The organism is Ensifer sp. EB106-05-01-XG146, assembly GCF_058791875.1.
Window position 1 is genome coordinate 3455780 of record NZ_JBYTDX010000001.1, and the last position, 55144, is coordinate 3510923.

General features: G+C 63.6%; 57 protein-coding genes and 1 tRNA gene (1 of these 58 only partly in view). 31 read left to right on the plus strand and 27 right to left on the minus strand.

Translation table 11 applies throughout. From position 1 onward, the window contains the following. From sucC to sdhC, 8 genes are all read right to left on the minus strand, one after another. Positions 1–72 carry the 5' end (the start) of an ADP-forming succinate--CoA ligase subunit beta gene (sucC, locus tag AC3WVQ_RS17095; protein WP_090295314.1) on the minus strand. Its footprint begins 1122 nt before the window's first position, so 72 of the gene's 1194 nt are visible here — the first part of the coding sequence; its start codon is at positions 70–72; the stop codon falls past the left edge of the window. A gap of 108 nt (positions 73–180) precedes the next feature. Then, a complete protein-coding gene (gene mdh, locus AC3WVQ_RS17100) occupies positions 181–1146 on the minus strand; it encodes a malate dehydrogenase (RefSeq protein WP_034802565.1) in 966 nt (321 codons plus the stop codon). A gap of 183 nt (positions 1147–1329) precedes the next feature. After that, positions 1330–2484: a cell division protein ZapE gene (gene zapE / locus AC3WVQ_RS17105; protein ID WP_090295312.1), complete on the minus strand. Its 1155-nt coding sequence runs from the start codon at positions 2482–2484 to the stop codon at positions 1330–1332. A 59-nt stretch (positions 2485–2543) separates the two neighbouring features. Further along, positions 2544–3092: a protease inhibitor Inh/omp19 family protein gene (locus tag AC3WVQ_RS17110; protein WP_034802570.1), complete on the minus strand. Its 549-nt coding sequence runs from the start codon at positions 3090–3092 to the stop codon at positions 2544–2546. Between the two features lie 299 nt (positions 3093–3391). Then, positions 3392–4171 (minus strand): succinate dehydrogenase iron-sulfur subunit, encoded by a 780-nt coding sequence (locus AC3WVQ_RS17115; protein ID WP_034802573.1) that lies wholly within the window; start codon positions 4169–4171, stop codon positions 3392–3394. 18 nt (positions 4172–4189) lie between these two features. Continuing rightward, entirely contained in the window at positions 4190–6031 is a 1842-nt protein-coding gene (gene sdhA, locus AC3WVQ_RS17120) for a succinate dehydrogenase flavoprotein subunit (RefSeq protein WP_060521403.1), read from the minus strand. Between the two features lie 7 nt (positions 6032–6038). Then, positions 6039–6419 (minus strand): succinate dehydrogenase, hydrophobic membrane anchor protein, encoded by a 381-nt coding sequence (sdhD, locus tag AC3WVQ_RS17125; RefSeq protein WP_034802578.1) that lies wholly within the window; start codon positions 6417–6419, stop codon positions 6039–6041. Positions 6420–6435: 16 nt separating this feature from the next. Continuing rightward, positions 6436–6828 carry a succinate dehydrogenase, cytochrome b556 subunit gene (gene sdhC, locus AC3WVQ_RS17130; protein ID WP_060586452.1) on the minus strand — a complete coding sequence of 131 codons (393 nt, stop codon included), beginning with the start codon at positions 6826–6828 and terminating at the stop codon, positions 6436–6438. Positions 6829–7133: 305 nt separating this feature from the next. On the opposite strand from sdhC, the gene AC3WVQ_RS17135 reads away from it, so the two are divergent. Continuing rightward, positions 7134–7955, plus strand: a complete 822-nt coding sequence (locus tag AC3WVQ_RS17135; RefSeq protein ID WP_090295311.1) for a hypothetical protein — start codon at positions 7134–7136, stop codon at positions 7953–7955. Positions 7956–8031: 76 nt separating this feature from the next. On the opposite strand, the gene AC3WVQ_RS17140 is transcribed toward AC3WVQ_RS17135, so the two are convergent. Genes AC3WVQ_RS17140 through tsaD form a run of 5 tightly spaced genes read right to left on the minus strand, consistent with a single transcriptional unit; the run spans position 8032 to position 11651 of the window. Then, a complete protein-coding gene (locus AC3WVQ_RS17140; protein WP_110818903.1) occupies positions 8032–8691 on the minus strand; it encodes a class I SAM-dependent methyltransferase in 660 nt (219 codons plus the stop codon). A gap of 48 nt (positions 8692–8739) precedes the next feature. Next, positions 8740–9171: an EVE domain-containing protein gene (locus tag AC3WVQ_RS17145; protein ID WP_090295307.1), complete on the minus strand. Its 432-nt coding sequence runs from the start codon at positions 9169–9171 to the stop codon at positions 8740–8742. A 7-nt stretch (positions 9172–9178) separates the two neighbouring features. Next, positions 9179–9472, minus strand: coding sequence for a YciI-like protein (locus AC3WVQ_RS17150; protein ID WP_034802587.1), 294 nt, complete (start codon positions 9470–9472; stop codon positions 9179–9181). A 56-nt stretch (positions 9473–9528) separates the two neighbouring features. Continuing rightward, positions 9529–10530: an NAD(P)H-dependent glycerol-3-phosphate dehydrogenase gene (locus AC3WVQ_RS17155; protein ID WP_090295306.1), complete on the minus strand. Its 1002-nt coding sequence runs from the start codon at positions 10528–10530 to the stop codon at positions 9529–9531. A 26-nt stretch (positions 10531–10556) separates the two neighbouring features. Further along, a complete protein-coding gene (gene tsaD / locus AC3WVQ_RS17160) occupies positions 10557–11651 on the minus strand; it encodes a tRNA (adenosine(37)-N6)-threonylcarbamoyltransferase complex transferase subunit TsaD (RefSeq protein WP_077968123.1) in 1095 nt (364 codons plus the stop codon). Positions 11652–11725: 74 nt separating this feature from the next. On the opposite strand from tsaD, the gene hemC reads away from it, so the two are divergent. From hemC to AC3WVQ_RS17190, 6 genes are all read left to right on the plus strand, one after another. Next, positions 11726–12655 (plus strand): hydroxymethylbilane synthase, encoded by a 930-nt coding sequence (hemC, locus tag AC3WVQ_RS17165; protein ID WP_089044334.1) that lies wholly within the window; start codon positions 11726–11728, stop codon positions 12653–12655. 4 nt (positions 12656–12659) lie between these two features. After that, positions 12660–13373 (plus strand): uroporphyrinogen-III synthase, encoded by a 714-nt coding sequence (locus AC3WVQ_RS17170; protein ID WP_090295304.1) that lies wholly within the window; start codon positions 12660–12662, stop codon positions 13371–13373. A 102-nt stretch (positions 13374–13475) separates the two neighbouring features. Further along, complete coding sequence (locus tag AC3WVQ_RS17175) at positions 13476–14756, plus strand: COG4223 family protein (protein WP_090295302.1); 1281 nt, start codon at positions 13476–13478, stop codon at positions 14754–14756. Between the two features lie 11 nt (positions 14757–14767). Further along, positions 14768–16414, plus strand: a complete 1647-nt coding sequence (locus AC3WVQ_RS17180) for a heme biosynthesis protein HemY (RefSeq protein ID WP_090295301.1) — start codon at positions 14768–14770, stop codon at positions 16412–16414. Between the two features lie 26 nt (positions 16415–16440). Further along, complete coding sequence (locus AC3WVQ_RS17185; RefSeq protein ID WP_090295299.1) at positions 16441–16923, plus strand: tellurite resistance TerB family protein; 483 nt, start codon at positions 16441–16443, stop codon at positions 16921–16923. A 1-nt stretch (position 16924) separates the two neighbouring features. Beyond that, positions 16925–17665 (plus strand): glutamine amidotransferase, encoded by a 741-nt coding sequence (locus AC3WVQ_RS17190; RefSeq protein ID WP_371589731.1) that lies wholly within the window; start codon positions 16925–16927, stop codon positions 17663–17665. Between the two features lie 21 nt (positions 17666–17686). Here AC3WVQ_RS17190 and AC3WVQ_RS17195 read toward each other — a convergent pair whose 3' ends face one another. Next, positions 17687–18928, minus strand: coding sequence for an MFS transporter (locus tag AC3WVQ_RS17195; RefSeq protein WP_060521413.1), 1242 nt, complete (start codon positions 18926–18928; stop codon positions 17687–17689). Positions 18929–19165: 237 nt separating this feature from the next. Between AC3WVQ_RS17195 and AC3WVQ_RS17200 the strand changes: the two genes are divergently transcribed. Next, positions 19166–19459, plus strand: coding sequence for a YggT family protein (locus tag AC3WVQ_RS17200; RefSeq protein ID WP_089044330.1), 294 nt, complete (start codon positions 19166–19168; stop codon positions 19457–19459). Between the two features lie 21 nt (positions 19460–19480). Beyond that, on the plus strand, positions 19481–19798 hold the full coding sequence (locus tag AC3WVQ_RS17205; protein ID WP_090295297.1) for a DUF167 domain-containing protein: 318 nt from the start codon (positions 19481–19483) through the stop codon (positions 19796–19798). Between the two features lie 3 nt (positions 19799–19801). Here AC3WVQ_RS17205 and ppa read toward each other — a convergent pair whose 3' ends face one another. Beyond that, complete coding sequence (ppa, locus tag AC3WVQ_RS17210; protein WP_034802613.1) at positions 19802–20335, minus strand: inorganic diphosphatase; 534 nt, start codon at positions 20333–20335, stop codon at positions 19802–19804. A 160-nt stretch (positions 20336–20495) separates the two neighbouring features. Between ppa and AC3WVQ_RS17215 the strand changes: the two genes are divergently transcribed. Beyond that, positions 20496–21095: a hypothetical protein gene (locus tag AC3WVQ_RS17215; protein WP_090295293.1), complete on the plus strand. Its 600-nt coding sequence runs from the start codon at positions 20496–20498 to the stop codon at positions 21093–21095. A 33-nt stretch (positions 21096–21128) separates the two neighbouring features. Here AC3WVQ_RS17215 and AC3WVQ_RS17220 read toward each other — a convergent pair whose 3' ends face one another. The 3 genes from AC3WVQ_RS17220 to AC3WVQ_RS17230 form a co-directional block, all read right to left on the minus strand. After that, a complete protein-coding gene (locus AC3WVQ_RS17220; RefSeq protein ID WP_034802619.1) occupies positions 21129–21635 on the minus strand; it encodes a GNAT family N-acetyltransferase in 507 nt (168 codons plus the stop codon). Between the two features lie 218 nt (positions 21636–21853). Continuing rightward, positions 21854–23680 (minus strand): translational GTPase TypA, encoded by a 1827-nt coding sequence (typA, locus tag AC3WVQ_RS17225; protein ID WP_034802622.1) that lies wholly within the window; start codon positions 23678–23680, stop codon positions 21854–21856. A 201-nt stretch (positions 23681–23881) separates the two neighbouring features. Then, positions 23882–25447 (minus strand): alkaline phosphatase D family protein, encoded by a 1566-nt coding sequence (locus AC3WVQ_RS17230; protein WP_110818902.1) that lies wholly within the window; start codon positions 25445–25447, stop codon positions 23882–23884. A gap of 263 nt (positions 25448–25710) precedes the next feature. On the opposite strand from AC3WVQ_RS17230, the gene AC3WVQ_RS17235 reads away from it, so the two are divergent. Further along, positions 25711–27021 carry an amidase gene (locus AC3WVQ_RS17235; RefSeq protein ID WP_244546728.1) on the plus strand — a complete coding sequence of 437 codons (1311 nt, stop codon included), beginning with the start codon at positions 25711–25713 and terminating at the stop codon, positions 27019–27021. Here AC3WVQ_RS17235 and AC3WVQ_RS17240 read toward each other — a convergent pair. Further along, positions 26992–27162 (minus strand): hypothetical protein, encoded by a 171-nt coding sequence (locus tag AC3WVQ_RS17240; protein WP_162731863.1) that lies wholly within the window; start codon positions 27160–27162, stop codon positions 26992–26994. The two genes, AC3WVQ_RS17235 and AC3WVQ_RS17240, sit on opposite strands and share 30 nt — an antisense overlap. A 163-nt stretch (positions 27163–27325) precedes the next feature. Beyond that, positions 27326–27487, minus strand: coding sequence for a hypothetical protein (locus AC3WVQ_RS17245; RefSeq protein ID WP_090295460.1), 162 nt, complete (start codon positions 27485–27487; stop codon positions 27326–27328). A 241-nt stretch (positions 27488–27728) separates the two neighbouring features. Here AC3WVQ_RS17245 and AC3WVQ_RS17250 point away from each other — a divergent pair, with 241 nt between their 5' ends. The 6 genes from AC3WVQ_RS17250 to AC3WVQ_RS17275 all read left to right on the plus strand — a co-directional run bounded on the left by AC3WVQ_RS17250 (position 27729) and on the right by AC3WVQ_RS17275 (position 33996). Then, entirely contained in the window at positions 27729–28232 is a 504-nt protein-coding gene (locus tag AC3WVQ_RS17250) for a hypothetical protein (RefSeq protein WP_034803102.1), read from the plus strand. 147 nt (positions 28233–28379) lie between these two features. After that, entirely contained in the window at positions 28380–29525 is a 1146-nt protein-coding gene (locus AC3WVQ_RS17255; RefSeq protein WP_244546727.1) for a PspA/IM30 family protein, read from the plus strand. A 5-nt stretch (positions 29526–29530) separates the two neighbouring features. Next, positions 29531–30160: an OB-fold-containig protein gene (locus AC3WVQ_RS17260; RefSeq protein WP_090295287.1), complete on the plus strand. Its 630-nt coding sequence runs from the start codon at positions 29531–29533 to the stop codon at positions 30158–30160. A gap of 32 nt (positions 30161–30192) precedes the next feature. Further along, entirely contained in the window at positions 30193–31869 is a 1677-nt protein-coding gene (locus AC3WVQ_RS17265) for a flotillin family protein (RefSeq protein WP_060611126.1), read from the plus strand. 430 nt (positions 31870–32299) lie between these two features. Then, on the plus strand, positions 32300–33406 hold the full coding sequence (locus AC3WVQ_RS17270) for a DUF937 domain-containing protein (protein WP_492382876.1): 1107 nt from the start codon (positions 32300–32302) through the stop codon (positions 33404–33406). Between the two features lie 92 nt (positions 33407–33498). Further along, positions 33499–33996, plus strand: coding sequence for a hypothetical protein (locus tag AC3WVQ_RS17275; protein ID WP_090295283.1), 498 nt, complete (start codon positions 33499–33501; stop codon positions 33994–33996). A gap of 332 nt (positions 33997–34328) precedes the next feature. Here the strand turns inward: AC3WVQ_RS17275 and AC3WVQ_RS17280 are convergent. After that, a tRNA-Ser gene (locus tag AC3WVQ_RS17280) sits at positions 34329–34418 on the minus strand. 295 nt (positions 34419–34713) lie between these two features. On the opposite strand from AC3WVQ_RS17280, the gene rplU reads away from it, so the two are divergent. From rplU to AC3WVQ_RS17300, 4 genes are all read left to right on the plus strand, one after another. Beyond that, positions 34714–35088, plus strand: a complete 375-nt coding sequence (gene rplU, locus AC3WVQ_RS17285) for a 50S ribosomal protein L21 (protein WP_034802644.1) — start codon at positions 34714–34716, stop codon at positions 35086–35088. Positions 35089–35121: 33 nt separating this feature from the next. After that, entirely contained in the window at positions 35122–35391 is a 270-nt protein-coding gene (gene rpmA, locus AC3WVQ_RS17290) for a 50S ribosomal protein L27 (protein ID WP_034802646.1), read from the plus strand. 126 nt (positions 35392–35517) lie between these two features. Next, positions 35518–36150 carry a GNAT family N-acetyltransferase gene (locus tag AC3WVQ_RS17295; RefSeq protein ID WP_034802649.1) on the plus strand — a complete coding sequence of 211 codons (633 nt, stop codon included), beginning with the start codon at positions 35518–35520 and terminating at the stop codon, positions 36148–36150. Next, positions 36147–36731, plus strand: a complete 585-nt coding sequence (locus AC3WVQ_RS17300; RefSeq protein WP_060586506.1) for a GNAT family N-acetyltransferase — start codon at positions 36147–36149, stop codon at positions 36729–36731. The genes AC3WVQ_RS17295 and AC3WVQ_RS17300 overlap by 4 nt, the downstream gene beginning before the upstream one ends. Before the next feature lie 42 nt (positions 36732–36773). Here the strand turns inward: AC3WVQ_RS17300 and AC3WVQ_RS17305 are convergent, their stop codons facing one another. Continuing rightward, a complete protein-coding gene (locus AC3WVQ_RS17305) occupies positions 36774–37634 on the minus strand; it encodes an endonuclease/exonuclease/phosphatase family protein (protein WP_110818901.1) in 861 nt (286 codons plus the stop codon). A 135-nt stretch (positions 37635–37769) separates the two neighbouring features. Here AC3WVQ_RS17305 and obgE point away from each other — a divergent pair, with 135 nt between their 5' ends. From obgE to AC3WVQ_RS17355, 10 genes are all read left to right on the plus strand, one after another. Then, a complete protein-coding gene (gene obgE, locus AC3WVQ_RS17310; RefSeq protein ID WP_090295280.1) occupies positions 37770–38792 on the plus strand; it encodes a GTPase ObgE in 1023 nt (340 codons plus the stop codon). 1 nt (position 38793) lies between these two features. Beyond that, positions 38794–39963, plus strand: coding sequence for a glutamate 5-kinase (gene proB / locus AC3WVQ_RS17315; RefSeq protein ID WP_492382877.1), 1170 nt, complete (start codon positions 38794–38796; stop codon positions 39961–39963). After that, positions 39956–41239: a glutamate-5-semialdehyde dehydrogenase gene (locus AC3WVQ_RS17320; protein ID WP_492382878.1), complete on the plus strand. Its 1284-nt coding sequence runs from the start codon at positions 39956–39958 to the stop codon at positions 41237–41239. Before proB ends, AC3WVQ_RS17320 begins: the two co-directional genes overlap by 8 nt. 16 nt (positions 41240–41255) lie before the next feature. Continuing rightward, the gene (locus AC3WVQ_RS17325) at positions 41256–41864 is read left to right on the plus strand and encodes a nicotinate-nucleotide adenylyltransferase (protein ID WP_089044395.1); all 609 of its coding nucleotides are present in this window, start codon (positions 41256–41258) and stop codon (positions 41862–41864) included. 102 nt (positions 41865–41966) lie between these two features. Beyond that, complete coding sequence (gene rsfS, locus AC3WVQ_RS17330; protein WP_034802667.1) at positions 41967–42398, plus strand: ribosome silencing factor; 432 nt, start codon at positions 41967–41969, stop codon at positions 42396–42398. A gap of 263 nt (positions 42399–42661) precedes the next feature. Continuing rightward, a complete protein-coding gene (rlmH, locus tag AC3WVQ_RS17335; RefSeq protein WP_060521428.1) occupies positions 42662–43144 on the plus strand; it encodes a 23S rRNA (pseudouridine(1915)-N(3))-methyltransferase RlmH in 483 nt (160 codons plus the stop codon). A 159-nt stretch (positions 43145–43303) separates the two neighbouring features. Beyond that, positions 43304–44698 (plus strand): murein hydrolase activator EnvC family protein, encoded by a 1395-nt coding sequence (locus AC3WVQ_RS17340; protein ID WP_090295278.1) that lies wholly within the window; start codon positions 43304–43306, stop codon positions 44696–44698. Continuing rightward, positions 44688–46010 carry a S41 family peptidase gene (locus AC3WVQ_RS17345; RefSeq protein ID WP_034802677.1) on the plus strand — a complete coding sequence of 441 codons (1323 nt, stop codon included), beginning with the start codon at positions 44688–44690 and terminating at the stop codon, positions 46008–46010. Before AC3WVQ_RS17340 ends, AC3WVQ_RS17345 begins: the two co-directional genes overlap by 11 nt. Before the next feature lie 244 nt (positions 46011–46254). After that, entirely contained in the window at positions 46255–47469 is a 1215-nt protein-coding gene (locus AC3WVQ_RS17350) for a divergent polysaccharide deacetylase family protein (protein WP_034802692.1), read from the plus strand. A 52-nt stretch (positions 47470–47521) separates the two neighbouring features. Continuing rightward, the gene (locus AC3WVQ_RS17355) at positions 47522–48043 is read left to right on the plus strand and encodes an RNA pyrophosphohydrolase (RefSeq protein WP_090295277.1); all 522 of its coding nucleotides are present in this window, start codon (positions 47522–47524) and stop codon (positions 48041–48043) included. Between the two features lie 76 nt (positions 48044–48119). Here AC3WVQ_RS17355 and bfr read toward each other — a convergent pair whose 3' ends face one another. The 5 genes from bfr to AC3WVQ_RS17380 form a co-directional block, all read right to left on the minus strand. Further along, positions 48120–48611, minus strand: coding sequence for a bacterioferritin (gene bfr, locus AC3WVQ_RS17360; protein ID WP_034802698.1), 492 nt, complete (start codon positions 48609–48611; stop codon positions 48120–48122). Continuing rightward, the gene (locus AC3WVQ_RS17365; RefSeq protein ID WP_034803108.1) at positions 48577–48888 is read right to left on the minus strand and encodes a (2Fe-2S)-binding protein; all 312 of its coding nucleotides are present in this window, start codon (positions 48886–48888) and stop codon (positions 48577–48579) included. The genes bfr and AC3WVQ_RS17365 overlap by 35 nt, the downstream gene beginning before the upstream one ends. A 360-nt stretch (positions 48889–49248) precedes the next feature. Next, positions 49249–52617 (minus strand): error-prone DNA polymerase, encoded by a 3369-nt coding sequence (locus AC3WVQ_RS17370; protein ID WP_110818900.1) that lies wholly within the window; start codon positions 52615–52617, stop codon positions 49249–49251. After that, complete coding sequence (locus tag AC3WVQ_RS17375; RefSeq protein ID WP_250806588.1) at positions 52614–54197, minus strand: Y-family DNA polymerase; 1584 nt, start codon at positions 54195–54197, stop codon at positions 52614–52616. The genes AC3WVQ_RS17370 and AC3WVQ_RS17375 overlap by 4 nt, the downstream gene beginning before the upstream one ends. Beyond that, complete coding sequence (locus AC3WVQ_RS17380) at positions 54082–55035, minus strand: ImuA family protein (protein ID WP_090295274.1); 954 nt, start codon at positions 55033–55035, stop codon at positions 54082–54084. The genes AC3WVQ_RS17375 and AC3WVQ_RS17380 overlap by 116 nt, the downstream gene beginning before the upstream one ends. Positions 55036–55144 lie beyond the last annotated feature (109 nt).

The window sequence follows — 55144 nt, forward strand, 5'->3', positions numbered from 1 at the left end:
CGCGACACCTTCCGCGACCGGTGCGCCATAGCTCTTCAGGAGAGCCTTGGCCTGATATTCATGAATGTTCATGGTGTTTTTCCTGTCTGAGCATTGTGCGGGCAGGTGGGGCACCTACCCGCACCAATGCGGCAAAAACAATGAGGTCGAGCGGATCAGCGTCCGCCCGACGGGAGGCGATTACTGCTTGAGGCTCGGCGCAATGCCGATGCAGGCTTCGCAAAGACCGGCGACCGAAGCGACGGACTTGTCGAACGCTTCCTTCTCGGCCTTGTTGAGATCGATCTCGATGATGCGCTCGACGCCGCCGGCGCCGATAACGGTCGGAACGCCGACATACATGTCCTTGACGCCGTACTGGCCGGTCAGGTGTGCCGCGCAGGGCAGAACGCGCTTCTTGTCCTTGAGGTAGGCTTCAGCCATTTCGATCGCCGAGGCGGCCGGTGCGTAGTAGGCCGAACCGGTCTTGAGCAGGCCGACGATTTCGGCGCCGCCGTCACGGGTGCGCTGGATGATTTCTTCGAGGCGTTCCTTGGTGACCCAGCCCATCTGCACGAGGTCGGTCAGCGGGATGCCGGCAACGGTCGAGTAGCGGGCGAGCGGCACCATGGTGTCGCCGTGGCCGCCGAGAACGAAGGCGGTGACGTCCTGGACCGAGACGTTGAATTCCTGCGAGAGGAACAGGCGGAAGCGCGAACTATCGAGAACGCCGGCCATGCCGACGACCTTGTTCTTCGGCAGGCCCGAGAACTTCTGCAGCGCCCACACCATGGCGTCGAGCGGGTTGGTGATGCAGATGACGAAGGCGTTCGGGGCATACTTCTTGATGCCGGCGCCGACCTGTTCCATGACCTTGAGGTTGATGCCGAGCAGGTCGTCGCGGCTCATGCCCGGCTTGCGAGCGACGCCGGCGGTGACGATGCAGACATCAGCGCCTTCGATGGCGGAATAGTCGCTCGCACCCGTCAGGTTCACGTCGAAGCCTTCGACCGGGGAGGACTGGCCGATGTCGAGACCCTTGCCCTGCGGAATGCCGTCGGCGATGTCGAAGAGGACGATGTCGCCCAGTTCCTTCAGGCCGGCGAGATGCGCCAGCGTGCCACCAATCATCCCTGAACCGATAAGTGCGATCTTGTTGCGAGCCATGAAAGTGCTTCCTTTGTGATCCCAATATGATCAAGGCCTGAAACGCGGCAAACGCCAAACCTTCGCCGGAAGCCATTAAACGGCAATCGGTAAAATATCAATCGATACTTTTTGGTGGAACAATTTCAATCGGTTAGATCATAAAATTCTTACGTAAACGTAAGAGTTTTCGCCACATCTGCGTCACGAAACAGCAACATTTGCGGGATGCGCAGCGGCATATTCCTCGCTTTGCATCTCGATCAGACGTGAAACCGTGCGGTCGAACTCGAAGCCTTCCGTGCCCTTTTTCTGGGTCAAGAGATCCTGCGGCTCTGCCGCCGCCGAGGCAAAGAGCCGGGCGCCGTTGTCGTAGAGCGTATCGACCAGCAGGATGAAGCGCTTGGTCTCGTTGCGCATATGCGGACCGAGATGCGGTACGTGGTCGACGAAGATCGTCGAATAGCGCTCGAGGATGGCGAGATAGTCGGCAGCCCCAAGCGGTTGCTGGCAGAGGTCGGCGAAATTGAAGCGTGCACTCTTTCCGGACGCGGCCGGTACGGGGATCTTGCGCCCCTTGCGCGGCACGTCCGCCGGAGCGGCCGGCACATTGCCGGTCTCATGAGCCCAGGCGCGCGCCATCGCCGCATCCGCCTCAGGCCCGAGCGGCGAGAGCCACACCGGGCTGCCGTCGGTCTTTGTCAGCCGGTAGTCGGTGTCCGTGTCCAGCGAGATAACCTCGGCATTTGCCTTAAGGAGTTCGATGAACGGCAAAAACAGGCTGCGGTTGAGGCCATCGCGATAGAGATCGTCGGGCGCCACGTTCGAGGTCGCAACCAGCACGCAGCCCTTGGCGAAGAGTTCGCCGAACAGGCGGCCGAGGATCATCGCATCGGCGATGTCGGTCACGGAGAATTCGTCGAAGCAGAGCAGCCGCGCTTCACCGAAGAGCTCGGAGGCGACGGGCGGGATCGGATCGGCCTGCTTGGTCTCGCCGTTCTTCAGCTTCTGCCGGTGCTTGTAGATGCGCTCGTGCACATCGGCCATGAACTCGTGGAAATGCGCCCGGCGCTTGCGCTGGATCGGCACCGCCTCGAAGAACATGTCCATCAGCATGGTCTTGCCGCGCCCCACGCCGCCGTGGATGTAGAGGCCCTTGACCGGCGGGTGGTCCTTCTTGCGCGAGGCAAACAGCCAGCCGAGCGCATTGGTCTTGCGCGACGGGCGGCTGGCGAGCAGCTCGGCCGAGAGATGATCGAACCGCCGCGCGATCGTAAACTGCGCCGGGTCACGCTTGCGCTCGCCGTTCGCGACGAGCGCTTCGAGCTTGCGGTAAATGCTGTCGTCAGGATTGAGCACGTCTCACCCGAGATGGGACGGAAAACAAAAGCCCGGCATGAGACCGGGCTGGAGAAGCGTCAGCGGCTGAGGCTGACCGGCTGGCCGCCATTGGTCGAGCCGTCGAAACGCGCGTCGGCCGTCTTGTAGAGGCGGGCGATGGCATTGCCGCTACGGTCCTTGAGGACCACCTGCTTGCCGGCCACTTCCCAGGAGCCCATGGTCGTCAGCTCGCCGGCGCAACCGCGGGTGCCGCCGCGCGAACCGGAGCCAAGATTGGTGAGCGTCAGGAACATGTCGCAGGAGCTGCCGGCGCTGGAGACGCGCCAGTTGCCGACCATCGCTTCCTTGGTGACGTCGAGCCCGCCACCTGCAGCCGCGGCGACCTGCGTGCCGGGCTGCTGGACAGCGCCGCCGGCAACCGCCGTGCCGCTCGCCGGTGCAGCCGGGAATTGCGACGTGTTTCCGGTTGGTGCCGGAAGCTGGTTCGACGAAACCGAAGGGACCGGTGCGGCCTGGATGGGAGCGGGCGAGGCGTCCTGGGAGCTGAAACCGCCCATCGACGTCCGTTGGCATCCGGCCAGCGCAAGCACAACCGCCAGCCCCGCCGCCGCATGAATTACCCGCATATCCCTACTCCTGTTCGTGTCCGCGAACCATGATGCAACGCGATAATATAGGCCGAAATACAGCAAATCCACCTGACAAATCAAGGGACGACGATTCCTGGCGACCTGTTGCAGGATTGAAACGTCCGCAGGGCCGGATCGCGCGCCACGTCCTCGCTGCGTATCATCGCCTCCTGCCGTCGGCCCGCCTCTCCCGCATCGGCACAATCACGAATTGTCCGCCGCCCTGGAGAGGCGCAAAACAGAAAACGGCGAGCCAGGGCCCGCCGTTTCCAAAACTTCATGTCCGGTCCGGCCGATTACACACGGCGCTCGACCAGCATCTTCTTGATCTCGCCGATCGCCTTGGCCGGGTTCAGGCCCTTCGGACAGGCCTGGGCGCAGTTCATGATCGTGTGGCAACGATAGAGGCGGAAGGGATCCTCGAGGTTGTCGAGGCGCTCGCCGGTCGCTTCGTCGCGGCTATCGATCAGCCAGCGGTAGGCCTGCAGCAGAACCGCCGGACCGAGGTAACGGTCGCCGTTCCACCAATAGCTCGGACAGGAGGTCGAGCAGCAGGCGCACAGGATGCACTCGTAGAGGCCGTCGAGCTTGAGGCGGTCCTCGTGGCTCTGCTTCCATTCCTTGGCCGGCGTCGGCGACACCGTCTTCAGCCAGGGCTCGATCGAGCGGTGCTGGGCGTAGAAGTTGGTGAGGTCGGGAACCAGGTCCTTCACGACCGGCATGTGCGGCAGCGGATAGACCTTTACCGCACCCTTCACCTCGTCCATTCCCTTGGTGCAAGCAAGCGTGTTGGTGCCGTCGATGTTCATGGCGCACGACCCGCAGATACCTTCGCGGCAGGAGCGGCGCAGCGTCAGCGTCGGGTCGATCTTGTTCTTGATGTAGAGCAGACCGTCGAGCACCATCGGGCCGCAATCGTCGACATCGATGTAGAAGGTATCGATGCGCGGATTGGCACCGTCATCCGGGTTCCAGCGATAGATGCGGTATTCGCGAACGTTGGTCGCGCCGGCAGGCTTCGGCCAGACCTTGCCTTCCGTCATCTGCGAGTTCTTGGGGAGAGCGAGTTCAACCATGTGGCTTGTTCCTCAAGATCAATAGACGCGGGCCTTCGGCTCGATCTTCTTGGGATCGATGCCGTCGGCGATCAGGTCGGTATGGACGGGGCGGTAGTCGAGCTTGACGTCGCCGGCCTCGTTGACCCAGGCGAGCGTGTGCTTGCGCCAGTTGACGTCGTCGCGGCCGCCGAGCGGACCCTCGGTGTAGTCCTCGCGGGCGTGCGAACCACGGCTCTCCTTGCGCGCTTCGGCGCCGTAGATCGTCGTGATCGCGTTGGCCATGAGGTTTTCGAGTTCCAGCGTCTCCACGAGGTCCGAGTTCCAGATCATCGAGCGGTCGGTGACCTTGATGTCGGGCATCTCTTTCCAGATCGCCGAGATGCGCTTGCAGCCCGATTCCAGCGATTCCTGGGTACGGAACACGGCCGCGTCTTCCTGCATGGCGCGCTGCATCTTTTCGCGCAGCACGGCGGTCGGCGTGGAGCCATTGGCGTTACGCAGGCGGTCGAAGCGGTCCATGATCCGGTCGCAGGCGGCCTTGTTGAGTTCCGGCACCGGCTCGTTGCGGTCGATGACCTGGCCGGCGCGGATGGCGGCGGCACGGCCGAAGACCACGAGATCGATCAGCGAGTTGGAGCCGAGGCGATTGGCGCCGTGTACCGAGGCGCAGCCGGCTTCGCCGACGGCCATCAGGCCGGGCGCAATGCGCTCCGGGTTCTGGCTGTCAGCATTCAGGACTTCGCCCCAGTAGTTGGTCGGCACGCCGCCCATGTTGTAGTGCACCGTCGGCAGAACCGGGATCGGCTCGCGGGTCACGTCGACACCGGCAAAGATCTTCGCCGATTCCGAGATGCCCGGCAGGCGCTCGTGCAGGACGGCCGGATCGAGGTGATCCAGGTGCAGGAAGATGTGATCCTTGTTCTTGCCGACGCCGCGGCCTTCGCGGATTTCCATCGTCATGCAGCGCGAGACGACGTCACGCGAGGCAAGGTCCTTGGCGGACGGCGCATAGCGCTCCATGAAGCGCTCGCCTTCGGAGTTGACGAGGTAGCCGCCTTCGCCGCGTGCGCCTTCGGTGATCAGGCAGCCCGCACCGTAGATGCCGGTCGGATGGAACTGGACGAATTCCATGTCCTGCAGCGGCAGGCCGGCGCGTGCAATCATGCCGCCGCCGTCGCCCGTGCAGGTGTGCGCCGAGGTCGCCGAGAAGTAGGCGCGGCCGTAACCGCCGGTCGCCAGCACCACCATCTTGGCGGAGAAGCGATGGATCGTGCCGTCGTCGAGGTTCCAGGCGACGACGCCGGTGCAGCGGCCGTCATCCGACATGATCAGGTCGAGCGCGAAATACTCGATGAAGAACTCGGCGTTGTTGCGCAGAGACTGACCATAGAGCGTGTGCAGGATCGCGTGGCCGGTACGGTCGGCAGCAGCACAGGTGCGCTGGACCGGCGGGCCTTCGCCGTAGTTCTGCATGTGGCCGCCGAAGGGCCGCTGGTAGATCTTGCCTTCGGCATTGCGCGAGAACGGCACGCCATAGTGTTCGAGCTCATAGACCGCCTTCGGCGCTTCCATGGCGAGATATTGCATGGCGTCGACGTCGCCGAGCCAGTCGGAACCCTTGACGGTGTCGTAGAGGTGCCACTGCCAGCTATCCGGAGTCATGTTCTGCAGCGAGGCGGCAATGCCGCCCTGGGCGGCAACCGTGTGCGAGCGGGTCGGGAAGACCTTGGTGATGCAGGCGGTCTTCAGACCCTGCTCGGCCATGCCGAGCGTCGCGCGCAAGCCCGCACCGCCGGCGCCGACGACGACGACGTCGAAGGCGTGATCGACATATTGATAGGCCTTGCCGTTTGCAGCGGGTGAACTGTTCGATGCCATGGCGAAATTACCCTGCAAAAGCGATCTTCAGGATGGCGAAGAGACAGAGCCCGCCAACCGCGATCGTGAAAAATGTATTGAGCATGAGAAGCACGATCTTCATGCCTTCACCATGCACGTAGTCTTCGATGATCACCTGCATGCCGAGCCGCATGTGAACGAGGCCCGAGAGCACGACGAGCGCCATGACGACGGCGACGAAGGGGTTCGCGAGCGCGGCGACGACATCCGCATAGGGCGCACCTGCGTAGCGAACGAGAAAGATGACGAAGAAGATCAACAGCGGAACGTTGGCGACGGCCGTCAGGCGCTGGCGCCAGAAATGGTCCGTGCCTTCCTTGGCCGAGCCAAGACCGCGAACCTTGCCGAGAGGAGTGCGCATATCCATGAGTATTCTCCCTCAGTCAGCGAACGAGATAGCCGACCACCCAGATCAGCAGCGTCAGCGCCACCGAACCGATGATCGTTGCCTTGGCCATCCTGGTGGCGAAGTGCTTCTCGTAGCCGTAGCCGAGATCCCAGGCAAAGTGGCGCAAGCCGCCGAGCATGTGGTGCACCAGGGCCCAGGTATAGCCGAACAGCACCAGCTTGCCGATCAGCGTACCGAACAGCCAGCTGACCCAGTCGTAATAGGCAGCACCCGACGCAGCGGCGATCAGCCACCAGGCGACGAGGATGGTCCCGAAGTAGAGCGCACCACCGGTGATGCGGTGCACAATGGACATGACCATCGTCGGGATAGGTTTATAGATTTGAAGATGCGGCGAGAGTGGCCGGCTTCTTGTGACATTCGTCATCGGAACCTCACGGAATGCCCGGATTTCCGCCCAAAAAACTGGACGATTTTAGTCCGGTATCGCACCTGATTGTGCGCAATTCAGTCATTCGGACCTTTAATCACCATAAAGCTTAACGACAAGTGTGTTTGCGGTGCAAAATCAATTTAATCGATTAGACGAATTGCGCCATTTTCCTGCCAGCCGAAGACATGGGCCGGCGTTAACGATAGCGACAAAAAGCCAAGCAATTCCGTGACTTTCCCGACGATGTGGCCCAGAGTGCCCTTAACGATTTGTTAAGCGTCACCCGGAGGGCGAGCAGAATGATTCTGTTCAGGGCAATCCATGCGACCAAAGTGCTAGCGCTTGCCGGCCTGGTCATCGCCACCAGCTACATCCCGATGGAAGCTCGAGACCGGGGCGGACTGTCGGGGGTACAGACACGAACACGCCATGTCAGGATGAACGCCGATCACGGCTATCCACGTCACGATTTCGACCGGAGGGGTTATCGCAACGACTGGGACCGCCATCGCGGACCGCGCCGCGACTGGGCGTCCAACGGTGGCCCGCCGGAAGTGAACACGCGCACCCGGCACGTTCGCCTGCCGCGCTACCGCCCCTACCCCGGCGCTTACGCCGGACGGCCGGAGCATCGTGGCGGATGGGTGCGCGACGGAGCCGGTCGCGACTACTGGACATCCGACGCCCGCAGGCACGACGGTCGCCCAGGCATCTCTGACGTGCCGCCGCAGGTCTCGACCCGCACCCGCCATGTCCGCCTGCCGCAATATCGGGCCTATCCCGAGCGGTGGGGCAATGGCGGCGGATGGGGGCGCGATCAGGCCGGGCGCGAGATCTGGACATCGAGCAACCAAGGCCGAGACTATCGCCCGAGCTATTATGGCGGTGATGAATATCCGGACATCATTCCTGGTATCGGCACCTATGTCGGCGGCATTTCGGCCTATGTCGACGTCGGCAACGGCATCTATTTCAGCCAGGAAGGCGACTACGGCTACGCGGATGAGGCAGACATTGCACCGCCGCCCGAGGCGAAACGCGGCAAGATCATCAACGTCACGCCACAGACCATGAACGGTTCCTGCACCTACGAACACGGCGTCTGCGTCATCCGCCGGTAATCGCAGCTACAGCGATATCAGCCCGTCAGGCCAACGGTTTCGATGATCGGGGGCATCGTCGGAAGTGCGGGTATAATTAATCGCGTACGGCCGTGCCAAAGCGCCAGACGGTGGTACGCTTGACCTCGCTGTCCTCCAGCGCCCGGGTGACGGGGACCTCGTAGCTGGCAAGCGCCGTCATCATCTCGCGCGGGCAATAGGAACGTCCTGGATCGCCGACGATCACCGAGGCGCCGTTCGCGGCAAGTCCCGAAAACCACGGTTTCAACCGGTCGGCAAAAGCCTTGTCGTAGAAGACGTCGCCGGCGAGATAGACCTCGGCTTCAAGATCGCGGCCAGTGATGTCCTCGCCGGTATAGGAAAGCGTGACCCCGTTGAGTGCGGCATTGAGCCGGACGGCCGTTTCCGCCCAGGGGTCGATATCGGCGGCCAGCACCGATACTGCACCCGCCTTCATCGCCGCGATCGCCACCAGACCCGAACCGGAGGCAAAGTCGACGACACGGCGGCCGCGCACCGCTTCGGGGTGATCGAGGATGTAGCGGGCGAGCCCCTGCCCGCCGGCCCAGGCGAAGGCCCAGAACGGCGGCGGCAGGCCGATCTCCTGCAACTCTTCCTCGGTCTTCAGCCAGAGCTCATGCGCTTCGGTCGCCAGATGCAGACGGATCTCCGGCACATGCGGCGGCGTGAGCACATCGGTGTTTTCGAGGATGAAGCTTTCCGGATCGGTCTTCACAAAACTCTCCGCGCCTGCCCGAGCGTCCCGGACAGGCGGAAAACAAGACTAACGCGGCGGATTGTCGAGCCCGCCCATGCGGCAGACCTCGAGCCATTCGTCCTCGGTCACCGGCTGCACCGACAGGCGCATGGAGGTGACGAGCGACATCTTGGCGAGCTTCGGATTGTCCTTGATCTCCTTCAGCGTCACCGGCCGCGGCATGTCGACAACCGCGCGGATATCGACGCAGTCCCAGCGGGCGTCACCCTCGGCGGTCGAATCCGGATGCGACAGCGCGCAGACCTCGGCGATGCCGACGATCTCAAGCCCTTCGTTCGAGTGGTAGAAGAAGCCCTTGTCGCCGATCTGCATCGCCCGCATGTTGTTGCGCGCCTGATAGTTGCGCACGCCGGTCCATTCGGTGCCCTTGGCGCCGGCATCCTTCTGCATCTGCCAGGACCATTTGAACGGTTCGGATTTGTAGAGCCAATGCGCCATCTTGGTCTCAAGCCTCCGGATTGTTGAAGACCCAGTTGAAGGCCTTGATCTCGACATTGGAAAAGAGCCCGGCCTTGGCATAGGGATCGGCTTCGGCGATCGCACGCGCCTCGTCGATCGTCTCTGCCTTGACGAGCACCAGGCTACCGGTCGGCTTGCCGTCGTCGCCGAGGAACGGACCGGCCATCTTCAAAATGCCCTTGGCGTTAAGATCGTTGAGATAGGCGACGTGATCAGGGCGGGTATCGAGCCGAAGCTGCAGCGCGCCTGGCTTGTCGGTACAATGAAGTGCGAAGAGCATGCTTCCTCCTAGAGTTTTCGTTGGCGCGGGATGCGGGCGGAAGATCGCCGCTCCCTTCATTCCTGAGTGATCGGGCGGGTCATCAACTGTTCGAGCGCGGTGCGGACATCGAGCTTGCCGTCGATGATCGCCGCCACCGCTTCGGTGATCGGCATTTCGACGCCGAGATCATGGGCAACGCGGGCAGCAACCGATGCGGCGAACGCGCCTTCGACCAGTTCGCCCTTGCGTCCGCTGGCGCGACCATCCTTGCCGAGCGCGATGCCGAAACGCAGGTTGCGCGACTGGTGGCTGGTCGCCGTCAACACCAGATCGCCAAGGCCGGAGAGACCGCGCACAGTATCGGCCTCGCCGCCCTCGGCAGCAATGAAGCGCGACATCTCCGCAAGGCCACGCGAGATCAGCGCGGCACGGGCGCTGTCGCCAAGGCCTGCGCCCTCGACGATGCCACAGGCGATCGCCAGCACATTCTTCAGCGCGCCGCCGAGCTGCACGCCGATGCGATCCTGCGAGGGATAGAGCCGGAAGGTCGGACCCGAGAGCACCTCGGCCAGCATCGTCGCCGTCTGACCATCGGCCGCGGCGACCACCATAGCCGTCGGTAGGCCCTTGGCGATATCGGCGGCGAAACCCGGACCGGAGAGCACGCCGACTGCATGGCCGGGCAGCTCCTCCGCCAGCACGTCGGTCAGCAACCGTCCCGTCGCCTGCTCCATACCCTTGGCGCAGGTGACGATCGTGGCAGCCGCATTGATATGAGGACCATACTGTCTCGCCGCATCCCTATGCGCCTGCGACGGCATCACGAAGAGCACGACCTCGGCATCGGCAAGAACCGAGACATCGGCCGTATGCTTCAGCGCCGGCGGCAGGTCGATGCCCGGCAGGGCGTCCTCATTGCGGCCGGTGTCGCGGCAGGATTCGGCAATCTCCGGACGACGGGCAAGCAGCGTCACGTCGCTGCCTTCGGTCGAGGCGGCAACCGCGGCGAGCGCGGTGCCAAAGGCGCCTGCGCCGACCACGACGATCTTCGGCCCGTTCTTGGAAATGTCGTTCATGCTCTATCCGTATGCTTTAGATCTTGTCACGCCTTGGCGCCGCGTTTACCCGAACCGAGCAGCGCCTGCGCCTGGGCGTCGAGCGGCCAGCGCGAGCGCGGCGCGACATCAAGGCCGTCGGCCGCCATGCCTGCCGCCAGCCGCTCGGCACCGGCCCAGGCGATCATTGCCGCGTTGTCCGTGCAGAGCGAAAGCGGCGGCGCGATGAAGTCGAAACCGGACTGCGCGCACAAGGTCTGCAGCGTCGAGCGCAGCACCTGATTGGCGGCGACACCGCCGGCAACCACCAGCGCCGGGCGCGCCACACTGCCATGCTCCGCCTTGAAGCGCTTCAGGCCGCGCCCGACCCGATCCTTGAGCGTGCGGGAAATCGCCCGCTGGAACGAGGCGCAGATATCGGCGATGTCCTGCTCCGTTACCGGCTCCAGCGATTGCGCCGCCTGGCGCACCGCCGTCTTCAATCCCGAAAAGGAAAAATCGAGCCTGGCGTCACCGACGAGCGGTCGCGGAAAATCGAAACGCTGCGGATCGCCGGCAAGTGCTGCCCGCTCGACCGCCGGACCACCCGGATAGGGGAGGCCGAGCAGCTTGGCCGTTTTGTCGAAGGCTTCGCCGAGCGCATCGTCGATCGTCGTGCCCCAGCGTTCGTATTCGCCGACGCCCTTGACGAGGATCAGTTGCGTGTGACCGCCGGAAACGAGCAGCATCAGATAGGGGAAGGAGAGCCCATCGGTCAGCCGCGCGGTCAGCGCGTGGCCTTCGAGGTGATTGACGGCATAGAGTGGCTTGCCGGTTGCGCGCGCGATCGCCTTGCCGGTCATCAGCCCGACGATCAGGCCGCCGATCAGACCGGGACCACTTGTCGCAGCAATGGCGTCGATGTCGGAAAGCGTGACGCCGGCCCTGAGCAGCGCTTCCTCGATCAGCGTGTCGAGCGCCTCCACATGGGCGCGCGCCGCGATCTCCGGAACCACGCCGCCATAGGCGCTGTGCTCTTCCAGCTGGCTTAAGACCACGTCGCCGAGGATGTGGCCCTTACCGTCGGAATCGCGCAAAATGACGGAAGCGGCGGTTTCGTCGCAGCTTGTTTCTATGCCGAGGATGCGCAGGGGCGGAGACATCGGGAACTACTCAAAGATTGCGGTCGCACCGAAAGGTGGGTACACGGAACTCCGGTAACAATGGATAGCCTTTGATGCAAACAAAACCTTTCCGGATCGGCACGCGCGGCAGCCCGCTGGCGCTCGCTCAAGCCCATGAAACGCGCGATCGCCTCGCAGCGGCGCATGGTCTGGCGCCGGAAATGTTCGAGGTCGTCATCCTTTCGACCAAGGGCGACCGGATCACCGACCGCTCGCTCGCCGAGATCGGCGGCAAGGGCCTGTTCACCGAAGAGATCGAGCAACAATTGCTGTCGGGCGAACTCGATTTCGCTGTGCATTCGTCCAAGGACATGCCGACGAAACTGCCTGACGGCCTCTGTCTTTCCGCCTTCCTGCCGCGTGAGGACATTCGAGATGCCTTCATCGGTCGGACGGCAAAAAAACTGATGGAACTGCCGCAAGGCGTGACCGTCGGCTCGTCGTCGCTGCGCCGCCAGGCGCTGATCCGCCGGCTGCGTCCGGATATCAATGTCATCACCTATCGCGGCCAGGTGGAAACGCGGCTGAGAAAGCTCGCCGAGGGCCAGGTCGATGCGACACTGCTTGCCTATGCGGGCCTCAAGCGTCTCGGCATGACCGACGTTCCGACCGAACTGCTCGACCCCCAGGAATTCCCGCCGGCGCCGGCCCAAGGCGCGATCTGCATCGAGAGCCGCATCGGCGACAGCCGCATCAACGACCTGCTCGCAGCCATCGACGATCCCCGCACCCATGAGGCAGTCGCCTGCGAGCGTGGCTTCCTCGCGACGCTCGACGGCTCGTGCCGCACGCCGATCGCCGGTCTCGCCACCTCGGACGGCACCCATCTCAGCTTTTCCGGCATGATCCTCACGCCCGACGGCCAGACCCATCACCGGGTTACGATCGAGGGCAAGGCCACCGACGCCGAAGCGCTTGGGCAAAAGGCCGGAGAAGAGATCCGCGCCAAGGCCGGCCCCGGCTTCTTTGCAAGCTGGACTTAAAGCCATGCGCGTGCTCGTCACCCGGCCGCTCCCCGCCGCCGAGGCGACGGTACGCCGGCTGGAAGCCGCCGGCCACCGGCCGATCCTGCTGCCGCTGATGCAGGCGACCCATCTTGCTGCCGTCTCCGTTGCCGCGCTTGAAGTGCCGCATGCGGCGATCGTGCTCACCAGCGCCGAAGCCATTCGGATGCTCGTATCGTCAGATGCAGACCTGTCACAGCATCTGGCGACCCCGTGCTTCTGCGTGGGCGCCGCCACGGCGCAAGCAGCAGCCGGGCTCGGTTTCTCCGATCTGCGCATAGCGGAGGGTACCGGCCAGTCCCTGGCGGACCTAATCGGCGCGACCATCGACACGCTGCCGCCACTTCCCCTGCTCTATCTGGCAGGAACGCCGCGCTCCGAAGGGCTGGAAAAGGGGCTGAGACAACGCGGCATAGAGCACCGGACGGTCGAGTGCTACCGCATGGAGCCGATCGCCCATTCGCGCGCCGCGATCGAAGATCTGCGGCGGAGCAGCCGTCCCGACGCCGTGCTTTTATACTCGCGAGAGACCGCGCGACAGTTCGTTCGCCTGCTTTCCGAAGCCGGTGTCAATGCTGCTTCCTTTGCGCCGCGCTACCTCTGCCTCAGCCCCGTGGTGGCCGAGGCGCTGCCGGGTAACGTCGTGGCGGAGACCGCCGCAAGGCCCGATGAAGACAGCCTTTTCAGTCTTCTCTAACATCGAATTCATCCAAAAACGGAACGGAGGGGCTTTCCCTCACCGTTCCGGCTGACTAGGTTTGAAGGAAGAGCCGACAGGCACTAACGGTAAGAGGTCACCATGGTATCGGAAAACCCGCCGCGCCGCTCGAAGTCCGAGAAGGAACCGCTGACGATCGACCTCGAAGCGGAGAAAACCGTTGCGGAACCGGCCGGCCCGGAAGCAACCGGCGAGACGCTGGCAGACGCTGCGGCCGAAAACACAGCGCACAAAGCCGAGACGGATGAGCCGATAAGGGACACCAGCGACGACAGCGCCGCCGGATCCCGCCTGGACGAAGAAATCGAGGAGCAGCGCGCCGATGCCGCTGCCGACGCGGCCGCGGCCGTCTTCGCCGAAGAGCCGCCGCATGTGGCCCGCGAGCCCGAACCGGCACCGCCGCAGAAGCCGGTATCGAACTCCGGTGCGCTCGCAGCCGGCATCGTCGGCGGTCTCGTGACGCTGCTCGGCTTCGGCGGCCTGCAATATGCCGGCATCGTGCCTGGACTTGGGCCGACCCGCGGCGTCGAGCAGAACATTTCCGGCGAACTGCAGGCCCTGCGCGACCAGATCGCGGCGCTGCCCACCCCCGCAGCCGTCGTCGACAACACCGCACTCGAAGGTCGTATCGCCGCGCTCGAACAGTCGGCCTCCCAACCGGCTGCGAGCGGCGCGCCGAGCGCCGAGGTCGAGACGCTGAAGGCGGAAGTCGACAATCTCACCAAGGAGCTTGCAGGTCTGAAGACGGCGCTCGCCGATGCGCAGCAGTCGGCGACCGCCGAGAAGGCGGAACTGACGAGCCGCATCGAGACCGCCGAGCAGAAGCTCAACGAGCCGGTCAACGATATCCAGATGGCGAAAGCCGTTGCGGTCACTGCACTGAAGTCGGCGATCGATCGCGGCGGGCCTTTCCTCGCCGAACTCGACGCGCTGCGCAGCATCGCGCCGGACGAACAGGCCGTCGCCGCGCTCGCCCAGGATGCCCAGGTCGGCGTGCCGACCCGCACGGATCTGCGCCGCGAGTTCCCGAAAACCGCCGACGCCATGCTCGACGCTCTCAACCAGCCCGACCCGAACGAGGGTATCTTCGACCGGCTGGTGTCCAGCGCCATGTCTGGCATCCGCGTGCGTCCCGTCGGCAGCGTCGAGGGTGAAACGCCCGAAGCCGTCATCGCCCGGATCGAGGACAAGCTGAACAATGGCGACCTCAAGGGCGCCGCTCTGGAGTGGAATGGCGTGCCCGACACCGCCAAGCCGGCGGGCGAGGCTTTCAAGGCCAAGCTCGACCAGCGTTTGCGGGTCGAAGCCGCGATCGATGCCGCCGTCGCTGCGACTATGGCAAAACCAGGCACGGAAGGCTGAGGGAACCAGATATGATCCGCATTCTGATTTTCATCCTGATCGTGCTTGGTCTCGGCCTCGGCTTCGCCTGGCTCGCCGACCGGCCGGGCGAACTTTCGGTCGTCTGGCAGGGCCAGTTGATCGAGATGAGCCTGATGCGCGCGGCATCGCTGCTGATCTCGCTGATTGCCGCGGTGCTGATCGTCGTCTGGCTGGTGCGCACCATCTGGCTTTCGCCGCACACGGTCACCCGCTATTTCCGCGCCCGCAAGCGCGACCGCGGCTACCAGGCGCTGTCGACCGGCCTGATCGCCGCCGGCGCCGGTGACGCCAATCTTGCCCGCAAGATGACCGCCCGCACCCGCGGCCTGATCAGCGCCGACCAGGAACCGCTGATCCACCTGCTCGAAGCCCAGACCGCACTGATCGAAGGCAAGTACGACGACGCCCGCCGCAAGTTCGAGCTGATGGCCGACGATCCGGAGACGCGCGAACTCGGGCTTCGCGGCCTTTATCTCGAGGCCAAGCGGCTCGGCGCCCACGAGGCCGCGCGGCAATATGCCGAGCGCGCCGCCGAAAAGTCGCCGCACCTGCCCTGGGCAGCGCTTGCAACCCTCGACAGCCAAAGCCAAGCGGGACAGTGGGACGATGCTTTGCGTCTGCTCGACCAGAGCCGTGTCGCCCACGTGGTCGATCGCAAGGAAGCCGATCGCAAGAAGGCAGTGCTGCTGACGGCGCGCGCAATGACGAAGCTCGAGGGCGACGTGAAAGGTGCGCGGGACGATGCGCTTGCCGCGCTGAAGCTCGACGAACATCTCGTGCCGGCGGCGCTGACGGCCGCCAAGGCGCTGTTTCGCGAGGACAACCTGCGCAAGGGCACCTCGATCCTGGAGAAGAACTGGAAGCACGAGCCGCATCCGGACGTGGCCCGGCTCTACGTGCGCGCCCGCGGCGGCGACACTGCGGTCGACCGGTTGAAACGGGCGCGCAAGCTCGAAGCCTTGAAGCCCAACAATGCCGTGGCGATGGCTGCCGTCGCCGAAGCCGCGCTCGAAGCGCGCGAACTGCTTCTGGCGCGCACCAAGGCGGAAGCCGCCGCCCGGCTCGACCCGACCGAGAGCATCTTCCTGCTGCTTGCCGACATCGAAGAGGCCGACACCGGCGACGAGGGCCGCATCCGTCACTGGATGGCGCAGGCGCTGAAGAGCCCGCGCGATCCGGCCTGGACCGCCGACGGCGTGACCTCGCCGACCTGGCTGCCGGTCTCGCCGGTGAGCGGCCGGCTCGATGCCTTTGAATGGAAAGCGCCACCGCATACGCTTTCGGCCACCGTCGACCACGACCAGTCGAACGCCGACGAGGCGATCCGCAGCCTGCCCGCCGTGGTGGAGGCGCATGTGCACCAGCCCGCACCCGCAGCCCGGCGCAGTGAGACGCCGGTGATCCTGGAGGCCGAGCGCGAGGAGCCGCGTCCGGCACCGCAGCCGATCAAGGTCGCCGAACGCAAGGCGCCGGAACCGGTTGCCGACAAGCCTCCGGTCAAGGCGGAGAAGGAAGAGGGTGCGAATGGCGAGCACAGGCCCGATCCCTTCTTCGGCCGCCCGCCGGATGACCCCGGCGTGCGCGATCCGGCCGCTGGCGAGAAGGCGCCGGAAAAGACGACTTTCCGATTGTTCTGAGTTCTCAAGGGGCTGTGGCAAAATACATGTTTGAACGCTTACGGACGTTTCTCGATGGTCTGACCGGCCCGGCGAAGCGCATAGAGCATGGCGATCCGCGCGTGGCGGTCATCGCTCTCTGTTTCCAGGTGATGGAGGCCGACGGCCGGATCCTCGCGTCCGAGCGGCGCAAGATGCGCAAGGTCATCAAGGAGCATTACAAGCTCGACGATGCCTCGCTCTCCGCTTTGATCGCAGCCGGCGAGACTGCCGAGAGCGAGGCGATCGACTTCTACCAATTCACCGCCGAGCTCAAGCGTCACCTCTCCGAGGAGCAACGCGTCGAACTCGTCGGCATGCTCTGGGACGTCGTCTATGCCGATGGCGAGCGCAGTGAGATGGAAGATCACGTGATCTGGCGTATTGCCGATCTGCTCGGCGTTTCCGGTCGCGACCGGGTGTTGCAGCGCCAGGAGGCGGCGGCCAGAAGCGACACGGTCGAGAAAGCCGAGTCACAACAGGATAACTGAAATGCCGATGCCCGACGACAGCGCCCGAAAACCCGTCCTGATCATCCTGCATCAGGAGCGATCGAGCGCCGGCCGCGTCGGCCAGATACTCGAGCAGAAGGGTTTTGGGCTCGACATCCGTCGTCCGGCGCTCGGCGACGATCTGCCGGAAACGCTGGAACGGCACAGCGGCACGATCGTGTTCGGCGGTCCGATGAGCGCCAATGACGAGGAAGAGTTCGTCCGCCGCGAGATCGACTGGCTTTCCGTGCCGCTCAAGGAAAACAAGCCCTATCTCGGCATCTGCCTCGGCGCGCAGATGCTGGCGCGCAACCTCGGCGGCTCGGTGGCACCCCATCACGAGGGCATGACCGAGATCGGCTGGTATCCGCTGGTTGCGACCGAGGCCGGCAAGGCGCTGATGGACTGGCCGGCCATGGTCTACCATTTCCACCGCGAAGGCTTCGACCTGCCTTCCGGTGCCGAGTTGCTCGCAACCGGCGACACATATCCCAACCAGGCCTTCCGCTATGGCGACAATGCCTGGGGCATCCAGTTCCACGGCGAACTCACTCGCGCGATGATGCATCGCTGGGTGGTGCACGGCGCCCATCGCTTCGAGATGCCCGGTGCCCAGGTGGGCAAGGCCCATCTCGACGGACGCATGCAGCACGACGGGCCGCTGCGCACCTGGATGGAAAACTTCCTTGAGTTGATCTTCCTGCGCGATGAACGGCCGGGAGAAAAGGCGGAAAGCGTGTAACGTGCTGTCCGCTCGCACCGCTTACTTGTGGTGATCGGGCACGTCGAGCGTATCGATCTTGCGCAATTGCGGAAAGCCAAGCGCCCAAAGCCCTGAGACGAGCAGCGTGCCCATGCCACCGAAGACGACGGCAAAGACCCCGCCGAAGCCGGACGCCATCATGCCGGCGCGGAATTCGCCAAGTTCGTTCGACGCGCCGATGAAGACCATGTTGACGGCGTTGACCCGGCCGCGCAGTTCGTCCGGCGTCCAGAGCGTGATCAGCGTCTCGCGCACATAGACCGATACCATGTCGGCAGCACCCATGACGACGAGGGCCGCGATCGAGACCCAGGGGGTCGCTGAAAGGCCGAAGATAACGGTGCCGAGACCGAAGAGCGCCACGCCGATGAACATGTAGAAACCGGCGCGATGGCGGATCGGGTGCGCCGCCAGCCAGACCGCCATGGCAACGGCGCCGACACCCGGGGCCGCGCGCAACAGGCCGAGCCCCCAGGGGCCGAGGTCGAGGATATCGCGGGCAAAGACCGGCATCAGCGCCACGGCGCCGCCGAGCAGCACTGCAAAAAGGTCGAGCGATATGGCGCCGAGCACCACCTTCTCCGCCTTGATGTAGCGGAAGCCGGCGGTGATCGTCTGCCAGCTTTGCGCCGAGGCCTGGGTGCGCGTCGCCGGCTTCGGAATGGCAAAGACCATGAATGCGGAGGCGAGGAAGAAGCAGAAGCCGATGGCATAAGGAAAGACCGCGCCGAGCGCGTAGATGAGACCACCCGCGACCGGGCCGACGATCATCGCGGTCTGCCAGGAGGTGGAGTTCCAGGCAATCGCGTTGGGCAGATCTTCCGGGGGCACGAGGTTTGGTGCCAGCGATTGCGACGCGGGCGCAAGGAACGCACGTTCGATGCCGAAGACCACGAGAACCGCATAGACCGGCCACGGCGAAAACAGCCCGGTCACTGTCAGCGCGAGCAGCGCCGCTGCGCAAAGCGTGCTGACCACCATGCAGACGCCCATGATCATGCGCCGGTTGTAGCGGTCGGCCACGGATCCTGTGACGAGGATCAGCACCAGCGATGGCAGGAACTGGAAAAGGCCGATCAAGCCGAGATCGAAGGGATCGCGCGTCAGATCGTAGATCTGCCAGCCGACGGCGACAGAGATGATCTGGATCGCGAAATAGGCGAGGAAGCGCGAGAAGAAGTAGCGACGATAGCCGACATGCCGAAACGCGGCAAAACGATGCGAGGCATGGACGGCGGACATGAGGAAGTCGCTCCTGAAGCGGGTCGCGCAAAACTGGGTCGCGGTTTTGCGATAACGACAAGTGAAACGTCAATATTCAAAAGGCAGGCAGCGCATCTGAAGGATCGCGACATGCTTTCGTCGGCACCGACTGTCGAGCGGCCACACGTTAAACATGATCGCGCCCGATAAACCGGCGTACTTGCTCGTTTAGGTCTCAATGTCTACATGTCTGTCAATAACGATTTGGAGACCGGCATGCTTGCTGTTATCGGCACCTTGAACTTCATCATCAACATCGCGTGGTTTCTGGTCATCGCGTCGGCCATCTTTTCCTGGCTTTACGCGTTCAATGTCATCAACGTGAACAACCAGGCGATCAACATGATCGGCCGCTCGCTTTACCAGTTGACCGAGCCGCTCTACCGCCCGATCCGCCGCATCCTGCCCGACATGGGCGGCGTCGACCTTTCGCCGCTGGTCGTTCTGGTAATCCTCTATTTCATCCAGCTTTTCCTGAACACGACGATCGCGCCGGCCTTGCTGGGCTGACGACGGCCGGCCAGGTGCAGGGTGAGTAGCACGGCCTTCACCGCGCATGGCGACCATGTTCGCCTGACGGTGCGCCTGACGCCGAACGGCGGCCGTGATGCCATCGACGGGCTGGAAGCGGCTGCTGATGGCGAAGAATATCTGAAAGTGCGCGTCCGCGCGGTCCCGGAGAAAGGCAAGGCCAATCAGGCACTGCTTGCCTTTCTTGCCAAGACGCTCGGGCTTGCCAAGAGCAAGCTCTCCCTCATCTCAGGCGAAACGCAGCGCAAAAAAATCCTCCGGATCGAGAGCGACCCGGAGGATCTGATGAAACGCCTTGCCGAACTGGCCGGCAGATAGAGCTTACTTGGCGCCCTTGGCGCGCTCGACGGCTTCCTTGATCAACTGGCGGGCGGTGGAAGCATCTTTCCAGCCGTAGATCTTCACCCACTTGCCGGGCTCCAGATCCTTGTAGTGCTCGAAGAAGTGCTCGATCTGCTTCAGCGTGATTTCCGGCAGGTCGGTATATTCGTGAACCTTGTCGTAGCGTTGCGTTAGGTGACCCGACGGAACGGCGATGATCTTCTCGTCCTGACCGGAATTGTCTTCCATCATCATCACGCCGATCGGGCGCACATTGATGACGCAGCCCGGAACCAGCGGACGGGTGTTGCAGATCAAAACGTCGATCGGATCGCCATCGTCCGAGAGCGTATGCGGCACGAAGCCGTAGTTGCCCGGATAGGTCATCGGCGTATAGAGGAAGCGGTCGACGACCAGCGTGCCGGCTTCCTTGTCCATCTCGTACTTGATCGGATGGCCGCCGACGGGAACCTCAACGATCACGTTGACATCTTCTGGTGGATTCTTTCCGATGGAAATCGCGTCGATGCGCATGGATCTACTCCAGGGTCGGTTTGAGAAGTTTGCCCGTCGGATAAAGGGAAACATGCCGCAATGCAACATAACTTTCGTCCGTAGCGCAGATTCAACCGGTCGTTTTGCGCCTGCCCATCGACCTCTACAGGTCTGCCAATCGCGTTTGAGGGAGTTTCGTATGAACGGAAGGGTTGCATGCCTGGCGCTGGTGCTTTTGTCCGCCGGCCCCGTCTTGGCCAATGAGAGCGTCTATACCGACATCGGCCGCGACAAGTGCAAGACGATCGCCGAAGAAGAGGGCATGTACGCGTTGATGACCTGCCCCGGACATGCGGACTATCCCGTTCGCTTCAAGGAAGCCGACATCCGCCAGAGTGTCTCGTTCGGTCACCTGAACCAGCGCTATGCCGACGACGCTTTCGAGAGTTTCATTCCATTCAACCACGCCGGCACGACCGTGGAGTGGCGGGTTGCCAAGGATGGCAAGGCCGTAGCGACGATCCTGCGCTGGTTCATCGAGAACACGGACGCGTCCGGCGCTTCGGTTCCTGCACTTCAGGGGCAGGTGCTCGTCATTTCCAAGGTGGCCGAGAAGGATGACGGCAAGGGCTGCGTCGCCGGCTATGTCGATGCGCTTGCCAATCCCGATACGAATGCATTCGCCCGCAAGATCGCCGACGAGGTGGCACCGACCTTCCGCTGCGGCGTCGACAAGCCCGCCTATCACGGCACGCGGGGCGACAAGGCGGCCGATCCCAACAACGAACTGCCTGAGTAAGTCTTTGATTTCAGTGTCGCGGAGGCGTCGGGCCTAGTTCCAGGCGAAGCCGACCTTCTTCAGGTGCTTGTCGCCGAAATCTTCCATGCCTTCGGCGATATCGGTGCCGCCGGCACCCTGGAAGAACTGGTAGGCATGCTCGCTGTCTTCGAGGCACCAGACGACGAGGCCACGACAGCCGAGCGAACGCAGCAGGCTCTTGGCCTCGCCGAAGAGAATGCGCCCGAGGCCGATGCCCTGGTATTCCGGCCTCAGGTAGATCTCGTAGATCTCGCCTTCCTGCGGCAGGGCCTTGGCGCGGCTGAGGCCGAGCGTTGCATAGCCGGCGATGGTTCCGGCGACGTCGACGACGAGCAGCGTGGCAGGACCGCGGGTCGCCTTGCGCCACCAGGTCTCGTCACGGCGATTGACCATCTGAACGAGCGGACGATGGGGAATGAGACCGCCATAGGTCTGCAGCCACGAAACGCGGTGCACATCGGCAATTGCCGACGCTTCCTGCGGCTCTCCGGGCCGAATCTCTATCGAAACAGTCTTCATGACTCGCGACTCTAAACACACACAAGGCGAACAGGAATCCCGCCCGGTTGCCAGCCTGCGTTAACCCACAGGCAACTTTAACGGCACCCAATGGAAGGTTAACGCCTTTTTAACTTTATCCGCAAGTCGCCCATCGGTGGCACACACAGCAAAAAACCCCGGATCGCTCCGGGGTTTTTCTGAAAGTCGTAGGATCGATCAGGATCGATCAGGATCGATCAGGCAGCGCCAGCCGTGCGGGCCTTTTCGAAGCGCTTGCGATCGTTCGGGTCGAGGTGCAGCTTGCGCAGACGGATCGACTTCGGCGTCACTTCGACCAGCTCGTCGTCCTGGATCCAGGAGAGCGCGCGCTCGAGCGTCATGCGGATCGGCGGCGTCAGGCGAACAGCTTCGTCCTTGCCGGCAGCGCGCATGTTGGTGAGTTTCTTGCCCTTGAGCACGTTCACTTCGAGATCGTTGTCGCGGGTGTGGATGCCGATGATCATGCCGGCATAGACCTTCTCGCCGGCGTCGATGATCATCGGGCCGCGGTCTTCCAGGTTGAACATCGCGTAGGCAACCGATTCACCGGCGTCGTTCGAAAGCAGAACGCCGTTGACGCGACCACCGATCTCGCCCTTGTAGGGCTGGTAGGCGTGGAACAGGCGGTTCATGATCGCCGTGCCGCGGGTGTCGGTCAAAAGTTCCGACTGGTAGCCGATGAGGCCGCGGGTCGGAGCGAAGAACACCAGACGGACGCGATTGCCGCCAGACGGACGCAGTTCGACCATCTCGGCCTTGCGCTCGGACATCTTCTGCACGACGACGCCCGAATGCTCTTCGTCGACGTCGATCACGACTTCTTCGATCGGCTCGAGCATCTGGCCGTTGTCATCCTTGTGCATGACGACGCGCGGACGCGAAACGGCAAGCTCGAAGCCTTCACGACGCATGGTTTCGATGAGAACCGCAAGCTGCAGTTCGCCGCGGCCCGATACGAAGAAGGAGTCCTTTTCCGAGGATTCTTCGATCTTCAGCGCAACGTTGCCTTCGGCTTCCTTGAACAGGCGGTCGCGGATGACGCGGCTCGTGACCTTGTCGCCTTCGGTGCCGGCAAGCGGGCTGTCGTTGACGATGAAGGACATGGTGACGGTCGGCGGGTCGATCGGCTGCGCGGTCAGCGCTTCGGCGACCGACGGATCGCAGAAGGTGTCGGCGACGGTGCCCTTGGTAAGGCCGGCGATCGCAACGATGTCGCCTGCCTGCGCTTCTTCGATCGGCTGACGCTCGATGCCGCGGAAGGCGAGGATCTTCGAGATACGGCCGGTTTCAAGCAGCTTGCCATCCTGGCCGAGAACCTTAACGGCCTGGTTCGGCTTGACGGTGCCCGAGTGAACGCGACCGGTGATGATGCGGCCGAGGAAGGGGTTGGCTTCGAGGATCGTGCCGATCATACGGAACGGGCCTTCGGCAACCGTCGGCTCCGGCACGTGCTGCAGCACCAGGTCGAGCAGCGGCGCCATGCCCTGGTCCTTCGGACCTTCCGGGTTGACGTTCATCCAGCCATCGCGGCCCGAACCGTAGAGGATCGGGAAGTCGAGCTGCTCGTCAGAGGCGTCGAGGTTGGCGAAGAGGTCGAAGACTTCGTTGATGACTTCTTCGTGGCGGCCGTCCGGACGGTCGATCTTGTTGATCGCGACGATCGGCTTCAAGCCGACCTTCAGCGCCTTGCCGACGACGAACTTCGTCTGCGGCATCGGGCCTTCGGAAGCGTCGACGAGAACGATGGCACCGTCCACCATCGACAGGATGCGCTCGACTTCACCGCCGAAGTCGGCGTGGCCAGGGGTGTCGACGATGTTGATGCGCACGCCCTTCCACTCGACCGAAGTCGCCTTGGCGAGGATGGTGATGCCGCGTTCTTTTTCGATGTCGTTGGAGTCCATGACGCGTTCGGCAACGCGCTGGTTTTCGCGGAACGAGCCCGACTGCTTCAGGAGCTCGTCAACAAGGGTCGTTTTCCCATGGTCGACGTGCGCGATAATCGCGATGTTACGAATGCTCATTTTTCGTCTCGGAAGGTTCAGGGCAAGCCCCGATGGGCCACGCCGCTTTTTCAATGGTCGCGCTCATACAGGTTTTTTTGCGATTGCGAAAGGGGGGCGCGCGCATGAGCGTCGTGTTCAAATGCCGGTAGGCCATGGGTTTGCACTCGTCAGGGGTCTCACGAACGCCGTTTGCAAAGCTGTTGGCCGCGACCGAATTCCTCATGCAATTGCGGCCGGATCGAGCGTCACGCGCCAGAGTTCCTGGTCCTGCCGGTCCATCAGCCGCACCGTCATCTGCTGCGTCTGGCCGTTGATATCGACGATGCCGAAAAACTGCAGACCAGCCGATGGCGGCAGGTTCTGGTCGATGCCGCCGCCGGATGCCTTGATGAAACGAACCTCCGGCCCGAAGGTCATGTCGAGCTCCTTCGGCCCATAGGTGCCGGAATGCAGTGGACCGGACACGAACTCCCAGAACGGCGTGAAATCCCTGAATGCGCCGCGCCCCGGATCGTAGTGATGCGCGGCGGTGTAGTGCACGTCCGCCGTCAGCCAGACGAGGTTGTCGATGCCGTTGTCGCGGACGAAGCGCAGGAGATCGGCAAATTCGCGTTCGCGCCCCGCGGGCGGGCCGTTGTCGCCATTGGCGATCGCGTCCGAACCGCGCCGGTTGGTGTAATCGTCCCAGACGACGAGACCGATCGGCATGTCGCAGGCGATCACCTTCCAGGTGGCCCGCGAGGCAGCAAGTTCGCGCTTAAGCCAGTCGACCTGCCGCCAGCCGAACAGGGCGCCGCCGCCGTCTTCTCCCTGGTTGGCGCCGCGATAGGATCTGAGGTCAACGAAGAACACGTCGAGCAACGGACCATAGCCGATCTTGCGGAAGACGCGGCCGGGCTGCGTTGCCGGCATGCGGATCGGCGTCATCTCGTGGAACGCCCGCGCCGCCCGCTCCGCATAGACGGCAACATCCTTTTCCGGATAGCGCGCGTCGTCGCGCAGGTCGGTCGAGGCCGACCAGTTGTTCAGCACCTCGTGGTCGTCCCATTGATAGAATGTGGGGCACACGGCGTTGAGTTGCCGCACGTGGTCGTCGAGCAGATTGTATTTCCACTGGCCGCGATACTCTTCCAGCGTGCGAGCGACGTCGCGCTTCTCGTGCGTCACCACCCGGTTCTTCCAGACACCGCCATCACGTAGCGCTATCTCGTCGGGGATCGGGTTATCGGCATAGATCGTGTCACCGGAATGAATGAAGAAGTCCGGCTCGTGCTGGCGCATGGTCGAATAGGTCTTCATGCCGACATCATCAATGCCCCAGCCCTGCCCGGCCGTGTCGCCGGACCAGACGAAGCGGATCGAGCGCTTGCGCAAGGGGGCGGTGCGAAACCGGCCGGTGACCGGCGCGGAGACGCGGTTGACGTCGTAGAGATCCGTGGCGGTGAAGCGGTAGAAGATATCCTGGTCCGGCAGCAGCCCGTCGAGCGAACATTTGATCGCGCAATCCGTCTGCGGCGTCGCCGTCAGATCGGAAAGGCGAAGGGGGTTAGAGAAGCTCTCGGTGGTCGAGTATTCGACCGACACCTTCGACGGGCGATCCACCCGTGTCCAGATCATGCCGGAGGACGTATCGACATCGCCCGATTGCACGCCGTGAATGAATTCCGGCCGGCCGTAGCCGCGTGCATAAAAGGGTGTCGCAAGACCGGATGAGGCCACGAAGCCCGCGGCACCGGCGGAAAGCAGGAAAGAACGCCTCGAAAGCGTCTTGAGGATATCGGCCAAACAGACCTCCGATTCGGCAGCGCCACCGCGCGTGCCGGACCTTTGGTCATCTGGGTGTCAGCGACGTAACAGGCGCATGAAACTATTTGAACGGTTTGGCGACAGTTCGGTGAAGGCCGGAGCTGGCCGCGGCGACAATGGGACGATGGCAAACTCCGCCAATGCTGTTATCAAAGGCGATCAGCGTTGGCCCTGGTGAATCCGGGCAACGAACCCGCCTCCTGCCTCCGTTCGGTGGCCTCACAAATCGACAGGTGATCATCGTGTCCCATGCCGCCAACGTCTCCGTCCGCGACCGCCTGGAACAGATCCTGAGCCGGCTCAACAATCGTCGGCACGAGCAAAAGGCTTTTGTCCGGCTCTACGAAGAGCGCGCGCGGAGCGAGGCAGACGCGGCCGACCGCCGCCGGCAGGCGGGGGACAGCCTTGGGCCGCTCGACGGCAAGATCGTTTCAATCAAGGACCTGTTGGATATCGCCGGCGAACCGACGCTTGCCGGCTCCATCATCCGGCGCGACGCGCCGCCGGCCCAAAAAGACGCGCTCGTTGTCCAGCGGCTGCGTGCTGCCGGTGCGGTCATTATCGGCAAGACGCATATGACCGAATTCGCGTTTACGGCCGTCGGCCTCAATCCGCACTACCCGGTACCCGGCAACGCCACCGACGAAAGCCTGATCCCCGGCGGTTCGTCCTCGGGCGCTGGCGTGTCGGCGGCAGAAGGCACCTGCGACATTGCCATCGGTTCAGATACCGGTGGCTCGATCCGCATCCCCGCGGCGCTGAACGGCATCGTCGGCTTCAAGCCGACAGCCAGCCGCATCCCGCTCGATGGCGCCTTTCCGCTCTCGCCGGTTCTGGATTCGCTCGGGCCGCTCGCCCGGACCGTTGCCGATTGTGCGGCGACCGATGCTGTGATGGCCGGCGAGCAGCCAAGGCCGCTTGTCGCCCGTCCTGTCGCAGATCTTCGTATCGGCATCCCCCGTGGCAGGCTGTTTGAAGACCTCTCCCCCGAAGTCGCCGACGCCTTTGCGGCAAGCCTCGACCGACTGGCCAAAGCGGGTGCCAAGATCGTCGACTGCACCATCGATGACTTGATCGAGAAGCTCGGCCAAGCGACGCGGATCGGCTCGATTGCGGGCCTGGAGGCAAGCCGTATCCACGCCGGATGGCTGGGTGATGCGGCCGTCCCAGTCGACGAAAGGGTCAAGTTCTCGCTTCGCCGCCGCCTTTTGGTGCCCGACGCGACGATCTCGGCCCTGCTGCAAACCCGGCATGCGCTCGCTGCCGCCATGGACGAGCGGCTCTCGCCCTACGATCTCATCGCACTGCCGACGACGCCGATTGCGGCCGTGTCCATCGCAAGCGTCGACACCGACGCGGCGGAATACGACCGCGTGGAGAGCCTGCTGCTGCGCAACTGCCAGGTCGCCAACCAGTTCGATCTCACCGCTATCACCCTGCCGATGCCGGGCCTTGTGCGGCCGGCCGGACTGATGCTGGTTGGGAGAAACGGAACCGATGCGACCGTACTGGCGTCAGCCCTTTCAGCCGAAGCGCTGCTTCAGCAAGCTTGAACGGCGCGCCCGATGGTCATCGAATGAAACACCGGCCTGCAAGCAGGCCGGTTCGGCAGTCGTCGTCGCCCGAAGGATCAGCCAGACCGGTACGCCGATAATCAGCAGCGCTATGACCGTATGCCAGATAGAAAATGTCATGCTTGTGCGCCTCCCCTAGCGCAAGCGATACGTGGCCGCGAACTCTCCCGACATCCGACGCGTCGCCGATTGGAACCCGGTCAGAACAGGACATCCCTGATTCGATTCGCAACCGATGGCGGATTACGTTCGAAAAATAGTTCGTGGAGGAGACGCGCTCCGCTCAATGCATCGTTTCGCCGGAGATCTCGTCACGGAGGATGCGGAAGGCATCTTCAAGCGCGGCGACCAAGACATCGGTCAGTTCGTCGCCGTCATTGTTCGCGAGATAGAGGGCAACCATCTTGTCGGATGGGTCGCGGTAATGCTCGATATCGTTTGACATATCATTGTCCTTCATTCGCCGTGTCACATCCCGGCCATTGAGGTGACTATAGGCGAAGGGACTTGCGTAAAGCTGGATGCATGACATCAGGCGAAGGGCACAGCACGCAGCGTCGCGTTATTCTCCATGCGCTCCCTAACGGGGTCGACCGACAAAGGATAGAGGATAGCGACCTATTTCGCTCGCGCCGGGCGCACGAGCACGCTAGAGCATGTCGCCGACGAACGACGCGGGAATGAGCATGTCGAAGAAAACCAAGAGCGACGAAACCGCGGACGTGCAGCGCCTGAAACTCGATTTTCCCGACATCCATGCGGATCTGATCGCCGGCCGCATCCCGTCGCTGCGCAAGGCGCTTATCGCGGCAGGGCTTAAGGACGAGCGCACGCGCCTCGACAAGCTCAAGAATTCCTGGACCAAGGCAAGCCCCACCGAGCGTGAAACGTTCCTCAAGTGGCTGAGCAGCAATGGCGGCCCGGACGGGCTTGCCCCACACGCTCATATCGATCCGCCGCTCGCAGCGCCCCCCGCGATTGCCAGCGGTCGCTACCTGCTCCCCGAAACGATCGCCGAAATCCGCACGATCATGAATCGCCGCCGGATGCGGGCGAACGACATCATGGCCGAGATGGGATTTGCCGGCGACGACCTGTCCCTCACCCGCGCCCTGTCCAAGGGCGCAAGCCTGCGGCTCTCGGTGATTGCCGCGCTGGAAACCTGGTTGCGCAACAACGCGGCGGAGTGAACCCGCCGGACATCGTCCGCTTTCAACGCGCCCCTCTTCCGCCCGCTGCAACCCGCATTGCCGGCGCGCGACCGTTGCGCGCGTTCAGCAGAAGAAAATTGCAACTTAAACCTGAGCCAATCCTTGAAAGCACGAAAGTGGTGCTTTATGTTATTGCTCATGGCTCAGGGCAACCACACGTCGATCTTGTACTACGATCTCGCGCCGGACGCGGAGGCCAGACGTGCGCTGGAAGAAACCTTCGTTGCCTACGGCGACATGCTGGCGATGCTCGATGAACTCGCCGGCGAAAAGGCGGGCGCCAATCTCGTAACGTTGCATGAACTTGCCTACGAAACGGTCCGGGAGCGCACCGGGCTTCCGGCGCGCATGGTCACGCTTGGACTGCGTGACTTCGCGGCAAACCGCGGACAGCAGGCCAATGCCGAAAGGCTGCCGCTGGACGACAAGCTTTTCGCAATCAAGGGACCGTCGGATCTGACCGTCGCCACCGTGCGTGGTCGCGTCGCGATCCCATACGACGTCGCCGGCTATTCGCCGGGCACTCTGAATATCTTCGCCGCCCAGCTCGTTGCACAGAAAGGCGGCTATCAGATCCACATTGGCGTCACCACGCATTCCGACCGAACGGAGAAGAAAATGATGACGAATGAAGGCATCCTATCCCGTATGGGCCGCTTGATCGCCGGTCTCGCCAATGCCGCCGTCGACAAGGCGGAAGGCAGCAACAAGATCGTGATCGTCGAACAGGCGCTCCGCGAAATCGACGCGGCCGCCGAAGAGGCCCGGGTCGATATCGGCCAGGCACGCGCCGAGGAGTATCGCATCCTCAGCCGCCGCGACGAAATCGGGGCCGATCTCGAAAAGCTGGACGAAAAGATCAGCACCGCCATCTCTGCCGCCCGGGAAGACCTTGCCAAGGCCGGCGTCGCCCGCCAGATCGACCTGGAATCGCAGCTGGCCGCGCTGGACAAGGCGCTCGCCGGCGCCCGCACCGATCTCGAAGAGGGCCAGCAGGCGCTGCAGGCGGTGCTTGCCACCCGCCGCGAGGCCGAGGCGCGGCTCGCCGATCTCAAGCGCAGCATCGCCCAGTTCCCCGAGAGCAAGGTTTCGGGCCTGGCGAAGCCCAGCCCGGTGGACGGTGCCGCCCGCGCCGCTGCCGCCGTCTCCCGCGCCACGGGCGTACCGGGCGGAGAACACGGCAACAGCGCCGAGCTGGACGAACTCGACCGCCTGCATCGCGATCGGGCGATCGAGGCGAGACTGGCCGCACTCAAGGCAAAGCAGCACTGACGCCGATGCTGTTCTTCCTCGCCCCGGAATCCCTACCCTTCGCGGTTGCGGCGGTGATGTTGGCCGCCTTCACCGGCATCGAGCTCCTCTGCCTGCTGCTCGGCTTCTCACTGGGCGAGGCGATCGACAAGGCCTGGCTGGACGACCACAGCGCATTGGGCGGGCTGATGTCCTGGTTCAATGTCGGCGGCGTACCGCTGCTCGTGCTGCTGATGCTTTTCCTCGGCCTCTTCGCGATGATCGGTTTTGTCATCCAGGCGGTGGCCGGGGCCCTGTGGGCGCCGCTGCCTGCCCTTGTCGCGGCGCTACCGGCACTCGCCGTCTCGCTGCCCGCAGTTCGGATGTCGACCCGATGGGTGGCAAAGATCGTGCCGCGTGACGAAAGCTATGCCGTCGATCTCGGCGATTTCGTCGGCCGCAGCGGCGAAGTCACCGTCGGCCCACTGGACCAGGGCCTGCCGGGACGCATCCGCCTCAAGGATCGCCACGGCAACTGGCATGTGCTGCGCGCGCGCGCCGCCCGCAACGAGCAACCGATCGCCATCGGCGCGCAGGTGCTCGTCGTCGACCGCGTTTCCAACATTTTCATTGCGATATCGGCGCCGGCAGAGCTGCTGACGCCGCCCAATCCTTAAAATTCCACGTCTTAAAGTCTCACGGAGCAACCATGTTTTATGAACTCTTGGTGCCGGCCGGCATCGGCATCGTCCTGATCCTCGGCATCGGCTTTGTTCTTGCATCGCTCTATACCCGCTCGAGCCGCGACGAAGCCTATGTGCGCACGGGCCTTGGCGGCCAGAAGGTGGTCCTCGACGGCGGCTCCATCGTGCTGCCGATCTTCCACTCGATCGCCCGCGTCAACCTGAAGACGCTGCGCCTTGAAGTCCGTCGTGGCGAAGGCGACGCGCTGATCACCAAGGACCGCATGCGCGTCGATATCGGCGCGGAATTCTATGTGCGCGTGAAGCCCGACGCTTCCTCGATCGCGCTTGCAGCCCAGACACTCGGCGACCGTACCAACGATGCCGAACAGCTGCGCGTGCTGATCGAGGCCAAGTTCGTAGACGGTCTGCGCTCGGTCGCCGCCACCATGAGCCTCGACGCGCTGCAGGAACAGCGCATGGATTTCGTCAAGGCGGTGCAGGAAGCGGTCGGCGCCGACCTGCAGTCGAACGGTCTCGAACTCGAATCCGTTTCGCTGACCCGTCTCGACCAGACGGATATCAAGCACTTCAACGCCAACAACTTCTTCGACGCGCATGGTCTTGCGGCGCTGACCCGCATTACCGAGGGCCGCAAGAAGGAGCGCAACGAGATCGTGCGCGATACCGAAGTCGCGATCGCCCAGAAGGATCTGGAAGCCCGCCAGCAATCGCTGACGATCGAGCGCACCAAGCGCGAGGCGGAGCTGAACCAGGAACGCGACATCGCCAACAAGTCGGCCGCCACCCGCGCCGAAACCGCGCAGCAGGAACAGGCGGCCAAGCGCGCCGAGGAAGAAGCTCGCATCGCCGCCGAGCAGGCGATCGCCGAACGCGAGGCGCTTGCCAAGCAGGCGCGTGAAAGCGCCAACATCGACGCCACCCGCGCCGTGCAGCAGCGCGACACGGAAGCCCGCCGCGACCTGCAGATCGTTTCGCAGGAAAGCGCCATCGCGGTTGCCAACAAGAGCCGGGAAGAGTCCGAGGCGAAGGCCCAGGCTGAAACCGCCCGTGCGCTCGCCATTGCCGCGGAAGAAAAGGTGGAAACCGCAAAGGCCGTGGAAATCGCTGAACGCGAACGCCAGATCGCCGTCATCGACGCCCGCAAGAACGCCGAAACCGAAGCGACCGCCGTGACCGTCGGCGCCGAAGCCGAAAAGCAGGCGGCCCTCGACCAGGCCGATGCGATCAAGACGCTGGCCACCGCCGAGGCCGACGCCGCGATCATCAAGGCGAAGGGCGTGCTCGAAACCGGCAAGGCCGCAGCCGAGAGCGAGGCGCTGCTCAACGAAGCCCGCAACAAGCTGAGCTCCGCCATCATTGAATTCGAGATCCTGCGCGAACGCATCCGCATCATTCCCGAAGCGCTGGCAGAAGCGGTCAAGCCGATCGAGAAGATCTCCGACATCCGCATCTTCGACACCGGCGGCATGCTCGGCCGCAACGGCGGCGGCGACGGTGCTGCAAACGGCATCGGCCTTGGCGACGGGTTGGCGGGCCAGCTCCTGTCCTACCAGGCCAACAAGCCGATCGTCGACCAACTGCTGAAGGAAGCCGGCTTCAACGGTGAAAATGCCATCTCGTCGCTGCTCGGCAACCTGCAGGCGGCACCGCCGCCGGCGGAGAAATCGCCGAAGAAGTAACGCGAAACCGACGGGATCCCTGGCCTCGCGGCCGGGGATCAGACTATGGGTGCGGGCATCAGGTCAGGCCGGCCCGCGCGTGACCGCAAGCATCCTGCGGCGCTGTCGTCGCGACCCTTAAACCGGCCCTGCGGCCGACGGTCCGCCTTCTTCCCTCCTGCCTCGGCTGCCGGGTCACGGGCCGCTCAACATGCTGGCGCACTAGCGCGCGTGTTCAATGCGCCACGTTCTGCCGTTTCCGCAAGTTGCCGAGAACTGGCCATTTACATCCACAAGTGCTAATATTTTTGGGCCGAAGGTTCCAGAGGAACCCGCCTCGCGGCCGACAATCAGATAAACGCGAATTGCTTGCAGCCAATTGCCGCGCCGTCGGACGACCGCTCCATGAGCGCCGTCGATGTCCGACGACATCAACGTGGAGGAAAAGCCAATGGCCAGCAATCTTGTTTCGTATATCGCGCAGATGCTTACCCCTGACATGATCGCACGCATCGCTTCGGCGCTCGGGCTCGACAGCAGCAAGGTGCAGGGCGCCGTCAGCGCCGCCATTCCCGCGGTGCTGGCGGGACTGACGGGTGTCGCCGCGCAACCGGGCGGGGCGCAGAAGATCGCCGATACCGCCAGTCAACAGGGCGGATCGCTCGACAGTCTCATCGGGATGCTTCAGGGAGGCGATCAGGCGACGCTTAGCCAGAACGGGTCACAGATCATTTCGTCAATCTTCGGGGCAAAGGACGGCAGTGCGCTTGCGAACGCCATCGGCGGGATCTCCGGCATGGACCCGCGGGCGAGCGGTTCGTTGCTGGCGACGCTTGCTCCCCTCGTGCTGGGTGGCCTTGCCCGGCAGAGCGGCGGCGATCTCAGAGCCAATGGCATCGCCGGACTGCTCGCGAGCCAGAAGGACAACATCGCGGCCGCCCTGCCCTCCGGCGCAAGAGAACTGCTTGGCGGAACAGGCTTGCTCGGCGGGCTCGGCGCTTCGGCACAGTCTGCCGCGGCCTCGGCGAGCCAGGTCGCCCGCAGCGCCGCGACAGCGGCTTCGTCCGTCGGTGGAGCCGGTCAGCGCGCAGCCGAGGCGGCGACGCCGTCCGGGTCGCGCAACTGGCTCTACTGGGTGATTGCCGTACTCGCGCTTGCAGCCGTGCTCTTCTATCTGTTCGGCAGACCGAGCGGAGAGGTCGCGCCACAGGCTGGTACGGCGGGGCAAAGCTTGACGGTCGGCGGGGTCGACATCGGCCGGCAGGTCCAGGACAGCATGGCGAGCCTGCAGACAACGCTGACCGGTGTCACGGACGCCGCCTCGGCCACGGCCGCCCTGCCGAAACTGGAGGAGATTTCAGCCGGGCTCGACAAAGTCACGGGCGCCACCGGGCAACTGTCTGCCGAACAGAAGGCAGCCCTTTCCGCGCTCGTCGGGCCGATGATGCCAACACTCAACGGGCTTTTCGACAAGGTGCTTGCGATACCCGGCGCTTCCGACATCGTGAAACCCGCAATCGATGCATTGAAGACCAAGCTCGCCTCACTGGCGACCTGAAGAACCAGCCCCAGCATGAGCTGCCGGCCCTGCATTCCGCACGGACCGTTGGCGATTGTCATCGACGAAACCGGATAGGAAGGAAGACGGCCATGGCCGACAAATCGACATTCACCCCGGAAGAATGGACGCTGCTCCTGGAGAGCGTGATGATGGCCGGCATTGCCGTGACGGCCGCGGAGCCGAGCGGCCTCTGGGGGATGATGAAGGAAGGCATCGCCAACAGCAGCGCACTTCTGCAGGCAAAAGCCGATGCCGCAGCAAGCCCGCTCGTCAAGGCGCTGGTCGCCGACTTCGAAACCTCGGAGGGCCGGACCGCCGCTCGCGATGGGCTGCAGACGAAACTCAAGGGTGCCAAGCCGGAGGACATGAAGGCCAGATGCATTGAAACGCTGAATCAGGCCCGGACACTCGTCGAGACCAAGGCGCAGGGTGATGTCGCAGCCTTCAGCACATGGCTATACCAGATCAGCCAGAAGGTGGCGGAAGCCGCCAAGGAAGGCGGCTTCCTGGGCTTCGGCGGCGTCGCTGTCAGCGATGCGGAGAAGGCCACCTTGTCGGAAATTTCCGCGGCGCTGAAAATCGCCTAGCGCAGCTGCGTTTCGCCGCGGAAGCACGAACGTGCCGTCAGCCCGGCCGCCGACGCCCTTGCCCGGTTCGCAACGGCATCGATGGCTATAGTTCGGCAAACCGCAATCGCTGGCGACAACGCCGCGACAGCGTTGTCAGATGGGTCACCCTTTGACGCGGCGCACGACCCGCGATCGCCATATCAGGGCTATCGAGCCTGCTGGCGATTTTGTTTCCTGGACGCCGAAGTCGAGTTGATAGAGACGCGCGTTTAAACAACGAACCCCGGAAGCTTCCGTGAACCGCCCTGGATCGGGCTGCTTCGCATAGCACATGGTGGTGAGATAGATTATGGCGGAGAGGGTGGGATTCGAACCCACGGTACGGTTGCCCGTACGCCGCATTTCGAGTGCGGTGCTTTCGACCACTCAGCCACCTCTCCGCTTTGCTGGTCGGCGCTTGTTCGGCGCGGTCGGGTTCATAGCGGCAGATTCGGGTGCTGGCAAGGGCCTTGTTTGAAGAATATGTAACGGCCTCGTTGCTTTCGCCTTGACACGCCTGTGCAAATCCTTGTAATCCGCGCAATGAAGTGGTGTGGCCTAGCTTCACCGCAGCGGGTGCGATTTGCGCCCATTCACCGGTGGATATCCGAAAAGGAGATCCACTCAACTGTCGACTGAGAAAAAGACGGCCTTGTCTTCGTGCAGAGAGCCGGATCGAACATGAAAGGATAAAAAATGTTCGCAGTCATCAAGACCGGCGGTAAGCAGTACCGCGTGGCCGCCAACGACGTCCTCACCATCGAAAAGCTGGAAGGCGTTGCAGGCGACAAGATCGAATTCACCGAGATCCTGATGGTCGGCGTTGGCGCCGATGCAACCATCGGTGCTCCGTTTGTCGAAGGCGCCGTTGTCAGCGCTGAAGTTGTTGAGCAGGGTCGCGCCAAGAAGGTCATCGCCTTCAAGAAGCGTCGCCGCCAGAACTCCAAGCGCTCGCGCGGTCACCGCCAGCACCAGACGACCGTCCGCATCCTGGACATCGCTGCTGCCGGTGGCAAAGCAAAGAAGGCTTCGAAGAAGTCTGAAGCTGCCGCTGAAGCCGCTGCAAACTGAGTTCAGGGATCTAAGGTTTAAAGGAGAACACCAATGGCACACAAAAAAGCTGGCGGTTCGTCGCGTAACGGTCGCGATTCTGAGTCCAAGCGCCTTGGCGTGAAGAAGTTCGGCGGCGAGAACGTCATTGCAGGCAACATTATCGTGCGCCAGCGCGGTACGAAGTGGCATCCGGGCGCCAATGTCGGCCTCGGTAAGGACCACACGATTTTTGCACTTACGGCCGGCAACGTGGACTTCCGTACGAAGGCCAATGGCCGCGTGTACGTGTCTGTAATGCCGAAAGCCGAAGCAGCGGAATAAGCCGGTAGCGCTCTAAAACAGCCGGCGTCTCATCGACCCGGCTGACGCACCTGATGGTTCCAAGCCAGACTTCAAAGGGGAGATGGGGCAATACCCAACTCCCCTTTTTCGTTTCTGGAGGAAACCATGCAAACCGAGTTGTTGAGGGAAGACCAATCCCGGTCTCCCGAGCAGAGGCTGAGGCCCCAACGGTCAAGGACCGATTGCCCGATATTGTTGTCACCCCGGCTCGTTCTGCGCGCGCCCCATGAAGACGATATCGACGCCCTTGCCCATCTTGCCAACAATGCCAATGTCGCGACCATGGTTTCGCGCATGCCGCACCCGTATACGACGGCCGATGCCGCCGACTTCGTGCGACGCGCGAAAGCCGGCACGATTGGCAAGTGCGTCTACGCGATTACCAAAGCGGACAATGGCGCATTTCTCGGTTGTTGCGGTATCGAGCCGCATCCCGATGGCAAGACGGCGGAGCTCGGCTATTGGCTGGGCGAGCCCTATTGGAACCAGGGCTATGCCACCGAGGCCGCCCAGGTCCTGACCGACATGGCCTTCCGCACCCGCGACATCGACCAGATCGATGCGCGCTGCCGGGTCATGAACTTGGCATCGCGCCGGGTCATCCAGAAGTGCGGTTTCCAGTTCCAGGGCAGCGGCATGGTCGGCAGCCTGGCGCTCGGCGGCTCGATCGCCGTCGAATGGTACCGACTCGACCGCAAGACCTGGGTCTCCTTGAGAAGCTGGGGAGGCATGCGATGAACGCGCTCGCTTCCGAACGCCAGCGGATCGTTGCCCGCCCCGGTCCCGGCCCCTGCCCGGTCATCGAGACCAAGCGCCTGGTCCTGCGCCCGCATCGGCGAAACGACGCCGAGGCGATCGCCCAGTCGCTCGGCGATTTCCAGGTGGCGCGCATGCTGGCGCGCGTTCCCGCGCCCTACGATCAGCAGGACGCGCTCGACTGGCTGACGGCGCAGACTTCAGGTTTGACGCCAGACTGGACCTTCGCCGTCACCACCGGTGACGACGTGCACATCGGCTGCGTCGGCATCGAGCTCCGCCACGGCCAATGGCATGTCGGCTACTGGCTGAACCGCTTCTACTGGGGCAAGGGCTTTGCCTCGGAGGCTGCCTATGCGGCGGTCGAGCGCTTCTTCCGCCGCATGCCCGAAACGACCCTGCATTCCGGCGTCTTTGCCGACAATCCGGGATCGCTGAAGGTGCAGGAGAAGATCGGCTTCCAGATCACCGGCTGCGCCCAGGTCTATGCGCTCGCGCGCAACGCCATGGTCGCCCATATCGAGACGCGGCTGACCGCCGCCGATCTGCGCCGACCGCACTAGAGAACATCCCCGCGAAGCTCGGGCTTCGCGGGGACTTTTTTGTCATGCGAGCGTGAAACCGACAGGCAGGTGGTCGGAACCCTTGGCCTCATAGTCGGTCCAGGCATCGATGAGACGAGACGCAAGGCCGGCGCTCAAGAAACAATAGTCGAGATGCATGCGTTTTTCGGGGTTTTCGGGATGGATCCAGCTATAGCTTTCAGGCGTCAGGCGGCCGAGATGGGCAAGCGCATCGACCGGATTCTCAAGCCGCAGCGAACGGCCGTAGAAGGCGTCGCGCGAGCCCGTCATCGCGCAGTATTCCGGCGTCTCCGGCTCCATGTTGAAATCGCCCATGACGATGAAGTCCTCCGGATGCGGCGGCTCGGCCATGCCGAAATCGGCCGCCCCGGTGATCGCGCCGCCTTCGAGCGGATAACCGAGCAGCCGGTCCTTGAGATAACGGATCTGGGCAATACGCTCGGCCGGCAGCACATGATCGAGATGCACGGAATAGACCCGGAGCGGACCGGCGGGCGTTGCGATCAGCGCTTCCGTCGCCCCGCGCTGCAGGTTCATCGGGCTGATCGTGCGGGTGCGCGGCAAGGGGATGAGCCGGGTTGCAAGGATCGGCCAGCGCGACAGGATCATGTTGCCGAACTGGAAGCGCCGGCTGACGGCGCGTCCATCCTCGATCGCCGAACCGATGTCGATGTCGCAAGGCGCGTGGAAGGCCGCGAAATGGCCAGGAAACAGCTTCTCGAAGCGGGTGACGAGATCGACATGGCCGTTGCGGTGGAAGCCGCGCGTCACTTCCTGAAGCGCGATGATGTCGGCGTCCCCGATCGAGGCGGCGATACGCTCGGGATCGAAGCGGCCGTCGAGGCCGATGCCGTATTGGATGTTGTAGCTAACGAACCGCACGATATTCTTTGACCTCCGAATAAACCGCCTATATCGATGGCGGCAAATTACAGCGCCGCGCATCCTTTAGGACCTGCAAAGGTCGCTGTAACACTTTCTAAGACCGCGCACTTACACCGAACAGATGGCAGCCCAATGAAATTTCTCGACGAAACGAAAGTCTATATCCGCTCCGGCGACGGTGGCGCAGGCGCCGTCTCGTTCCGGCGCGAGAAGTTCATCGAGTTCGGCGGACCGGACGGCGGCGACGGCGGCCGCGGCGGAGACGTCTGGGTGGAGGCCGTCAACGGCCTGAACACGCTCATCGACTTCCGTTACCAACAGCACTTCAAGGCCAAGACCGGCCAGCACGGCATGGGCCGCAACCGCACCGGCGCCGGCGGCGACGACGTGACGCTGAAGGTCCCGGTCGGCACCCAGATCTTCGAGGAAGACAACGAGACGCTGATCGTCGACATGGTCGCCGAGGGCCAGCGCTATCGGCTGGCCGCCGGCGGCAATGGCGGCTTCGGCAACGCCCGCTTCAAGTCCGCGACCAACCAGGCGCCGAACTGGGCCAACCCCGGTCTCGAGGGCGACGAGAAGACGCTCTGGCTGCGGCTGAAGCTGATCGCCGATGCCGGTCTCGTCGGTCTGCCGAACGCCGGCAAGTCGACCTTCCTTGCCGCCTGCACGCGCGCTCGCCCGAAGATCGCCAACTATCCGTTCACGACGCTGCATCCCAATCTCGGCGTCGCCACCATCGACGGCAACGAGTTCATTATCGCCGACATTCCCGGCCTGATCGAAGGTGCGCATGAAGGTGTGGGCATCGGCGACCGCTTCCTCGGCCATGTCGAGCGCACGCGCGTGCTGCTGCACCTCGTCTCCGCCCAGGAGGAAGATGTCGCCAAGGCCTATAAGACGGTCAGGCACGAGCTCGAAGCCTATGGCGGCGGGCTGGAAGACAAGCCGCAGATCGTCGCGCTGTCGCAGATCGACGTGCTCGACGAGGACGAGCTGAAGATAAAAGCCAAGGCGCTGGCCAAGGCCTGCGGCGAGCAGCCCCTGCTGCTCTCTGCCGCCGTCGGCAAGGGCATGACCGAAGCGCTGCGAGCGTTGCGCAGCGTCATCGTCGCCGCCAAGGCCGGTGAAGGCTATGGCGAGGAGAACCTCTGAGATGACCAAGACCCGCAAGCCGCTTTTGAAGTATCGCCGGGTCGTCATCAAGATCGGGTCGGCATTGCTGGTCGACCGCGCCACCGGGCTGAAGAAGGCCTGGCTTGACGCCATGTGCGCCGACATCGCCGGCCTGAAGGCCAAGGGCGTCGAAGTGCTGGTCGTCTCCTCGGGCGCGATCGCGCTCGGCCGTACCGTGCTCAACCTGCCGGCAGGTGCCCTGAAGCTCGAAGAGAGCCAGGCGGCCGCCGCCGTCGGCCAGATTGCGCTCGCGCGCGCCTGGTCGGAGAGCCTTTCGACCGATGCCATCGTCGCCGGACAGGTGCTGCTGACACTCGGCGACACGGAAGAGCGCCGCCGCTACCTCAACGCCCGCGCCACCATCAACCAGCTGCTGAAACTCGGCGCCGTGCCGATCATCAACGAGAATGATACGGTCGCGACCACAGAAATCCGCTATGGCGACAACGATCGCCTCGCCGCCCGTGTCGCCACTATGGTCGGCGCCGATTTGCTGGTGCTGCTCTCCGATATCGATGGGCTCTACACGGCCCCGCCGCATCTCGACCCGAACGCCCGCTTCCTCGAAACGATCGCCGAGATCACCCCTGAGATCGAGGCCATGGCCGGGGGTGCGGCATCCGAGCTTTCGCGCGGTGGCATGCGCACCAAGATCGATGCCGGCAAGATCGCCACGACCGCCGGCTGCGCCATGATCATCGCCTCAGGCAAGCCGAACCATCCGCTGGCGGCGATCGAGGACGGCGCCCGTTCGTCCTGGTTCGCACCATCAGGCTCGCCGGTGACCGCGCGCAAGACCTGGATTGCCGGGCAATTGCTACCGGCCGGAACGCTTGCCGTCGATGCCGGTGCCGAAGATGCGCTGCGCTCGGGCAAGAGCCTGCTGCCGGCCGGCGTCCGTGACGTGACGGGCAGCTTCAGCCGCGGTGACACCATCGCCATTCTCGGCACCTCCGGCCGGGAGATCGCCCGTGGTCTTGCCGGCTACGATGCCGACGAAGCCCGCCAGATCGCCGGCAAGAAATCGGCCGAGATCGCCGCGATCCTCGGCTATGCCGGCCGCGCCGCCATGGTGCACCGCGACGATATGGTGATGACCGGAAAACGCGCTGAGGCCGAGGGCAGCCGGAAGGATGAAGTCCATGCTTGACGAGGTGAAAAACAAGGGCGACGTCGAGACCGTCATGCTGGAGATCGGCCGCAACGCCAAGGCCGCCAGCCGACCGCTTGCCATCGCCAGCGCCGAACGCAAGCACGCCGCCCTGATCGCCATGGCCGATGCGATCGTCGCCCGCACGGACGAGATCCTCTCGGCCAATGCGATCGACCTTGAAAACGCCCGCGAAAGCGGCGTCGCCGCCTCTTTCATCGACCGCCTGACGCTGAGCGAAGGCCGCATCCGCGACATGGCAAACGGCATTCGCGCGATTGCCCAGTTCAAGGATCCGGTCGGTGACATCATTGCCGAATGGGACCGGCCGAACGGCCTGCACATCGAGCGCGTGCGTACGCCGCTCGGCGTCATTGGCGTCATCTATGAAAGCCGGCCGAACGTGACGGCTGATGCCGGCGCGCTGTGCCTCAAGGCCGGCAACGCCGTGATCCTGCGCGGCGGCTCCGACAGCTTCCATTCCTCCGGCGCGATCCATGCCTGCCTCGTCGAAGGGCTGAAGGCCGCCGGCCTGCCGGAACATGCGATCCAGATGGTGCCGGTCTCTGACCGCGCGGCCGTCGGCGCCATGCTCTCGGGTCTTGGCGGCACGATTGATGTGATTGTACCGCGCGGTGGCAAGAGCCTCGTTGCCCGGGTGCAGAACGAAGCGCGCGTGCCGGTCTTTGCCCATCTCGAAGGCCTCTGCCACATCTATGTCGATGCCTCTGCCGATCTAGCCATGGCGGAAAAGATCGTCGTCAACGCCAAGATGCGCCGCACCGGCATCTGCGGTGCTGCCGAAACACTGCTGATCGACCGCAACGACGCCGACCGACTGGTCAAGCCGCTGCTGAACGCCCTGCTGTCAGCGGGCTGCGAAGTACGCGTCTCCGACGAGCTCTCAGGCGCGGTCGACGGCCTGAAGGAAGCGACCGACGAGGATTGGGCAACGGAATATCTCGACGCCATCATCTCGGTGAAGCTGGTCGACGGGATCTCCGGTGCGATCGAGCACATCGGCACCTGGTCGTCGGCCCACACGGAGGCCGTCATCGCTGAGGATCCCGAGGTCGTCGAGCGTTTCTTCTCGGAGATCGATTCCGCGATCTTGCTGCATAACGCCTCGACCCAGTTTGCCGATGGCGGCGAATTCGGCATGGGCGGTGAAATCGGCATCGCCACGGGCAAGATGCATGCGCGCGGACCGGTCGGCGTCGAACAGCTGACCTCTTTCAAGTATCGGGTGCGTGGTGCTGGACAGGTCAGGCCCTGAGGTGACGGCAGGCAGGGTGAACGCCCGCTACCTGCGCATGCCCCATGTCGAAGCCGGCATGGTGGTGGGCCTCTTCGGCGGATCCTTCAACCCGCCGCATGAGGGCCATGTGCTCGTTGCCGACACGGCGATCCAACGGCTCGGGCTCGACCAGCTCTGGTGGATGGTGACCCCCGGCAATCCGCTGAAGGACCACAACAATCTGGCGCCGCTTGCCGACCGCATCGCCATGAGCGAAGCGATCGCGCACAACCCACGCATCAAGGTGACGGCCTTCGAAAAGGCGTTGGGGCAGAGCTATACCGCCCGCACGCTCGAAATCGTGCAGGCGCGAAACCGCGACATTCGCTTCGTCTGGATCATGGGCGCCGACAACCTGAAGAGCTTTCATCGCTGGCAGAACTGGCAGAAGATCGCCCGCACTTTCCCGATCGCCGTCATCGATCGGCCGGGCTCGACGCTCGCCTATCTCTCCTCACGCATGGCGAAAACCTTCGACTATGCTCGCATCGACGAGGACGACGCGCGGCGCCTCCCCTTCCACCGCGCGCCAGCCTGGACCTTCATCCATGGACCTCGCTCATCGATGAGTTCGACGGCGCTTCGCGCCGCCGGTGGAGTATGATTTCCAGGGATTCAGTTCTGCTGTCTTGAAACAGCTACGGTTTGATGCCTACATTCATGGACGGTTCGATCTTTGTTCGAATCGGAAGTGCCTGTTCTGTTCATGTGGAAAGGAAAGACCCTGACAACAGCACACGCCAAGGGATATGCGGTTACCGCATTCCCGCGCAGCACGGGATCTAGCGACGAAGCCGCTGTCCGTGCGCTTCAACTGGTCCTCGAGAGCCTAGAGGACTCGAAGGCAGAAGACATCGTCAGCATCAACATTGCCGGAAAGTCGGCGCTGGGAGACTTCATGGTCGTTGTCTCCGGGCGATCGAACAGGCATGTGATGGCCATTGCAGATCACCTGACGACCGACCTGAAAGACGGGGGCTTTGGCAATGCCCGTGTCGAAGGTCTGGAAGGCGGTGACTGGGTGCTGATCGACACCGGTGATGTGATCGTTCACATCTTCCGGCCGGAAATCCGGGAGTTCTACAACATCGAGAAGATGTGGGCGGCTCCCGAGATCGAGGACGGTACCTTGCATTGAGACCGACCGGGTCGCCGCGCAGCTGAATGCCGGACGAGCCGAGTTGCGGTCATGCATGAATGTGAAGGGCTGGCGCCGCCTTGGGCGGCGTTGTCAGCCGGATATTTGTTGCGACTGATCGTAACCTGCAGGCCCGTCAACCGGACAAGGCGCGCAACGACGCTGCAAGGCTCCAGGAACGCGGTATAAGATTCTCCTTGAATCGACCCGATTTCAGGAACTATGCAGTGCGCGTTGCAGCGCAAGCGAGGACGGACAAGGTCATGCGTATCGGACTTTTCGCAGTCGGCCGCCTCAAGGCGGGGCCGGAAAAGGATCTTGCGGCCCGTTATCTCGATCGCTTCTCCAAGGCCGGTCCGGCGATCGGGCTTGAGCTTTCCCGCGTCGTCGAAGTCAACGAAAGCCGTGCTTCGAACGCCGAGACGCGCAAGCGCGAGGAAGCCGCACAGCTCGAAAAGGCACTGGCCGAAGGCAGTCTGCTCGTGCTCTTGGACGAACGCGGCAAGGCGCTGGATTCGGAAGGCTTCTCATCGCTTCTCGGCACGTTCCGCGACAGCGGCAAGCGTGACCTGATGATCGCGATCGGTGGCGCCGATGGTCTCGATCCGAGCCTTCATGCCCGCGCCGATGCGGTGCTGAACCTTGGAAAGATGACCTGGCCGCACCAGCTCGTGCGCATCCTGATCGCCGAACAGCTCTACCGGGCCGTCACCATTCTCTCCGGCCACCCCTATCATCGGGTCTGAAGCGGCGGGGCTGCTTTTCGGGCAACCTCTCCCGGTACACGCGGCGATAACGAGAATATGCTTGGTCGTGCGCGCCAAATCAGATTAGGTTTTTTCCTCATATTTTCGGATGGACGCACGCAACGGATGACGCCCCGAGGCAGGACCAGCGTTTTCGGCATGGGAAGAGACGGCACAGGACGGCTTGCCCGTACTGCGGCGGCCTTTGCGCTTGCGCTTGCGATCGGCCTGCCGGCGAGCGCCCAGGAGGCCACGCCGCCCGCCGCCGCGACCGGTCAGGAGCAGGGCCCGCCCGACCCCGCCGCCGACCTCACGCTTCGCCGCAACAGTACGCGCAGCGAACTGGATGCGCTCTCCAAGACGATCACGCTTTCCCAGGAGCGCGCCAATGCGCTGACGGAAACCATTGCCGAAATCGACAAGACCAACGAGACGCTGCGCGCCGCAATCGTCGAGTCCGCAAAGAAACGCCAGGATCTCGAACAGCAGATCGTCGATGGCGAGAAGAAGCTGAGCGACCTTAGAAGCAAGGAAGACACGGTCCGTCGCTCGCTGCGCTCACGCCGGGGCGTGCTTGCCGAGGTGCTCGCCGCCCTGCAGCGGATGGGGCGCAACCCGCCGCCGGCGATCCTGGTGACGCCTGAGGATGCGCTCGGCTCCGTGCGCAGCGCCATTCTGCTTGGCGCCGTCGTGCCCGGCCTGCGCAAGGAAACCGAAAACCTCGTGGCCGACCTCAAGGCGCTCGCCGACATCCGCATCGGCATCGACCGGCAGCGCGAGGACCTGACTGCGGCAATGACCGCCAATGTCGAGGAAGAGCGCCGCATGTCGATGCTGGTTGCCGAAAAGGAAAAGCTGCGCCAGACGAGCGCCAGCGAACTTGCGGCCGAGCAGCGCAAGGCGCAGGAACTGGCCTCGCAGGCGACCAATCTCCAGGGCCTGATCGGCTCACTCGAGGACCAGATCTCCTCCGTTCGCGAGGCTGCCGAAGCGGCGCGCGCGCAGGAGGAAGAACGCCGTCGTATGAGCGAGGCAGAGCGCGAGGCGGCGCGGGAACTCGCCCGCAATGCGGTGCCTGACAAAAACCGCATTGCGCCCGCATATGTGTTTTCGGAGCTGAGGAACAAGCTTGCCTATCCGGCCGCGGGATCGCTGTTGCGCAAATTCGGCGATGCAGACGGCACGGGGCATTCCCTGCAAGGGATCATGTTGGAAACCAATCCCGGCGCGCTGGTGACTGCGCCGTCAGATGGCTGGATCGTCTATGCAGGCAATTTCCGCAGTTATGGGCAGATGATCATTCTCAACCCGGGCGACGGCTACCACGTCGTGCTTTCGGGGATGGAGAAGGTGAGCGTTCAGACTGGGCAGTTCGTCGTCGCCGGAGAACCGCTGGCGACGATGGGCGCAAAAAGAGTGGCGAGCGCTGCGGCCTTGGCGCTGGAAACGGACCGGCCGACGCTTTACATTGAATTCCGAAAAGACGGAAAACCGGTTGATTCCCGACCATGGTGGACCGCAGCAGAGGTTGGAAAGGCGCGAAATGATACGTAGGGCTTCACTTGTTCTGGTCGGGGCGCTGATGGGCGCGACCGCGATGGGCGTGGTTTATTCGGCTGTCGTTCCGGCCGTCGCTGCCAACACCTCGACCTATCGCGAACTGGCAATCTTCGGCGACGTGTTCGAACGCGTGCGGGCGCAATACGTGACGCCGCCGCAGGACGACAAGCTGATCGAGAACGCGATCAACGGCATGCTTTCCTCGCTCGACCCGCATTCGAGCTACATGAACTCGACCGATGCCGAGGACATGCGCACCCAGACGCGCGGTGAATTCGGCGGCCTCGGCATCGAAGTGACGATGGAAGACGACCTCGTCAAGGTCACGAGCCCGATCGACGACACACCTGCGGCCCGCGCCGGCGTGCTTGCCGGCGACTTCATTTCCAAGATCGACGGTGCGGATGTTCGCGGACTGAAGCTCGAAGACGCCGTCGAAAAGATGCGCGGCGCCATCGGCACCCCGATCAAGCTGACGATCCTGCGCAAGGGCGCGGACAAGCCGATCGAACTGACGATCGTCCGCGACGTCATCGCCGTTCGTGCGGTCAAGTTCCGCACCGAAGGCGACGTCGGCTACCTGCGCGTCATATCCTTCACTGAAAAGACCTATGACGACCTGAAGAAGGGCATCGAGAAGATCAAGGCGGAAGTGCCGGCCGACAAGCTGAAGGGCTACGTGCTCGACCTGCGCCTCAACCCGGGCGGTCTGCTCGACCAGGCGATCAACGTCTCCGACGCCTTCCTGGAACGTGGCGAAGTCGTTTCGACCCGCGGCCGCAACCCGGACGAGACCCGTCGCTTCAACGCCACGCCGGGCGATCTGACCGATGGCAAGCCGGTAGTCGTGCTGGTCAACGGCGGCTCGGCCTCCGCTTCGGAAATCGTCGCCGGCGCCCTGCAGGACCTGAAGCGCGCGACCGTGCTCGGCACGCGCTCCTTCGGCAAGGGTTCGGTCCAGACGATCATCCCGCTCGGCGAAGCCGGTGCGCTGCGTCTGACGACCGCGCTCTACTACACGCCGTCGGGCAAATCGATCCAGGGCACGGGCATCACGCCTGACATCAAGGTCGAACAGCCTCTGCCGCCGGAACTGCTCGGCAAGGTCGAGGCTCAGGGCGAGTCCGATCTGCGCGGCCACATCCAGGGCCAGAGCGAGACCGACGAAGGCTCCGGCTCGGTCGCCTATGTGCCGCCGGAAGCCAAGGACGACCTGCAGCTCAACTATGCGCTCGACCTTCTGCGCGGCAAGAAGACGGACCCGTCCTTCCCGGCGAGCCCCGAGCAGGCACAGTTGAAGAAATAAGCCTCACAGACACGAAACGAAGCGCCGCATGTTCACCCGAACATGCGGCGCTTCGCATTTGGCCCCATGACTGGGCCGGCCGATGCACTGGTCAAGCCTTCGCCACTAAATTATAGGGTTAGCAAGCGCTGCCGCGGCCACTGATTCTTCTAAGGCATACGGCGTGCGACGGGAGAGGATCGGCACGCGTCCTGGCGCCGGCCTCACTCTAGCGGCAACATCCCCAGCTCGACCGAGGCTCCGTTTGGGAACTGATCTCAATGCTCCGCTCGGCCAGAACCGGCGGGCCAAGCCAGTGTCGAAGCGCAATCCCCAGCGAACGCTCGGGTTTTCTCTTGCCGGCCTTTGCATCGCCGCGGTGATTGGCATTTCCGCCTGGAACACGCTTTCGCCAGACGGTTTGCGGCGTGATTCCGCATCGCCGGTCGTAACGGCCGAGAAAGCGAAGAGCCCAGGCGACAAGGCATCCAACCCGGCCAGCGGCCAGACGGGCGTCGGCTCCGGAACGATGGCACCGGGAACGGCCTATTCCGGCGCCGATGTCGAGCGCACGCTTACCGACGACGGCTCCACCGTCACGACGTTCTCGCCGCGCAGCCGCGACGGCAAGGGACCGGCCCTCATCAATGTCGGTCCGATCCGCGGCCAGGATCCGCGCATGGCGGCGATGCCCAATGACGACCTGCTGGAAGAAAGCCCCGCCGGACGCCTGCCGATCATCGGCCCCGACGGGCTGCGTCCGCTCGATCAATATGCGCGCCCCTGGTCGGGCGCGCGCGGCACACGCATCGCACTTGTCGTCGGCGGGCTCGGCCTCAGCCAGACGGGAACCCAGAAGGCGATCCGCGACCTGCCGGGCGAGGTGACGCTCGGCTTTGCCACGGCTGGAAACAGCCTGCAGCGCTGGATGCAGGAAGCGCGCCGCAGCGGCCACGAGATCCTGTTGCAGCTTCCGATGGAGCCGTTCGACTATCCGGCCAACGATCCGGGCCCCAATGCGCTGCGCGTCGGCCTCGGCGAAAAGAAGAACCTCGCGGAACTGCACCGCAACCTCGCCGAGATCACCAATTATACCGGCGTCATGAATTATCTTGGCGGCCGCTTCCTGTCCGATGCCGATGCGCTGGAGCCGGTCATGCGCGATCTCGGCAAGCGCGGCCTCCTGTTCCTCGACGATGGCACCTCGGCGCAGTCGCTGTCCGGCAAGCTTGCCGGCGCCTTCGACGTGCCGCACGGCTTTGCCGACCTGACGCTCGACAGCGAACTCAGCCGCAACGCGATCCTGAAGAAGCTTGATGAGCTCGAACGCATCGCGCGCCGCAACGGTACCGCCATTGGCGTCGCTTCTGCCTTCGACGAGAGCGTCGGCGCGATTGCCTCCTGGATCGGTGAAGCGCAGGGGCGCGGCATCGAGATCGTCGGCGTTTCCGCGCTCGTCAAGGATCCGCAACAGAACTAGCTTAAAGCCGTCCCCACGGGACCAATGAACGTTTGCACAGAAGAGGCAGCCGATGAGCAAGGACAAGAAACTGAAGGCGGATGACCTTCCCTATCGCCCCTGTGTCGGGGTGATGGTGCTGAACCGGGCGGGCCTCGTCTGGGCCGGTCATCGTATCGCCGTCGGCAATTCCGAATATGACGGCTCGCCACAGCAATGGCAGATGCCGCAGGGCGGCATTGACAAGGGAGAGGATCCGCTGAAGGCCGCCTATCGCGAGCTTTACGAAGAGACCGGCATGAGCACCGTCTCGCTGCTGGCCGAAGCGCCCGGCTGGATCAACTACGACCTGCCTGAACATCTGATCGGTATCGGCCTCAAGGGCAAGTATCGCGGCCAGACGCAGCGCTGGTATGCCTTCCGCTTTGAAGGCGAGGAAAACGAGATCGCCATCAACCCGCCGCCGGGCGGACACGAGCCGGAGTTCGACGCCTGGGAATGGAAGCCGATGCGCGACCTGCCGGAGCTGATCGTGCCGTTCAAGCGCAAGGTCTACGAGGAAGTGGTTGCGGCTTTCACGCATCTGGCGCCGTGAACCGGACCTGCCCGTTCCTGAAACGACAAAGGCCGGCGATATCGCCGGCCTTTATGTTTGCAAGCTTTTACCAGGCTCAGTCGGCTTCGGCCTCGTTGGCCGGAGCGGCATTGAGCTGGCCGTATTTCTCTTCGCCGATCTTGTCGAGCAGCTCGAGCTGGGTTTCGAGGAAGTCGATATGGCCTTCCTCGTCGGCAAGCAGCTCTTCGAAGAGCTTCATGGAGACGTAGTCTCCGGCGGCATGACAGATGTCGCGGGATTTCTTGTAGGCGGTGCGGGCGTCGTATTCGCCGGCGAGATCTGCCTTCAGCACTTCCTTTACGTTCTGGCCGATGCGCAGCGGCGCGACCGTCTGCAGGTTGGGATGGCCTTCAAGGAAGATGATGCGCGCGACGAGCTTGTCGGCATGTTGCATCTCCTCGATGGATTCGGCCCGCTCCTTCTTGGCGAGAAGCGTATAGCCCCAGTCTTCGAGGAGGCGGTAGTGCAGCCAATACTGGTTGACGGCACCGAGTTCGAGATAGAGCGCTTCGTTAAGCTGCTCGATGACTTTTTTGTCGCCTTTCAAGATCCGCCCTCCGGTTGTCGTCGTGGAATTGTCTGAGGCGGGTCATGAAATCAAATATCTCTGCGTCCGTCGAGTCGCGGTGCGCGTGATATTGCTCGGTGGTGCGGATGATGATGTCGACGACATTGGGGAAACAGCCGCAGCAACGGCCGCGTTTTTCCATCGCGTGGTAGACTTTCGCCGGCACGATCAGCTGCCAACAGTCCTCATCGAGGAGACCAATGATCGTGTCCTCGATCTCTTTTTCCGTGATGAAATTGCAGCTGCAAACCAGCATGTCGTCTCGCCTGTCGTACGCAACGCCCTGTATCAGCGCATAAAGCAAAACAGGACATTTAGTGTCAACTAAAAACTCCGCGAGCGGAAGTTGCGGGTGGATTAGAACGACTCTAAACTTGACAGAAAACTTCGCCTTTTCAGAATTTTAGAGATTCCTGAGCGACTGCGCCTGCAAACCCTGAATGGGTCATGAGGCGCACAGCCTGCGACATTTTTACACACCTCCGGTCGCGACGGCGGGAAACCCTGCCCATGACCCCGCGCCGGAAGCATTCCATGGAATCCCTCCGACGTATCTGGCCGTCCCTTCGCCAAACCGCCCCACACAATCGGGAGACAGCAAAGCCGGGTCGGGCTTTCAATGGAAATTGCGCCCCTTCGGCATCACGTCGGCCACCTCGGCTGTCGCTCGATCCGGGTTGCTGGAACTGCTGCCGGAATGGCGGGGGATCGGTAGGCGCTGGTCGCCTTGCGCCCGCTTCATGCGCGCGTCGCCGGTCGGTCTCAGTGCCTCATCGGCACGCTCGCTTGCGCCGAACCGCCGCGCTTCCTTGCGCAACAACCCGAGCATCGGCGTGATATCCTCGATGTGCTCGGCGACCACATGGATGACGCTGCTTTCGCGCTGCAGCCGGCCGCGGATCTTCACGAGACGCGCACCCATGACCACCGGCCGATAGGTCGCAAACACCTTCGGCCACACGATCGCATTGGCAACACCGGTCTCGTCCTCGATCGTCATGAAGATGACGCCCTTGGCCGAACCCGGACGCTGGCGGACGAGCACCAGCCCGGCAACGCTCACCCGCCGCCCGACCGGAGCGGTCGCAAGCATGCGGCTCTGGACGATTCCTTGCGCGGCAAGCGTGTCTCGGAGGAAGGAGACCGGATGCGCCTTCAGCGAGAAGGAGAGATAACGATAGTCGTTGATCACCTGCTCGCCTGCCAGCATCTCCGGCAGGATCATCGCGGGCTCCGGCCGCAACTCCTCTCTCGCAGCCCCCTCGAAAAGCGGCAGCCGCTCGGCCGCACTTTTTTCATCGAGCGCCTTCACCGCCCAGAGCGCCTTGCGCCGATCGAACCCGATCGAGCGGAAGGCATCCGCATCCGCAAGCCTTTCGAGCGCGGAACGGGAGAGGCCGGAGCGCAGCCAGAGATCACGAACCGACCCGTAACCGGCGCCCCGGTTGGCGACGAGTTTATCTTCGAGTTCCCTTTGGTTCAGCCCCTTGATCGAATTGAAGCCGAGGCGCATCGCCTTCGTCGTCCTGATGACGTCCTCCATCTCGCGGTGGCGCGGCTCGATGGCGTTGCGATCCAGCCCCCCTTCTTCGAGATCGGCATCCCAGACCGAGTGGTTGATATCGACAGGCAGCACCCGGACCCCATGCTCGCGCGCATCGCGCACCAGTTGCCCGGGCGCATAAAAGCCCATCGGCTGCGAATTCAGGAGCGCCGCGCAGAAGACATCCGGATAATAGGTCTTGAGCCAGGAGGAGACATAGACGAGCAGCGCGAAGGACGCGGCATGGCTCTCGGGAAAGCCATACTCGCCGAAGCCTTCGATCTGCTTGAAGCAGCGCTCGGCAAAGTCCCGTTCATAGCCGTTCCTGACCATGCCCTCGATCATCTTCTCGTGGAAGGTATGGATCGTGCCGGTGCGCTTGAAGGTCGCCATGGCCCGGCGCAACTGGTCAGCCTCGCCGGGCGAGAAGCCTGCGGCAGTAATCGCGATCTGCATCGCCTGCTCCTGGAACAACGGCACGCCCAGCGTTCGCTTCAGCACGGCCTCCAGTTCAGGACTTGGATATTCGATGGGAATTTTTTTATCCCGCTGCTCCCGCCGCTTCAGATAGGGATGCACCATGTTGCCCTGGATCGGCCCGGGCCGGACGATCGCCACCTCGATGACGAGATCGTAGAAGATGCGCGGCTTCAGCCTTGGCAGCATGCTCATCTGCGCCCGGCTCTCGATCTGGAAGACGCCGATCGTATCGGCGCGACAGATCATGTCGTAGACGTCCTTCTGGTCATCCTTGAAGAGCTGATGCAGCGTTTTCTGCTCGTTGTAATGCCGGTCGAGAAGCTTGAAGGCACGGGCGATGCAGGTCAGCATGCCGAGCGCCAGTACATCGATCTTCAGGATCTTCAGCGTGTCGAGGTCGTCCTTGTCCCACTCGATCATGTAGCGGTCGGGCATCGCCGTATTCATGATCGGCACCACCTCGTCGAGCCGGTCGCGGGTCATCACGAAGCCGCCGACATGCTGGGAAAGATGGCGCGGGAAACTCATCAGCTCGGTGGCGTAATCGAGCACCTTCACCGTCGTCGGATCCTTCGTATCGAGCCCGGCCGCCTGCGCCTCGCGCTCCGAGAGATCGGCGACCGACCAGCCCCAGACGGAACCGGCAAGCGCCGATTGCACGTCTTCTGAGAACCCGAAGGCCTTGGCGGTCTCTCGGCCGGCCGAGCGCGCCCGGTAGCTGATGACAGCCGCCGTCAGTCCCGCATGCTCCTTGCCGTAGGTGCGGTAGATATGCTGGATCACCTCTTCCCGCTTCTCATGCTCGAAATCAACGTCGATATCCGGCGGCTCGTCCCGTTCGGTCGAAAGGAAGCGGTCGAAGAGCAGGGTGGTCTTAAGTGGATTTACCTCGGTGATGCCAAGGCAATAGCAGACGGTGGAATTCGCCGCCGACCCGCGGCCCTGGCACAGGATGTCGGCGCCGCGCGCGAACTGCATGATGTTGCGCACTGTCAGGAAGTAGGGCTCGTAGCGTTTCTCTGCGATCAGGCCGAGTTCGTATTCGATCTGCCTGGAAACCTGTTCGGAAATTCCTTCGGGATAACGCTCGCGCGCGCCCTCCATCGTCAGCCGCCGCAGCGTCTGCGTCGGCGTCTCGCCCGGAATGCTCTCATCCGGATATTGATATTCGAGATCCGACAGCGAGAACTTCAGCCTCTCGAAGAAATGCCCGGTATTGGCGATCGCTTCCGGATAGTCGCGGAAGATGCGGATCATTTCGGCGGGCGTCTTCAGATGCCGCTCGGCATTGGCATGGAGCCGATAGCCTGCGGTCGCGATCGTCACATGCTCGCGGATGGCGGTGACGACATCGGCAAGCGGCCGGCGGCCGGCGGCATGAAACAGCGGACTGTTGGTGGCGACGAGCCTGACCGACGCATGGCGGGCAATGGTTGCAAGCCCGGCAAAGGCGAACTGATCGAAGCCATCATAACGCGGCACCAGCGCCAGATAGAGCCGGTCGGCGAAATGCGGTTTCAGTCGCTTGAGAAAATCGGCAAGCAGGGTTGCCTCCGGTGCGCCGATAACCGGGTCCGGTAGAACCGCAAGAAGCAAATCCTCGCCCCATTCGATCAGATCGGTCTCGTAGAGCGTGCAGGTGCCCTTCTTGGCGCGCAGGTTTCCGGCGCTCAGCATTCGGCAGAGATTGCCCCAGCCGCGGCGGTTCAAGGGATAGGCGAGCACGTCGGGCAGATCTTCGGCAAAGGTGAGCCGCGCACCGGGCTGGAAAGCCGACTTCTCCACCTTGGCCTGCGCATGGGCGCGCACCACGCCGGCGACCGTGTTGCGATCGGCAATGCCGAGGCCGCCAATACCGAGGCGGCTCGCCGCAACGACCATCTCACCCGGATGGGAAGCGCCTTCGAGGAAGGAGAAATTCGACCAGGCACCGATCTCGAAATAGGGGGTAGCGTCGCTCATGCGAAGACTCCATGCATGAACCAGCGCGGCGGGGCGCTCGCGCCATAATGACCCTCGCGAAACAGCCAGAACCGCCGGCCGCTATCGTCCTCCACCCGGAAATAATCACGCTCCAGCGCCGGCTCGCCATCAAGCCACCATTCGCCGGCGATCCGCTCCGGCCCCTCAGCGCGCGCGATACGGTGCAATGTGCGCCGCCAGCGAAAGCTTCTCGGCGGCCCCTCCGGCACTTCGGCCACCGCCTCCACCGGCTCGGGACTTGGAAAGAGCCGCTGCGGCCGGGCGGCGGCAGCAAGCAGGGGCGCCGGGATGTTGTTACCCGGTTCCTCAGCCTTGCCGATCAGCGCCAGGTCCGTGAGCGGCCGGAAGCTTGCCGCCCGCTCCGGCACATGGCTTTCCGAGAGCGCCGGCACCATGAGGCTTTCTGCGCCGAAGCGCGCCATGACCCGGTCGGCGAAGGCGGCAAGCGGACGCTCGCGATCCGGCGTGCCAGAGAAATCCTCCTGCATCACCTCGTATTTTTCGCTCTTCGGCACCGAAAGCCTGAGGATTTCGAAGCCGAAGCCGGCATCGAGATCTTCGTGCACCGCCTGCAGGCGTTCGCGGAAGAGACCCGCGACGCGACGCGGCTCGTTGAGCGGCGAGGACGTGCCGGCGGCGATGCGAAAGACCGCACCGTCGACGCGGAAAAGCAGCAGTTCGAACAGGCGCCCGCCCTCGCCGCGCTTCTCCAGTTCCGGTTTCAGCCGCAACGCCAGTTCTTCCGTCAGGCCCAAAATATCGTCTTCACCCTGGACCGGCTCGCCGAGCCGCCGCTCTGCCGAAAGGGCAGCGACGGGCAACCGTGGCGACAGCGGCTCGTCCTCGCGCCCGAGCGCCTGGTCGAGACGCAGAAGCAGGGTTGCGCCGAACCGGCGGGCGAGCGGTGCGCGCGGCGCCTCGATCAGGTCGCCGATCTGCTTGAGCCCGACCCGGCCGAGTGTTTCGATCGTTTCCTGCGGCAGCCGCAGCGCCGCCATCGGCAAGGGTGCCAGCGCTCGCGCCGCCTCGTCCTCGGCAAGGATAGCGTCGGAGCCGAAACGCGCCACCGCCCAGGAGAGCCCGGCGGACGAAGAGATCGCCGCCCGGGCCTCGACCCCCAGATGAAAGAGGCGAGCGAGCAGATCGTCGAGCAGCGCTTTTTCCCCGCCGAGAAGATGGGCGCAGCCGGTGATGTCGAGAAAGAGGCCGCTGTCGCCGTCGAGCGCGACGAGCGGCGTGTAGCGGCAACACCAGTCCGCCAGCCCTGCAAGCAGCGCCCGGTCGGCGGCGGGATCGGCCGGCAGCACGTCGATCTCGGGACACATGGCCCGCGCTTCGGCGACACCCTGGCCGATATGAAACCCACGCCTTTCAGCGAAACCATCGAGCGCAACGAGACGCATTGCGCTCTTCACCTTGTCGGCGAAGACGACGGGCGGATGCTCAGGACGCCCGCGGGAAAGCCACGAGTTCCCCCAGCGCTTGCGCGCGACCCGATCGGCCGGAAGATGCGGAAAGGTGAGCGACAGAATGCGCTGGTTCTGGATCTGCCGCAGCAGCGGCTGGTAGGGGCTCGACGGGGTAAAGGCGGCGGTCATGGGGGTTCCACTCCAGGAAGAAGCCGAGCGGCGCAGGAGCCCTGCTCTTCTCGGCAATGACGTGAAAGACGGGATGGCCGATGCTGCCGCGAAGCATCGATCCATCCGGTAGCGGTCGCTCGCGCGCCGGCGCCGGCTCGACGAGGAAGCGGAAGAAGGCGCTGCTCGCCTCCTCGTGTCCGGATTGGCGCAGAAGCAGAAGGGGGACGTGGCCAGCGCGCGAGCGCACATGCAGGCGTCGGCTCTCGCTGAGTGCCAGGGCGGCCGGGTTGCCGCGAATTTCAAGGATGACGGCACAGAAGCTCGGCACGGAAAGCGCGGCCTCGGCGATCCAGAGCGCATCCTTTATCGTGCGTGGCAGGCTGAAGACGAGGCCGCGGACATCGAGACCAAAGGCCTTCAGACCCAACCCATAGGGCATGCCCGCCTCGGTGGAAGCCATCGACTGGCTGATCCAGAGAACGGGGGCGGCCGGCTCGCCCTTTTCAAGCCGCGCCCGTTGACAGAGCACGCTGAGTGCTGCGGCAAAACCGGCGGCTGCACCGGCATCGCGCGTCTCGGCATTGCGGATTTCCGTCATGCCTTCGAGCGGCAGGCCGCCTTCGAGAAGGTCGTCCAGATCGGGAACGCCGAGCGCCAGCGCCTTGCGGCCAGGCTCGTCTTCTTCCCGTTGACGGAAGCCGCCGGGATCGGCCGCCTTGGCGGCGCGCACGACGCCCGGAAGCCGACGGTTTTCGATCCTGGCTATGGTTTCTCGGAGCGAAAGTACCGTCTCCCGCTGCACGGCTGTGTCGGCCATGACGGTCAACTCCCATCAGAATGTTCATGTTATGTTCTATTAGATTCCAGAGCTTCCTAAATGAGTCAACAGCCAATTCTAAGAATTTATTCCTGTCTCTGTGGTCAAG

Coding starts and splice junctions, on each gene's coding strand:
- mdh (WP_034802565.1), bottom strand. CDS start 1,146: ATGGCTCGCAACAAGATCGCACTTATCGGTTCAGGGATGATTGGTGGC.
- AC3WVQ_RS17110 (WP_034802570.1), bottom strand. CDS start 3,092: ATGCGGGTAATTCATGCGGCGGCGGGGCTGGCGGTTGTGCTTGCGCTG.
- AC3WVQ_RS17115 (WP_034802573.1), bottom strand. CDS start 4,171: ATGGTTGAACTCGCTCTCCCCAAGAACTCGCAGATGACGGAAGGCAAG.
- sdhA (WP_060521403.1), bottom strand. CDS start 6,031: ATGGCATCGAACAGTTCACCCGCTGCAAACGGCAAGGCCTATCAATAT.
- sdhD (WP_034802578.1), bottom strand. CDS start 6,419: ATGGATATGCGCACTCCTCTCGGCAAGGTTCGCGGTCTTGGCTCGGCC.
- sdhC (WP_060586452.1), bottom strand. CDS start 6,828: ATGACGAATGTCACAAGAAGCCGGCCACTCTCGCCGCATCTTCAAATC.
- AC3WVQ_RS17135 (WP_090295311.1), top strand. CDS start 7,134: ATGATTCTGTTCAGGGCAATCCATGCGACCAAAGTGCTAGCGCTTGCC.
- AC3WVQ_RS17145 (WP_090295307.1), bottom strand. CDS start 9,171: ATGGCGCATTGGCTCTACAAATCCGAACCGTTCAAATGGTCCTGGCAG.
- AC3WVQ_RS17150 (WP_034802587.1), bottom strand. CDS start 9,472: ATGCTCTTCGCACTTCATTGTACCGACAAGCCAGGCGCGCTGCAGCTT.
- AC3WVQ_RS17155 (WP_090295306.1), bottom strand. CDS start 10,530: ATGAACGACATTTCCAAGAACGGGCCGAAGATCGTCGTGGTCGGCGCA.
- tsaD (WP_077968123.1), bottom strand. CDS start 11,651: ATGTCTCCGCCCCTGCGCATCCTCGGCATAGAAACAAGCTGCGACGAA.
- hemC (WP_089044334.1), top strand. CDS start 11,726: ATGCAAACAAAACCTTTCCGGATCGGCACGCGCGGCAGCCCGCTGGCG.
- AC3WVQ_RS17170 (WP_090295304.1), top strand. CDS start 12,660: ATGCGCGTGCTCGTCACCCGGCCGCTCCCCGCCGCCGAGGCGACGGTA.
- AC3WVQ_RS17175 (WP_090295302.1), top strand. CDS start 13,476: ATGGTATCGGAAAACCCGCCGCGCCGCTCGAAGTCCGAGAAGGAACCG.
- AC3WVQ_RS17180 (WP_090295301.1), top strand. CDS start 14,768: ATGATCCGCATTCTGATTTTCATCCTGATCGTGCTTGGTCTCGGCCTC.
- AC3WVQ_RS17185 (WP_090295299.1), top strand. CDS start 16,441: ATGTTTGAACGCTTACGGACGTTTCTCGATGGTCTGACCGGCCCGGCG.
- AC3WVQ_RS17190 (WP_371589731.1), top strand. CDS start 16,925: ATGCCGATGCCCGACGACAGCGCCCGAAAACCCGTCCTGATCATCCTG.
- AC3WVQ_RS17195 (WP_060521413.1), bottom strand. CDS start 18,928: ATGTCCGCCGTCCATGCCTCGCATCGTTTTGCCGCGTTTCGGCATGTC.
- AC3WVQ_RS17200 (WP_089044330.1), top strand. CDS start 19,166: ATGCTTGCTGTTATCGGCACCTTGAACTTCATCATCAACATCGCGTGG.
- ppa (WP_034802613.1), bottom strand. CDS start 20,335: ATGCGCATCGACGCGATTTCCATCGGAAAGAATCCACCAGAAGATGTC.
- AC3WVQ_RS17215 (WP_090295293.1), top strand. CDS start 20,496: ATGAACGGAAGGGTTGCATGCCTGGCGCTGGTGCTTTTGTCCGCCGGC.
- AC3WVQ_RS17220 (WP_034802619.1), bottom strand. CDS start 21,635: ATGAAGACTGTTTCGATAGAGATTCGGCCCGGAGAGCCGCAGGAAGCG.
- typA (WP_034802622.1), bottom strand. CDS start 23,680: ATGAGCATTCGTAACATCGCGATTATCGCGCACGTCGACCATGGGAAA.
- AC3WVQ_RS17240 (WP_162731863.1), bottom strand. CDS start 27,162: ATGACATTTTCTATCTGGCATACGGTCATAGCGCTGCTGATTATCGGC.
- AC3WVQ_RS17245 (WP_090295460.1), bottom strand. CDS start 27,487: ATGTCAAACGATATCGAGCATTACCGCGACCCATCCGACAAGATGGTT.
- AC3WVQ_RS17250 (WP_034803102.1), top strand. CDS start 27,729: ATGTCGAAGAAAACCAAGAGCGACGAAACCGCGGACGTGCAGCGCCTG.
- AC3WVQ_RS17255 (WP_244546727.1), top strand. CDS start 28,380: ATGTTATTGCTCATGGCTCAGGGCAACCACACGTCGATCTTGTACTAC.
- AC3WVQ_RS17260 (WP_090295287.1), top strand. CDS start 29,531: ATGCTGTTCTTCCTCGCCCCGGAATCCCTACCCTTCGCGGTTGCGGCG.
- AC3WVQ_RS17265 (WP_060611126.1), top strand. CDS start 30,193: ATGTTTTATGAACTCTTGGTGCCGGCCGGCATCGGCATCGTCCTGATC.
- AC3WVQ_RS17270 (WP_492382876.1), top strand. CDS start 32,300: ATGGCCAGCAATCTTGTTTCGTATATCGCGCAGATGCTTACCCCTGAC.
- AC3WVQ_RS17275 (WP_090295283.1), top strand. CDS start 33,499: ATGGCCGACAAATCGACATTCACCCCGGAAGAATGGACGCTGCTCCTG.
- rplU (WP_034802644.1), top strand. CDS start 34,714: ATGTTCGCAGTCATCAAGACCGGCGGTAAGCAGTACCGCGTGGCCGCC.
- rpmA (WP_034802646.1), top strand. CDS start 35,122: ATGGCACACAAAAAAGCTGGCGGTTCGTCGCGTAACGGTCGCGATTCT.
- AC3WVQ_RS17295 (WP_034802649.1), top strand. CDS start 35,518: ATGCAAACCGAGTTGTTGAGGGAAGACCAATCCCGGTCTCCCGAGCAG.
- AC3WVQ_RS17300 (WP_060586506.1), top strand. CDS start 36,147: ATGAACGCGCTCGCTTCCGAACGCCAGCGGATCGTTGCCCGCCCCGGT.
- obgE (WP_090295280.1), top strand. CDS start 37,770: ATGAAATTTCTCGACGAAACGAAAGTCTATATCCGCTCCGGCGACGGT.
- proB (WP_492382877.1), top strand. CDS start 38,794: ATGACCAAGACCCGCAAGCCGCTTTTGAAGTATCGCCGGGTCGTCATC.
- AC3WVQ_RS17320 (WP_492382878.1), top strand. CDS start 39,956: ATGCTTGACGAGGTGAAAAACAAGGGCGACGTCGAGACCGTCATGCTG.
- rsfS (WP_034802667.1), top strand. CDS start 41,967: ATGTGGAAAGGAAAGACCCTGACAACAGCACACGCCAAGGGATATGCG.
- rlmH (WP_060521428.1), top strand. CDS start 42,662: ATGCGTATCGGACTTTTCGCAGTCGGCCGCCTCAAGGCGGGGCCGGAA.
- AC3WVQ_RS17340 (WP_090295278.1), top strand. CDS start 43,304: ATGGGAAGAGACGGCACAGGACGGCTTGCCCGTACTGCGGCGGCCTTT.
- AC3WVQ_RS17345 (WP_034802677.1), top strand. CDS start 44,688: ATGATACGTAGGGCTTCACTTGTTCTGGTCGGGGCGCTGATGGGCGCG.
- AC3WVQ_RS17355 (WP_090295277.1), top strand. CDS start 47,522: ATGAGCAAGGACAAGAAACTGAAGGCGGATGACCTTCCCTATCGCCCC.
- AC3WVQ_RS17365 (WP_034803108.1), bottom strand. CDS start 48,888: ATGCTGGTTTGCAGCTGCAATTTCATCACGGAAAAAGAGATCGAGGAC.
- AC3WVQ_RS17370 (WP_110818900.1), bottom strand. CDS start 52,617: ATGAGCGACGCTACCCCCTATTTCGAGATCGGTGCCTGGTCGAATTTC.
- AC3WVQ_RS17380 (WP_090295274.1), bottom strand. CDS start 55,035: ATGGCCGACACAGCCGTGCAGCGGGAGACGGTACTTTCGCTCCGAGAA.